This is a genomic window from Microvirga flocculans ATCC BAA-817, from assembly GCF_000518665.1.
GTDB lineage: Bacteria > Pseudomonadota > Alphaproteobacteria > Rhizobiales > Beijerinckiaceae > Microvirga > Microvirga flocculans.
Genome location: NZ_JAEA01000011.1, coordinates 1 through 57,671, shown reverse-complemented (window position 1 = coordinate 57,671; position 57,671 = coordinate 1). Strand labels below are relative to the sequence as shown.

Sequence of the window (57,671 nt, the reverse complement as noted above, 5' to 3'; positions counted from 1 at the left end):
GCCAAGGAAGGCGAGGCTCCGATCAAGGCCGAAGAGCGCAAGGAGGCTGCGGACGCCTCGAAAGCGACCGCCGTCGATCCGGCTGCGGGCAAAGACAACAAGTCGTCCTGAAGGGAGTGAACCGAGATGCTTCAGGATAAGGATCGTATCTTCACCAATCTCTACGGCTTCCACTCGCCGGGCCTCGAAGCCGCGAAGATGCGCGGCGCCTGGGACGGAACCAAGTTCCTCCTGGAGAAGGGCCGCGACTGGATCATCGACGAGATGAAGGCCTCGGGTCTGCGCGGTCGCGGCGGCGCGGGCTTCCCCACGGGCCTGAAATGGTCGTTCATGCCGAAGGCATCGGACGGGCGTCCGCATTATCTCGTCGTCAATGCCGACGAGTCGGAGCCCGGCACCTGCAAGGACCGCGAGATCATGCGGAACGATCCGCATCTTCTCATCGAGGGCTGCCTCATCGCGTCCTTCGCCATGGGCGCGCATGCGGCCTACATCTATATCCGCGGCGAGTATGTCGGGGAGCGCCATGCTCTCCAGCGGGCCGTCGACGAGGCCTATGCCGCGAAGCTGATCGGCAAGGACAATATCCACGGCTATCCCTTCGACCTCTATGTCCATCACGGCGCAGGCGCTTACATCTGCGGCGAGGAGACGGCGCTCATCGAGAGCCTCGAGGGCAAGAAGGGCATGCCGCGCCTGAAGCCGCCGTTCCCGGCCAATATGGGCCTCTACGGCTGCCCGACCACGGTGAACAACGTGGAGTCGATCGCGGTCGCGGGCACGATCCTGCGGCGCGGCGCCTCCTGGTTCGCCGGCATCGGCCGCCCGAACAACGTGGGCACCAAGCTCTTCTGCGTGTCGGGCCACGTGAACAAGCCCTGCAACGTGGAAGAGGCTATGGGTCTGACCTTCCGCGAGCTGATCGACCGCCATTGCGGTGGCATTCGCGGCGGTTGGGACAACCTGCTCGCCGTGATCCCCGGCGGCTCGTCCGTTCCGGTCGTACCCGCCGACCAGATCATCGACGCGCCCATGGATTTCGACACCCTGCGCGGCCTGCGCTCCGGTCTCGGAACCGCTGCGGTGATCGTCATGGACAAGTCCACCGACATCGTGCGCGCCATCGCCCGCATCTCGTACTTCTACAAGCACGAGAGCTGCGGCCAGTGCACGCCGTGCCGCGAAGGCACGGGCTGGATGTGGCGCGTCCTCAACCGCATGGCCGAGGGCCGCGCCCAGAAGCGCGAGATCGACATGCTGCTCGAAGTCTCGACCCAGATCGAAGGCCACACCATCTGCGCGCTCGGCGACGCGGCGGCCTGGCCGGTCCAGGGTCTGATCCGCCACTTCCGTCACGAGATCGAGAAGCGGATCGACGACTACGCGGCGAACCCGCATTCCGAATCCGTCCTGATTGCGGCGGAGTGAGAGTGAAGATGGCTAAAATCATCGTTGATGGCGTCGAGGTCGACGTCCCCGCCGAATACACGCTGCTCCAGGCTGCAGAGGCGGCCGGTGCGGAAATTCCGCGCTTCTGCTTCCACGAGCGGCTCTCCATCGCCGGCAATTGCCGTATGTGCCTCGTCGAGGTGAAGGGCGCGCCGAAGCCGGTGGCGTCCTGCGCCTGGGGCGTGCGCGACTGCCGCCCGGGCCCGAATGGCGAGCCGCCGGAAATTTCCACCAAGTCGCCGACCGTGAAGAAGGCGCGGGAAGGGGTGATGGAGTTCCTCCTCATCAACCACCCGCTCGACTGCCCGATCTGCGACCAGGGCGGCCAGTGCGACCTGCAGGACCAGGCGATGGCCTACGGCGTCGACACCAGCCGCTTCCACGAGAACAAGCGCGCGGTCACCGACAAGTATCTCGGCCCGCTCGTGCGGACCTCCATGAACCGGTGCATCCACTGCACCCGCTGCGTTCGCTTCACCGCCGAGGTGGCCGGCGTGCCGGATCTCGGCGCGATCTGGCGCGGCGAGGACATGGAGATCACGAGCTATCTCGAGAAGGCGCTCGGCTCCGAGCTGCAGGCGAACGTGGCGGATCTCTGCCCGGTCGGCGCGCTCACCCACAAGCCGGAAGCCTTCCATTTCCGTCCCTGGGAGCTCACCAAGACCGATTCCGTCGACGTGATGGACGCGGTCGGCTCCTCGATCCGCGTGGATTCCCGCGGCCGCGAGGTCATGCGCATCCTGCCGCGCGTGAACGAGGCGGTGAACGAGGAATGGATCACCGACAAGACACGCCAGATCGTGGACGGCCTACGCCTGCAGCGCCTCGACCGTCCCTTCGTGCGGGAAAACGGCCGTCTTCGCCCGGCGTCCTGGCAGGAGGCTTTCGCCGCCATTGCCGCCAAGGTGAAGGGCACGGATCCGAAGCGCATCGGCGCCATCGTCGGCGATCTTGCCGCGGTGGAGGAGATGTACGCCCTGAAGCTCCTCATGGCGAGCCTCGGCGTCAGCAACATCGACGCCCGCCAGGACGGCACGGTGCTGTCGCCGGCCTATGGCCGCGGCTCCTACCTCTTCAACACCACCATCGCCGGCATCGAGGATGCGGATGCGATCCTCATCGTGGGCTCGAACCCGCGCATCGAGGCTTCGCTCGTCAACGTGCGCATCCGCAAGCGCTGGCGCATGGCGCCTCCGCCCATCGCCCTGATCGGCGAGCAGGCCGACCTGACCTATCCCTATGACTACCTCGGGGCCGGTCCGGAGACGCTTGCGGAACTCGTCGCCGGCCGCCACAGCTTCATCGAGAAGCTGCGGAGCGCCGAGCGCCCGCTGATCATCGTGGGGCAGGGCGCTCTCTCCCGTCCCGACGGTCTCGCCGTTCTCTCGACCGTGGCGCAGCTCGCCCGCGACGTCGGAGCGGTGAAGGACGGCTGGAACGGCTTCTCGGTCCTGCACACGGCGGCCTCCCGCGTGGGCGCCCTCGATCTCGGCCTCGTGCCGGGCGAGTGGGGCCTCGACGCCCGGTCGATGGCGCAGGGCGGCGTGGACGTTCTGTTCAACCTCGGCGCCGACGAGATCGACATCGCTCCCGGGGCGTTCGTGATCTACCAGGGCACCCATGGCGACCGCGGCGCGCACCGCGCCGACGTGATCCTGCCGGGGGCGACCTACACGGAGAAGTCCGGCACCTACGTGAACACGGAAGGCCGGGTGCAGATGGCCAACCGCGCCGCCTTCGCTCCGGGCGAGGCCCGCGAGGACTGGGCGATCCTGCGCGCGCTCTCCGACGTTCTGGGACATCGCCTGCCGTTCGACTCCCTGAACGCTCTTCGCGCGCAGCTCTATGCGGCCCATCCGCATTTCGCCGCCATCGAGACGGTCCAGCCGGCCGACGGCCTCGCCGCCGTCCAGACGCTGTCCGGAATCGGCGGCTCCCTGGGACGCGAGGCCTTCGTGAGCCCGGTGAAGGACTTCTATCTGACGAACCCGATTGCCCGCGCCTCCGGCGTCATGGCCGAGTGCTCCGCGCTCGCCCGTGAGCTGAAGCTCGAGGCGGCCGAGTAAGAGGAACGGACCATGGAATTTGGAGACATCCTCCTCGCAGTCGCGATCATGCTGGGCAAGAGCCTGCTCATGCTCGTGGCTCTGCTCATCTTCATCGCCTATGCGCTCTATGCCGACCGCAAGGTCTGGGCGGCGGTCCAGCTCCGCCGCGGCCCGAACGTGGTCGGCCCATGGGGCCTGCTCCAGTCCTTCGCGGACCTTCTCAAGTTCGTGCTGAAGGAGCCGGTCATCCCGGCTCCGGCCAACAAGGGCATGTTCCTTTTGGCGCCGCTGGTCATGTGCACCCTGGCTCTGGCGGCCTGGGCGGTGATCCCGCTCAATGCGGGCTGGGCGATCGCCGACATCAATGTGGGCGTTCTCTACATCTTCGCGATCTCCTCGCTCGGCGTCTACGGCGTCATCATGGGCGGTTGGGCTTCGAACTCGAAGTATCCGTTCCTCGGCGCGCTCCGCTCGGCGGCCCAGATGGTGTCCTACGAGGTTTCCATCGGCTTCGTGATCGTGACCGTGCTCATGTGCGCCGGCACCCTGAACCTCTCGAAGATCGTGGAAGCGCAGGACAGTAGCCTCGGCATTCTCGGCTGGTACTGGCTGCCGCTGTTCCCGATGTTCGTGGTGTTCTTCATCTCGGCGCTCGCCGAGACGAACCGCCCGCCCTTCGATCTTCCGGAGGCCGAGTCCGAACTCGTGGCGGGCTACATGGTGGAGTATTCCTCCACCCCGTACCTGCTCTTCATGCTCGGCGAGTACGTGGCCATCATGACCATGTGCGCGCTCGGCACGATCCTGTTCCTCGGCGGTTGGCTTTCCCCGATCCCGTTCGCGCCCTTCACCTGGGTTCCCGGCGTGATCTGGTTCGTCCTGAAGGCGAGCTTCCTCTTCATCCTCATCGCCATGGTGAAAGCCCTGGTGCCACGCTACCGCTACGATCAGCTCATGCGCCTCGGCTGGAAGGTCTTCCTGCCGCTGTCTCTGGCCATGGTCGTCGTCGTGGCCGCCGTGCTGATGGCAACCGGCAACGCGCCGGGCGTCCGCTAAAGGAGAACGGCACATGCAGCTCGATCGCATTGCCCAGTCGCTCCTGCTGAAGGAGTTCGTCGCCGGGTTCATCCTGACGGTGAAGTACTTCTTCAAGCCCAAGGCGACCCTGAACTATCCCTTCGAAATGGGCCATCGCGGACCCCGGTTCCGTGGCGAGCATGCCCTGCGCCGCTACCCCAACGGGGAAGAGCGCTGCATCGCCTGCAAGCTCTGCGAGGCCATCTGCCCGGCCCAGGCCATCACCATCGAGGCCGGTCCGCGCCGCAACGACGGCACCCGCCGCACCACGCGCTACGACATCGACATGGTGAAGTGCATCTATTGCGGCATGTGCCAGGAGGCCTGCCCGGTGGACGCCATCGTGGAAGGCCCGAACTTCGAGTTCTCCGTGGAGACCCGCGAGGAACTTTATTACGACAAGGCCAAGCTTCTCGAGAACGGGGAGCGCTGGGAGCGGGAAATCGCGAGGAACCTCGTCAAGACCGCCCCCTACCGGTAAGAGCGCCGTTTGCCCGGCAAGGGCAGGGGGCAAGGGGTTCCGGCGGGTTGTCCCCTCCGGATTCGGAATTTATAGACAGGCCGCCGGATTCTCCGGAGCCACGTCGGAAGGGGCCGCTCTTGGGCGGCTTGAGTTGAGCATGACGGTTACCGCCGCCTTCTTCTATCTTTTCGCGACGATCACGATCGCCTCCGGCTTCATGGTGATCGCCTCCCGCAATCCCGTGCAGTCGGTGCTGTTCCTCATCCTGGCCTTCGTCAACGCGGCGGGCCTGTTCCTGATGATGGGGGCGGAGTTCCTGGCGATGATCCTGGTCATCGTCTATGTGGGCGCGGTCGCGGTGCTCTTCCTCTTCGTCGTCATGATGCTCGACGTGGATTTTGCGGCGCTCCGCCAGGGCTTCCTGCAATACCTGCCCATCGGCGGCCTGATCGGCGCGATCTTCCTGCTGGAGCTCATCCTGGTGGTCGGCGCCTACGCCATCGATCCGGGCCTGGTCAGATCCCCGGCCGTGCCGATCCCGGCACCCGACGTGATGACCAATACCGAGGCCCTCGGCCAGGTGCTCTACACCCGCTACTTCTACTTCTTCCAGGCAGCCGGCCTGATCCTGCTGGTCGCCATGATCGGCGCCATCGTCCTGACCCTGCGCGAGCGGGTCGGCGTGCGGCGGCAGGATATTTCCAAGCAGAACGCCCGGACGCAGGAAACGGCGGTCGAGGTTCGGAAGGTTCCCTTCCGCCAGGGCATCTAAGGAGGCACGCAATGGTTATCGGATTGGGCCACTATCTCACCGTCGCCGCCGTGCTCTTCACGCTCGGGGTGTTCGGCATCTTCATCAACCGGAAGAACGTGATCGTCATCCTGATGTCCATCGAGCTGATCCTGCTCGCCGTGAACATCAACATGGTCGCCTTCTCGACCCACCTGAACGACATCGTCGGCCAGATCTTCGCCATGCTGATCCTCACGGTCGCGGCGGCGGAGGCGGCCATCGGCCTGGCCATCCTGGTGGTCTTCTTCCGCAACCGCGGCTCCATCGCGGTTGAGGACGTCAACATGATGAGGGGCTAAGCCCGAAAACGGCGAAGTAAGCGCACATGTATCACGCAATCGTCTTCCTGCCGCTCGTCGGCTTCCTCATCGCAGGCCTCTTCGGCCGCGTCCTCGGCGCCCGGCCGAGCGAGATCGTCACGACCGCGCTGCTGTTCGTGGCGGCGGTCCTCTCTTGGGTGTCCTTCATCCAGGTCGGCTTCGGCGACGGGGCCACCCGGGTCCAGATCGCCCAGTGGATGTCGGTCGGCGACCTTCGGGTCGACTGGGCGTTCCGTATCGACACGCTCACCGCCATGATGCTGGTGGTGGTCAACACCGTCTCGGCGCTGGTGCACCTCTATTCCATCGGCTACATGCACGAGGATCCGCACCGTCCGCGCTTCTTCGCCTATCTCTCGCTCTTCACCTTCGCCATGCTCATGCTGGTGACGGCCGACAACCTCGTCCAGATGTTCTTCGGCTGGGAAGGCGTGGGCCTTGCGAGCTATCTGCTGATCGGCTTCTGGTACCAGAAGGATTCCGCCAATGCGGCGGCCATGAAGGCCTTCATCGTCAACCGCGTCGGCGACTTCGGCTTCCTGCTCGGCATCTTCACGGTCTTCGTCCTGTTCAACGGCGTCACGTTCGACGCGATCTTCTCGCGCGTCGGCGAGTTCGCGAATGCGAAGTTCCATTTCCTGGGGATCGAGTGGCATGCGCTGACCATCGCCTGCCTCCTGCTCTTCATGGGCGCCATGGGCAAGTCGGCCCAGTTCCTGCTGCACACCTGGCTGCCTGACGCGATGGAAGGCCCGACCCCGGTGTCGGCCCTCATTCACGCCGCCACCATGGTGACCGCAGGCGTGTTCATGGTCGCGCGCCTGTCGCCGGTCTTCGAATACGCCCCGGCGGCCCTGACGGTGGTCACCGTCATCGGCGGCATCACGGCCTTCTTCGCAGCGACCGTCGGCCTGGTTCAGAACGACATCAAACGCGTCATCGCCTATTCGACCTGCTCGCAGCTCGGCTACATGTTCGTCGCCCTCGGCGTCGGGGCCTATGGCGCGGGCGTTTTCCACCTCTTCACGCACGCCTTCTTCAAGGCCCTGCTGTTCTTGGGCGCAGGCTCGGTCATTCACGCCATGCACCATGAGCAGGACATGCGCCACATGGGTGCCCTGCGCCGCTACATCCCGATCACCACGGCGATGATGGCGATCGGCACGCTCGCGTTGACCGGTTTCCCGTTCACGGCGGGCTATTACTCGAAGGATGCCATCATCGAGGCGGCCTATGCCTCCCATTCCTCGGCAGGCTCCTTCGCCTTCCTGGCGACGGTCGTGGCGGCCTTCATGACTTCGTTCTATTCCTGGCGTCTGTTCTTCATGACCTTCGAGGGCTCCGCCCGCTGGGGACACGGCGACCATGCCCATGCCCATGCACCGCACGATCACGAGGGCGTGGAGCACGACGCTCACGGCCGGGATGTCGAGGCTGCCTCGCATGCCCAGCACGAGCATGGCCACCATGGCGGCCACACGCCGCATGAAAGCCCGCTCGTGATGCTGCTGCCGCTCTTCGTGCTGGCCGCCGGCGCGGTCGTGGCCGGTGCGGTCTTCCACGGTGCGTTCCTCGGCGAAGGCTACGAGGAGTTCTGGAAGGGGGCTCTGTTCACCCGTCCTGAGAACAAGATCCTCGAGGCGATGCACCATCTTCCGGTCTGGGTGCCGCTCTTGCCGACCTTGATGATGGCTCTCGGCTTCGCGCTCGCCTATTACATGTACATCGTCGACGCCAAGCAGCCTGCCAAGCTCGCCGCCGATCACCCGATCCTGTACCGCTTCCTGCTCAACAAGTGGTACTTCGACGAGCTGTACGATGCGATCTTCGTGCGGCCCGCCATGGCCATCGGGCGCTTCTTCTGGCGCACGGGCGATCAGCGCATCATCGACGGGCTCGGGCCCGACGGCATCTCCGCGCGCGTCCTCGACGTGACGCGCGGCGTGGTGCGGGTCCAGACGGGCTACGTCTATCACTATGCCTTCGCGATGCTGATCGGCGTTGCGGCTCTCGTGACCTTCTATCTCTTCAGGGGAGCCCACTAATGTTCGGCTTCGGCATCCTCTCCGGCCTTCTCGTCCTTCCTCTCGTCGGGGCGGCCTTCATTCTGAGCCTGCGCGGCGACAGCGAAGCCGCGCGCTCCAACGCCCGCTGGGCGGCCCTTGCCACGACGATTGCGACCTTCCTCCTGTCGCTCGTGGCCTGGTCGCGGTTCGATACGGCGACGGCCTCGTTCCAGCTCGTCGAGAGCCATGTCTGGCTGACCGAGACGATCCGGTTCAAGCTCGGCGTCGACGGCTTCTCGATGCCCCTCATCCTGCTCACCACGTTCCTGATGCCGTTCTGCATCCTGGCCTCGTGGGAATCCATCGGGCATCGGGTGAAGGAATATTTCGTCGCCTTCCTCGTCCTCGAAACCACGATGATCGGCGTGTTCTGCGCTCTCGATCTCGTGCTCTTCTACCTGTTCTTCGAGGCGGGCCTCATTCCGATGTTCCTCATCATCGGCATCTGGGGCGGGAAGCGTCGCATCTATGCGAGCTTCAAGTTCTTCCTCTACACGCTTCTCGGCTCCGTTCTGATGCTGCTCGCCATCATGGCCATGTACTGGCAGGCCGGCACCACGGATATCCCGACGCTCCTGGCGTTCAAGTTCGCGCCGAACCTGCAGATCTGGCTATGGCTCGCCTTCTTCGCCTCCTTCGCGGTGAAGATGCCCATGTGGCCGGTCCATACCTGGTTGCCGGACGCCCACGTCGAAGCGCCGACCGCGGGCTCGGTGATCCTGGCGGGCGTTCTTCTGAAGATGGGCGGCTACGGCTTCATCCGTGTGTCGCTGCCGATGTTCCCGGACGCTTCCGTGTACTTCGCGCCGCTCGTCTATGCCCTCTCCGTCATCGCGATCGTCTACACCTCGCTGGTCGCCCTGATGCAGGAGGACATCAAGAAGCTCATCGCCTATTCGTCGGTGGCGCATATGGGCTTCGTGACCATGGGCCTGTTCAGCATGAACGAGCAGGGTATCCAGGGTGCGATGTTCACCATGATCTCCCACGGTCTCGTCTCCGGCGCTCTCTTCCTCTGCGTAGGCGTGATCTACGACCGGATGCATACTCGTGAGATCAAGGCCTATGGCGGCCTCGTGAACCGCATGCCGATCTATGCCGTGGTGTTCCTGATCCTCACCATGGCCAATGTGGCCCTGCCGGGCACCTCGGGCTTCATCGGCGAGTTCCTGACCCTGATGGGAGCCTTCCGCTCCAATACCTGGGTCGCGTTCTTCGCCACGAGCGGCGTGATCCTTTCGGCGGCCTATGCGCTGTGGCTCTACCGGCGGGTGGTCTACGGGCCCCTCGACAAGCCGGCGCTCCAGACCATCACCGACCTGAACCGCCGCGAAATGATCACCTTCGCGCCCCTGGTTCTGCTCATCATCTACTATGGTGTGCAGCCGGGTCCCATCCTCGATGCCTTCGCCGCGCCGACGGACGCGCTCCTGAAGAGCGTCGAGGCCGCGCTCACCACCGTGAAAACGGCAGCTCTCGCCGCACACTGAGGTCACGATGAATCCCGCCCTCACCATTCCTGCTTTCGGTCCTGTGCTGCCAGAGATCATCATGGCGGCCGGTGCCCTCGTCCTTGTCCTGTTCGGAGCCCTGAGAGGCGAGCGTCCGGGCTACGGCATGAGCATGATCGCGCTGGCGCTTCTGGCCGTCGCTTTCGTGGCCGTCCTGATGCTCCCGTCCGAGCGCGTCGAAACCATGGGCGGCTCCTTCGTCGTCGACGGCTTCGCCAAGTTCATGAAGGCGCTGACGCTCATCGCCTCCGCGGGCGGCATCATCCTCTCCCTGGATTACATGCGCCGGGAGGGCATCAGCCGCTTCGAGTATCCGATCCTGATCGTGCTTTCGACCATCGGCATGATGATGGTGATCTCGGCCAACGACCTGATCGCGCTCTATATCGGCCTCGAACTGCTCAGCCTGTCCTCCTACGTGATCGCGGCCTTCGACCGTGACAACGTGCGCTCGACGGAAGCCGGGTTGAAGTACTTCGTGCTCGGCTCGCTCGCCTCCGGCATGCTGCTCTACGGCGCTTCGCTGGTCTACGGCTTCAGCGGCAGCATTTCGTTCCCGGCTCTCGCCACGATCCTGCAGGGCAATGTGAGCATCGGCGCCATCGTCGGTCTCGTCTTCGTGGCCGCCGGCATTGCCTTCAAGATTTCGGCCGTGCCGTTCCACATGTGGACGCCGGACGTCTATGAAGGCTCGCCTACGCCGGTCACGGCCTTCTTCGCCGCCGCTCCCAAGATGGCCGGCATGGCCATGGCCACCCGCGTGTTCATCGATGCCTTCCCCGGCATCATGGTGCAGTGGCAGCAGATCATCGTCTTCATCGCCATCGCCTCCATGGCGCTGGGTTCCTTCGCCGCCATCGGCCAGCGCAACATCAAGCGCCTGATGGCCTATTCCTCCATCGGCAACGTGGGCTATGCGCTCATCGGCCTGGCGGCAGGCACGGCCGAGGGCATCCAGGGCGTCATCGTCTACATGGCGATCTATCTGGCCATGACCCTGGGCACCTTCGCCTGCATCCTGAGCCTGCGCCGCGGCAACGTGATGTTCGAGACGGTGGAGGACCTGTCCGGCCTCGCGCGCACGCATCCCGTGATGGCCTTCTGCCTCGCCATGATGATGTTCTCGCTCGCGGGCATTCCTCCGCTCGCCGGGTTCTTCGCCAAGTTCGCGGTCTTCACCGCTGCCATCGAGGCCGATCTCGTGGCTCTCGCCATCATCGGCGTCGTGACGAGCGTGATCGGCGCCTATTACTACCTGCGCATCGTGAAGGTGATGTACTTCGACGATCCTGCCGAGCGTTACGATGTCATGCCGGCCGGCGTGAAGCTCGTTCTCGCCCTGAGCAGCATCTTCGTCGTTCTCTTCGGCATCGTCCCGGCGCCCCTCGTGGCGGCGGCGCGCGCTGCCGCGCGCTCCCTGTTCTGATGGTGCACCTGTCGCCAGAGACCGAGTCGGCCGGATACAGGCTTCTCTCGCTCGAGGCGACAGGCTCGACGAACGACGATGCGCTGGAGGCGGCCCGTTCCGGCGATCCGGGACAGCTCTGGGTCATCGCTACGCAGCAGCTTGCGGGCAGGGGGCGGCATGGCCGGCAATGGTCTTCGCCTCCGGGCAATCTCTATGCCAGCCTGCTGCTGATCGATCCCTGCGAGCTTAACCTCGCGCCTCAACTCGGCTTCGTGGCAGGGCTTGCCCTGCACGAGGCGGTCGAATCCGTCATCGGCGTCGGCGCTCCGCGCCTTGCCCTGAAATGGCCGAACGATCTCCTGTTGGGAGGGGCGAAGGTTGCAGGGCTTCTCCTCGAAGGTCACAGGCTTCGGCCCGAGGGGCCGCTTGCCGTCGTGATCGGGATCGGGGTGAACGTCGCCTTTGCCCCGACCGCGACACCCTATCCGGCAACGACGCTCCAGGAGGTCAGGCCCGGTCTGAACCGCGACGATGTCTTTTGCGCGCTCTCCTCCGCATTCGCCCGAACCTTCTCCGCCTGGAAGTCGTCCTTGCGGACGACGACAACGGATCCGTTCGGCGCCATTCGCCGTCTCTGGCTCGAGCGCGCCGCCGGAATCGGGCAGGAGGTGACGCTCCGGCTGCCCTCCGGCGAGAGAAAAGGGATCTTCGAGGGGCTCGATCGCTTCGGACGCCTGCAGCTGAAAGGCGCCGACGGGATGGAGCTCGTCGATGCAGGGGACCTTTATTTTCCCAATTTGCTTCACGATATAGCCATGCCTGATGCTGGCACGAAAAGGTTTTGATAGTAATGGCTTCCCACCAGGACGAATTGGTCTTTCTTCCTCTTGGAGGGCTCGGCGAAATCGGAATGAACGCCGCCCTCTACGGCTTCGGGCCGGAGCATGACCGACAGTGGATTCTGGTCGATTGCGGCATGGGTTTCGGCGGTGAGGAAAACCTGCCCGGCATCGATCTCGTCTATCCGGATCTGCGCTTCATCGAGGAGGAGCGCCATAATCTCCTGGGCATCTTCATCACCCATGCCCATGAGGATCACATCGGCGCCCTGGTCGAGATGTGGCCGCGCCTGCGCGCGCCGGTCTATGCCACCAAGTTCGCCATCGGCCTCCTGGAGACCCGGCGCCTGTCGGAGCACAATGCCCCGAAGATCGAACTGAACGAGATCGTGCCCGGCCAGCGCCTGAAGCTCGGCCCCTTCGATATCGAATACGTCCCCGTCGCGCACTCGATCCCGGAATCGAACGCGCTGGCGATCCGCACGCCCCACGGCCTCGTCGTGCATACGGGCGACTGGAAGCTCGACAGCACGCCTTATCTCGGAAGCCTGACGTCGGAGGAAGCCTTCCGCGCCTTGGGCGACGAGGGGGTGCTCGCCCTCGTTTGCGATTCCACCAACGTGGTGCGCGAAGGCACCAGCCCCAGCGAATCCGACGTGGCCAGGAGCTTGGCTCAGCTCATCAAGGATGCGCCTCATCGGGTGGCGGTCACGACCTTCGCCTCGAACGTCGCGCGCATCCGCTCGGTCGCCGAGGCAGCGCGGGAATGCGGGCGGGAAGTGGTCGTCGTGGGCCGCGCGATGGATCGCGTGGTCGAGGTCGCCCGGGAATGCGGCTATCTGGAAGGCTTGCCGGAGTTCCGCTCCTCCGAGAATTTCGGCTACATGCCGCGCGACAAGGTGGTCGCCATCCTCACCGGTTCGCAGGGCGAGCCCCGGGCCGCGCTGGCCCGCATCGCGCAGGACGAGCATCCCGACATCGCTCTCTCGGCGGGCGACCGCGTGATCTTCTCCTCCCGCGCCATCCCTGGAAACGAGAAGGCCATCGGCTCTATTCTCAACAACCTCATCGAGCAGGGCATCGAGGTCATTACCGACCGGACGGAACTGGTCCATGTCTCCGGCCATCCGCGGCGGGGTGAACTGGCCCAGATGTACCAGTGGACGCGGCCTCGCATCGCGATCCCGGCCCATGGCGAGCCGCTGCATCTGAGCGAACACGCGAAATTCGCCCGTCAGCAGGGCGTGCAGGAGGTCGTCCGCGCCAAGAACGGAACCCTTGTCCGTCTCTCGCCCGGACCTGCCGAGATCATCGATACCATCCCGGCCGGGCGTCTCTACCGGGACGGCAATATCGTAATCGCGGCAGGCGAGCGGGCGCTGCCGGAGCGTCGCAAGCTCGCCTTTGCCGGCATCGTGACCGTCGCCATCGCTATCGACGACCGGGGCGAGCTCGTGGGCGATCCGGTGATCGACGCCATGGGCCTCCCGGAGAAGAACCGCGAGGGGCGGGACTTGACCGACATCATTGCCGATACGGTGGCCGATCTGCTCGATACCCTTCCAAAGGCCAAGCGCCGGGATCCCGAGGCGGTCGAGAATGCCGTCCACCGGGCCGTCCGCGCTGCCGTAAATGTCGAATGGGGCAAAAAGCCCGCCTGCCATGTGCTCGTGATCGAGGCATAGGACGGAAGCAAAAAAGAATGAGGGGACTGGCATGATCGGACGTCTCAACCATGTGGCCATCGCCGTGCGTGACATCGCGGCGGCCTCGCAGCTCTATCGCGGTACCCTCGGAGCCACGGTGTCGGATCCCGAGGCGCTTCCCGAGCATGGCGTGACGGTGGTGTTCATCACGCTGCCGAACACCAAGATCGAGCTTCTGGAGCCGCTCGGCGCGGATTCGCCCATTGCCAAGTTCCTGGAGAAGAACCCGGATGGCGGCATGCACCATCTCTGCTACGAGGTGGACGATATCCACGCCGCCCGCGACCGGCTTGTGAAAAGCGGGGCCAGAGTGCTGGGCTCGGGCGAACCGAAGATCGGAGCGCATGGGAAACCGGTGCTTTTCCTCCATCCGAAGGACTTTAACGGCACCCTGATCGAACTTGAGCAAGCCTGAGGACAAGCTGTTGATAAACCTTGTAAAAGCTCTCGCCGGATCGCTCTGGTCGACCCTCGCGGTTGTGACCGTGATCTCCGCAATCGCTGTTGCCATTGCCGTCACAGGCTTCGACCTGCGGGTCAGCGGCGGCCTGGCCCTGTATTTCGTGATCTGGTGGATCCTGCTTTTCGCCGTGCTGCCTTTCGGCGTCCGGAGCCAGGCTGAGGCAGGGGAAGTGATTCAGGGCAGCGAGCCAGGTGCGCCCGTGATGCCGGGCCTGCGCGAGAAGGCGATCTGGACGACCCTCGTGGCCTCGGTCGTGCTGGTGATCGTATCAGCGACCTTCCCCCTTGCCGGGCTCTGAAGCTTAAGGGTGAGGGCTAGGGCTGTTTCCACGGGCGTGGAATCAGCTCTTTTCCTTGGCAGGCCGCATTTTTGACGGCGAACTGGAACCACTTCGCCGAAAACGCTCTGGTGCCAAAAGAAAAAGCAAGGCTTTCGCCTTGCCTGAACTGCCTTTTGGCATTTTTTTGATCCCTGGCTTCTTTCGCCCTGCGCTTGTCTGGCGCTTGGGGACCTTGTTCCTCCCGAAACTCGGACCGTAGCCTCTGACCTTGAAGGTCTAAGACGTTACAACGACGTTTATAGTCAGCTTCCCTTAGGGTGTCACCTTTTGTAGGCAGGCCCTGATGCATTTTTCGGCAGTTAATGTATTCATCTTTGGTCTAATCCACCTTGCCGCAGGCCCGCGAGGGCGATGACAGCTTGTCTTTTGCCCGAGCCCTGTGTTGTGTGCTGGAAACGAGTCGTTACCCTTTTCACTTTCGATCGAGATTCAAAGGCGTCCCATGCGTTTGAGCCGCTACTTCCTCCCCATTCTACGCGAGACGCCGAAAGAGGCGGAGATCGTCTCCCACCGCCTGATGCTGCGCGCCGGCATGATCCGTCAGGAATCGGCGGGTATCTACGCTTGGCTGCCGCTGGGGCTGCGGGTACTGAACAAGGTCAATGCCATCGTCCGCGAGGAGCAGAACCGCTCGGGCGCCATCGAACTGCTGATGCCCACGATCCAGTCGGCGGATCTCTGGCGCGAGTCGGGGCGCTACGACGCCTACGGCAAGGAAATGCTGCGCATCCAGGACCGGCATGACCGCGAGATGCTCTTCGGCCCGACCAACGAGGAAATGATTACGGAGATCTTCCGGGGCTATGTGCGCTCCTACAAGGATCTGCCGCTGAACCTCTACCATATCCAGTGGAAGTTCCGTGACGAGGTGCGCCCGCGCTTCGGCGTGATGCGCTCGCGCGAGTTCCTGATGAAGGACGCCTATTCCTTCGACCTGGATCAGGCCGGCGCCGTGCATTCCTACAACAAGATGTTCGTGGCTTACTTGCGCACCTTCGCCCGCATGGGTCTGAAGGCGATCCCGATGCGCGCCGACACGGGCCCCATCGGCGGCAACCTGAGCCATGAATTCATCATCCTGGCCTCGACCGGCGAGAGCGAGGTGTTCTGCCACGCGGATTACCTGAACTACGAGATCCCCTCCGCGGACACGAATTTCGACGACATTCCCGGCCTCCAGAGCACCGTCGACAAGTGGACGTCGCTCTATGCCGCAACCTCGGAAATGCATGATGAGGCTGCCTTCGATGCCGTTCCCGCCGACAAGAAGATGTCGGCGCGGGGCATCGAGGTCGGTCACATCTTCTATTTCGGAACCAAGTATTCCGAGCCCATGGGCGCCAAGGTCATGGGGCCGGACGGTCAGGAGAAGCCTGTCCATATGGGCTCCTACGGCATCGGTCCGAGCCGCCTGATCGCCGCGATCATCGAGGCGAGCCACGATGAGAACGGCATCATCTGGCCGGAGGCGGTAGCCCCCTTCGACGTGGCAATCCTGAATCTCAAGGCGGGCGATTCCGCCACCGATGCGGCCAGCGAGCGCCTGTATCGCGAGCTGAGCGCCGCCGGGCGGGACGTGCTCTACGACGACCGGGACGAGCGGCCGGGCGGCAAGTTCGCCACGGCCGACCTGATCGGCGTGCCCTGGCAGGTGCTGATCGGCCCGAAGGGGCTCGCCGAAGGCAAGGTAGAGCTGAAGCGCCGCGCCACCGGCGAGCGCGAAATGCTGTCGCTCGAAGATGTCGCCGCCCGCCTGAGCCGCCATAAATAAGCAGCCATGGCCAAGGCAGCAGAAGCCGGGACGGCGCCCTCAGGAACGAAACCCTTCTCGCTCTTCGAGTGGATGCTCGCGGGGCGCTACCTGCGCACGCGCCGCCGGGAAGGTTTCGTGTCGGTCATCGCCGGTTTCTCGTTCCTCGGCATCATGCTCGGCGTCGCCACGCTCATCGTGGTGCTCTCGGTCATGAACGGGTTCCGGAAGGAACTGCTCGACAAGATCGTGGGCATCAACGGCCACATCTTCGTGGCGCCGCTGGAAAGCCCGCTCACCGATTATCCGGAAGTGGCGGCGCGCATCGCCGCCGTGCCCGGCGTGAAGCGCGCCATTCCGCTCGTTGAAGGCCAGGCCTTCGGCTCCTCGCAATACAACGGCAGTGGCGTTCTGGTTCGCGGAATCCGCGCGGAGGATCTTCAGAAGATCGACCACATCGCCGGCAATATCCGCCAGGGCTCGCTCGATGGTTTCGAGGACGGGGAGGGGGTGGCCATCGGACGGCGCCTCGCCGACGCCCTGTCGCTCCAGGCGGGCGACACCCTGACGCTCATCACGCCGCGCGGCGCCTCCACGCCCTTCGGGACCGCGCCGCGCGTGAAGGGCTATCCCGTGAAGGCGGTCTTCGAGATCGGCATGTCGGAGTTCGACTCCACCTTCGTGTTCATGCCGCTCACCGAGGCGCAGAACTATTTCAACCGCCAGAACGACGTGCAGCTGATCGAGGTCTATCTCGACAATGCGGACAAGGTGGACGAGGCGCGGGCCGCGATCGAGGAGGCGGCCGCCCGACCCATCCTGATGACGGACTGGCGGCAGCGCAACCGCACCTTCTTCGGGGCGCTCGAGGTGGAGCGGAACGTGATGTTCCTCATTCTCACGCTCATCGTGCTCGTGGCGGCGCTCAACATCATTTCCGGGCTCATCATGCTCGTGAAGGACAAGTCGGAGGATATCGCGATCCTGCGCACCATGGGGGCCACGCGCGGCGCCATCATGCGCGTGTTTCTGATCACCGGCGCGTCGATCGGAATCGTGGGAACGATAGCGGGCTTCGGCCTCGGTCTGCTGCTCGCGCTCAATGTCGAGACGATCCGCGACGTGATTTCGCGGCTGACCAACACCAATCTCTTCCCCGCCGAGCTCTACTTCCTGAGCCGGCTCCCGGCCGAGGTGAACCCGACCGAGGTCGCGACCATTCTCATCATGGCCATGGTGCTGTCGCTCCTGGCGACCCTCTATCCCTCCTGGCGGGCCGCGAAGCTCGATCCCGTCGAGGGGCTGCGTTACGGATAAGTATGTCGCCGACCCAGTCTCAACCCGCCCTGTACCTGTCCAAAGTCGAGCGCCGCTACCCGCAAGGGGACAGCTTTCTCGACGTGCTGCGTGGCGCCGATCTTGCGATCTGGCCCGGCGAGATCGTGGCCCTCGTCGCGCCCTCGGGCACGGGCAAGTCGACCCTGCTCCATGTCGCAGGCTTGCTCGAGCGTCCCGATGGAGGCGAGGTCTTCGTCGGCTCCAAGCCGACGGCCTCCATGAACGATCAGGAGCGCACGCGCATCCGGCGCGAAGATCTCGGGTTCGTCTATCAGTTTCACCATCTCCTTCCGGAATTCTCGGCCCTGGAGAACGTGGTGATCCCCCAGCTCATCCGCGGCCTGCCCAAGGCGGAAGCCCAGGAGCGGGGGCGGCAGCTCCTGACCTTCCTCGGCTTGGGAAAGCGCCTCGATCATCGCCCCGGCGAGCTGTCCGGCGGCGAGCAGCAGCGTGTGGCCATCGCCCGCGCGGTGGCCAATGCGCCGCGTCTGCTCCTGGCCGACGAGCCCACCGGCAATCTCGATCCGCATACCGCAGATCGCGTCTTCCAGACGCTCGTCGCCATCGTCAGGGCCTCCAAGCTCGCGGCCCTCATCGCGACCCACAACATGGACCTTGCCGCGCGCATGGATCGCCGCGTGACCATCCGAGACGGCCTTATCGTGCAGTTGCCGTAAGGGGCCGCTTTCGAGGCTGGACGGGGCGCAAGGAAGATCGTTTCGCGCTTCAAAGGGGCTTCGGTCCGCCCCATTCATTCTTCCTCGGGAAAAATCGGCTTTGGCCGTCTCTGAAGGCACGAGCGGCTTTCCGAGCGCGCCCACGCGCCCTTATGACAACGCGTCTCGCCGGATTTTAAGGGTTTGTTGACTCCGTCCCCGGTGCAGCCTCTTCACAGGCTTTACACAGAACATCCAATGAACAAATATGAACATATTGGGAACACGGAGATCAGATCATGCTTCGCTTCATCCTCGAGACCACCGCCGAAATCGCATCGTTGGCAATCTTCGGGTCTGCCGTGGCAATCTGGGCTCTGGTTCTTTCTCCCATCGCCTGATACCGGAAATCCACATTAACCCACCGAGATTCACAGGAACATCGTCCTTCGGACGACCTGTAAAGCTCTCTCAGAACAGAATCGTGCCAGAATGCGCGCCATTGACGAGTAGAGTTTCATGGCGCGCATTCTTCAAGACATCGGCTTCGTTCATCTGCATGTGCACTCCTCGTATTCGCTGCTCGAGGGGGCATTGAAGATTGCGCAACTGGCCAAACTCGCTGCGGCAGACAAGCAGCCGGCCCTGGCGCTCACCGACACCAACAATCTCTTCGGGGCTCTCGAGTTCTCCGAGAAAATGGCGGGCAGCGGCATCCAGCCCATCGCCGGCGTCCAGCTGTCGGTTTGCTTCGAGGAGCCGGATCCCGTCGCCCGCGTCGTGCCTCAGCCCGCCAATATCGTTCTGCTCGCCCAGACGGAGGAGGGGTATCGCAACCTCATGCGCCTCGTGAGCCATGCCTATTTCGGCGTGCCGCTGGGCGAGAATCCCCGTGTCATGGCGCCTGTGCTGGCCGGTCACAGCGAGGGAATCATTGCGCTGACGGGCGGATTCACAGGCCCCCTGGACAGCGCGCTGCGCGACGGCGGGCGGCAGGATCTGGCGCAGGCGCGGCTCGATATCCTCAAGAGCGCCTTCGGCCATCAGCTCTATGTCGAGATCCAGCGTCACGGGCTGGAGGACGAGCGCCTGATCGAAGGCGAGCTGCTGGCGCTTGCGGATCGCAACGGCCTGCCCATCGTCGCCGCGAACGAACCTTTCTTCTCGTCGGCGAAGGATTACGAGGCGCATGATGCGCTGCTCGCGATTGCGGAGGGGCAGATCGTCTCCAACGACAATCGCCGCCGTCTCTCGCCGGAGCATTCGTTCAAGACGCGCCAGCAGATGATGGAGCTCTTCGCGGATCTGCCGGATGCGCTGCAGGCCAGCGTCGAGATCGCCATGCGCTGCTCCGCCCGCGTGAAAACGCGCAAGCCCATTCTGCCGAATTTCGGCATCGGTCCCGACGCGGCGAACCTCGACGAAGGAGAGGAGCTGGAACGGCAGGCCAAGGAAGGCCTCGTCAAGCGCCTGGCCGCGCACGGGCCTGCGCCGGGCCTGACAGAGCAGGATTATCACGACAGGCTCGCATTCGAAGTCGGCATCATCCGCAAGATGAAGTTCCCCGGCTACTTCCTGATCGTGTCGGACTTCATCAAGTGGGCGAAGGACCATGACATCCCCGTCGGCCCGGGCCGCGGTTCGGGCGCGGGTTCGCTGGTCGCCTATGCGCTGACCATCACCGATCTCGACCCCTTGCGGTTCAGCCTGCTGTTCGAGCGCTTCCTCAATCCCGAACGCGTGTCGATGCCCGACTTCGATATCGACTTCTGCGTCGATAACCGGGAGCGCGTGATCGAATACGTGCAGAAGCGCTATGGCGAGGAGCAGGTCGCGCAGATCATCACCTTCGGTACGCTGCTTGCCCGCGGCGTCATGCGCGACGTCGGCCGTGTGCTCGAAATGCCTTATGGCCAGGTGGACAAGCTCACCAAGCTCGTGCCGCAGAACCCGGCCAACCCCGTCACGCTCGCGCAGGCCATCGAAGGCGAGCCGAAGCTGCAGGCCGCCATCGAGGAGGAGCCCGTCGTCAAGCGCATGCTCGACATCGCGCAGAAGCTCGAGGGACTCCACCGGCACGCGTCGACCCACGCCGCCGGCGTCGTGATCGGCGACCGTCCGCTGCAGGAATTGGTGCCGCTCTACCGAGACCCGAAGACCGGCATGCGCGTGACCCAGTACAACATGAAATGGGTCGAGCAGGCGGGCCTCGTGAAGTTCGACTTCCTCGGCCTCAAGACGCTCACCGTGCTGCGCACGGCGGTGGACCTCATCAAGCGCAAGGGCATCCATATCGATCTCTCGGCCCTGCCGCTCGACGACCGCAAGACCTACGAGATGCTCCGGCGCGGCGAGACGGTCGGCGTGTTCCAGGTGGAATCGGTGGGCATGCGCAAGGCCCTCGTCGAAATGGAGACCGACCGTTTCGAGGACATCATCGCCCTCGTGGCGCTCTACCGTCCGGGCCCCATGGCGAATATCCCGGTCTATTGCGCCCGTAAGCTCGGCAAGGACGAACACAACAAGAAGGACTGGTATCCTCACGACAAGCTCGAGCCGATCCTGCGCGAAACCTTCGGCATCATCGTCTACCAGGAGCAGGTGATGGAGGTCGCCAAGGTGCTCGCCGGCTACTCGCTCGGCGACGCCGACCTCCTGCGCCGCGCCATGGGCAAGAAGATCAAGGCCGAGATGGACGCGCAGCGCGAGCGGTTCGTCTCAGGTGCCGCTCAGGGCGGGCTCGACAAGGCGAAGGCGAACGAGATCTTCGACCTTCTCGCGAAGTTCGCGGATTACGGCTTCAACAAGAGCCACGCGGCCGCCTATGCGCTCGTGGCCTTCCAGACCGCGTATCTGAAGGCCAATTACCCGGTCGAGTTCCTGGCCGCGTCCATGACGCTCGATCTCGACAACACGGACAAGCTCGCGGAATTCCGCCGCGAAGCGCAGCGCCTGGGGTTCAAGGTCATCCCGCCCTCCATCAACCGCTCGGGCGTGGTGTTCGACGTGCAATACGACGCGGAAGGCAAGGGGCAGATCCTCTATGCCCTCGCCGCCGTCAAAGGCGTCGGCCGCCAGGCCATCGAGAGCGTTGTCGAGGCGCGCGGAGACGAGCCTTTCAAGGACCTCGCCGATTTTGCCCGCCGCATGAACCCGCGCATGCTCAACAAGCGCACGTTGGAAAACCTGATCGCGGCCGGCGCCTTCGACGAGCTGGAGCCGGACCGGGCCAAGGCCTGCGCCTCCATCGACGCCATGATGAGCCTCGCCCAGCAATCCCACGAGGCGGCCAATGGCGGCATGATGGACATGTTCGGCGGCGTGGCCTCGGCGGATGTGCAGCTGCGCATCGGCCCCTATGAACCCTGGCCGGCCGCCGAGAGGCTGCAGCGCGAATACGATGCCGTCGGCTTCTTCCTCTCGGGCCATCCGCTCGACGAATACGGCGATCTGCTCCAGAAGCTGCGGGTCCAGACCTGGGCCGATTTCTGCCGCTCGGTGAAGGCGGGCAATTCGGTCGGCAAGGTGGCCGCGACGGTGCTCGACCGGCAGGAGCGGCGCACCAAGACCGGCAACAAGATGGGAATCCTCACCCTCTCGGATCAGACCGGCCAGTTCGAGGCCATCATCTTCTCGGAAGGCCTCATGAGATTCCGCGACGTGCTGGAGCCCGGCTCCGCCGTGGTTCTGATGCTGCAGGCCGGGATCGAGGGCGAGGAGGTGAGGGCGCGCATCGGCACCGCCGAGCCCCTGGAGGAAGCCCTGGCCAAGTACCAGAAGGGCATGCGCATCTTCCTGCGGGACGAGCGCCCCATCGCCAGCGTCTACGAGCGCCTGCGGGCCAAGGGCGAGGGGGAGGTCTCTCTGGTCCTGATTCTCGACGAAGGCGACCGGGAGGTCGAGGTCAGGCTCCCGGGCAAGTACATGGCGACGCCCCAGATCGCGGGGGCCCTCCGTGCGGTGCCGGGGGTGGTGGATGTGCAGATGAGCTGAGTCTCGTATTGTCCTGCCCCGAATCGGATTGAAAAGAGAGAGCGAGAATGGAGGCATGGGCCGACACTGCCAGAGCGGGCATCGCCGTGCCGGTCCCATCCGAAAGGGCCGCTCAGCCCGAAAAGCTTCTTTCCGTTCAAGCCTTGCGGGCCGTCGCGGCTCTGCTGGTACTCGTCTATCACATCGCCAACCATGCCGCGGTCATCAACCATGTCGAAAGCGTGTTCGACCCTGCGCGCCATTTCGGGTTTGCAGGAGTTGACCTTTTCTTCGTGATCTCCGGCTTCATCATGATCCACACGAGCCGGCACCTGGTCGGTCGGAGCGAGGAGCGGCTGCCTTTCATCTGGCGGCGCCTGACCAGGATTTACCCCATCTATTGGGTCGTCTGGATCGGGTCGGGGGTGCTGATTTCCGTTCTCGGTTCGAAGGGGTGTTATCAAACCGATGCCCTGCTGAACCACGTCAAATCGTTTCTGCTGCTGCCGACCACGACGGACCATTGCTTCGTGACGCAAGCCTGGACGTTGAACTACGAAGTATATTTCTATCTGATCTTCGCCCTTGTTTTCTTCCTGCCCGCTCGCCTTGCTTTGCTCCTCTCCGTGGCTTGGGCGGCATACTCTTTCGTCGCGACCTTCCTGCTGCCCTCGATCAGCCCGAAGGAACTGCGCGTCTTCAACGGGTTCAATCTGTATTTCATGTTGGGGTGCCTCATAGCCCTTGTGCCGCGCGGCTTCCTCGTCCGCCTTGCATGGCCGCTCCTGGTCCTTGGTTGTTCGTTTTTTGTTCTCTCTGCGGTTATGGTCGCAACCGATGGTGTAAAGGTCGGCAATGTGGGGAATCGCTTCATCTTGTTCGGGATCTCCAGCGGCATCGTGCTTTCCGGAGCCGTCGGTCTCGAGGCGAGGGGCGTGCTCCGCCCCCCTGCCTGGCTCGTGAGGCTGGGGGATGCCTCATACTCGATCTACCTCACACACCTCGCCGTCATCATCGGAATCGACAAGGCTGTGCGCGCCGCTTTTCCCTGGATGGCGGGCTCCATTCTCTGGGATCTGGCGACGTTTTCCGTCAGCCTTGCCGTCGGCTTGGGGCTGTATCGGAGAGTGGAGCGTCCCATGATGCGGGCTCTGCGGCGGCTCGGGCCGCATTAAACGCCCGGCTCGTTAGGGCCGAGCTTGCAATCGCCTCCCTTTTCCCCTATATGCGCCCGCATCCCACACGCGGAATCCCCTCATGAGCCCATGAGGATACCCCGGTGGCCGGTTCAGCCGGTTCACTGTTCCGCGGAGGTTTAACCGGAGAAAAAAGATGGCGCTTCCTGAATTCTCGATGCGCAGCCTGCTTGAGGCTGGCGCGCACTTTGGCCACCAGGCCCACCGTTGGAACCCGAAGATGGGTCAGTTCATCTTCGGCACCCGCAACAACATCCACATCATCGACCTTGCCCAGACGGTTCCGATGCTGCACCGCGCCCTTCAGGCCGTCAGCGACACGGTGGCCAAGGGCGGCCGCGTGCTCTTCGTCGGCACGAAGCGCCAGGCGGCCGATGCGGTCGCCGATGCGGCCAAGCGTTCGGCTCAGTATTATGTGAACTCCCGCTGGCTCGGCGGCATGCTGACCAACTGGAAGACGATTTCCGGTTCGATCGCCCGCCTGCGCAAGGTCGACGAGATCCTCGCCGGCGGCGGCCAGGGCCTCACGAAGAAAGAGCGCCTCATGCTCGCCCGCGAGAAGGAGAAGCTCGAGCGCGCTCTCGGCGGCATCAAGGACATGGGCGGCACGCCCGACCTGATCTTCGTCATCGACACCAACAAGGAGCAGTTGGCGATCCAGGAGGCCAAGCGCCTCGGCATCCCGGTGGCTGCCATCGTCGATACGAACTGCGACCCGGACGGCATCACCTTCCCGGTTCCGGCCAATGACGACGCCGGCCGTGCCATCTCGCTCTATTGCGATCTGGTCGCCCGCGCCGCCCTCGACGGCATCTCCCGCGGTGCCGGCGAGATGGGCATCGACATCGGCGCGTCCGAGAACCCGATGGCCGAGGAGCTTCCGGCCGGCGACGTTCCGGCTGCTGCCTATGAGGGCGAGCAGTTCGAGCGTCTGGCCGCTCCCCGTGGCGCTCCGGACGACCTGACCAAGCTCAACGGCGTCGGCCCGCAGCTCGAGAAGAAGCTGAACGAAGCCGGCATCTTCCACTACTGGCAGCTCGCCGCCATGCAGCCGGCCGATGTCGCCCAGCTCGACAAGGACCTGAAGCTGAACGGCCGCCTCGAGCGCGACGGCTGGATCAACCAGGCCCGCTCGATGATCGAAGCCGCTGCTGCGTAAGTCGCACGGCGCCGCGCTATGCTGCGCCGCTTGAACGAATGATCGAGCCCGGCGTTCCACGAGCGCCGGGCTCCCTCTATGCGTGAACCTTTGAAAGGAAAAGCCATGGCGAACATTACCGCTGCGATGGTGAAAGAGCTGCGCGAGACGACCAGCGCCGGCATGATGGACTGCAAGGCCGCTCTCGCCGAGACCAAGGGCGACATGGAAGCCGCGATCGACTGGCTCCGTAAGAAGGGCCTCTCGAAGGCCGCCAAGAAGGCCGGCCGCGTGGCCGCCGAGGGCCTCGTCGCCGTCGAGTCGTCGGGGCACACCGCGACGATCCTCGAAGTGAACTCCGAGACGGACTTCGTTGCCCGTAACGACCAGTTCCAGGCCTTCGTCCGCGAAGCCGCCAAGATCGCCCTGAACGGCAACGGCACGATCGAGAACCTCGAAGCCGCTCACTTCCCGGGTTCGCAGACCACCGTGAAGGACCGTCTGCAGGAACTCATCGCCACCATCGGCGAGAACATGACCCTGCGCCGTGTCGCCAAGCTCGAGGTCTCGAAGGGCCTGATCGCCACCTACGTCCACAACGCGGTCGGTGACGGCCTCGGCAAGATCGGCGTCCTCGTGGCGCTCGAGTCCGAGGGCGATGTCGGGGCTCTCGAGACGCTCGGCCGTCAGATCGCCATGCACGTGGCCGCCACCAACCCGGTGGCTCTGGACGCCTCCGGCGTCGACCAGGCGACCATCGAGCGCGAGAGCGCGATCCTGCGCGACAAGAACGCCGGCAAGCCGGATCACGTCATGCAGAAGATCATCGAGAGCGGCCTGAAGAGCTACTTCAAGGAAGTCACCCTCCTTGAGCAGCCCTTCGTGCACGATCCGTCCAAGACCGTGACCCAGGTTCTCAAGGAAGCCGAGTCCAAGGCCGGCAAGCCGGTGGCCCTCAAAGCCTTCGTCCGCTATGCTCTCGGCGAGGGCATCGAGAAGGAGGAGGCTCCGGACTTCGCGGCGGAAGTCGCCGCCCAGGCCGGTCTCAAGGCCTAAATCGAACCTTCGCGAACGGCGGCTCTTCAGCCGCCGTTTTCATGAGAGGATTCGAAAAGAAAGGTCTGATGATGGCAACGTTCCGGCGCATCCTGGTGAAGCTCTCGGGAGAGGCCTTGATGGCTCCCGACGGATACTGGCTCGATCCTCAGATCCTGTCTTCGCTGGCTTCCGATCTGGCGGAAGCGACCCGCGCCGGCTTCGAGATCGCCGTCGTGATCGGCGGCGGCAACATCATCCGGGGCGCCCGCATGAGCTCGGCCGGCTGGATCGACCGTCCCACGGCCGATTCCATGGGCATGCTCGGCACGGTCATGAACTCGCTCGCCATCGAGACGGCTCTGAACGCGGCGGGCGTTCCGGCCCGGACCATGTCGGCGGTCTCCATGCCGACCATCTGCGAAACCTATGCCCGCCAGCCGGCCTTGCACCACCTCGACAAAGGGCAGGTGGTGGTGCTCGCCGGCGGCACGGGTAATCCGTTCTTCACCACCGACACCGCGGCCGTCCTTCGCGCCGCCGAACTGCGCTGCGACGCGGTGCTCAAGGCCACCCAGGTCGACGGCGTTTACTCGGCCGATCCCAAGAAGGACCCGAACGCGGTCCGATTCGACCGGCTGACCCATGACGAGGCCATTGCGAAGGACTTGAAGGTCATGGATACGGCAGCCTTCGCGCTCGCTCGCGAAAGCAAGCTGTCCATCATCGTGGGCTCCGTACATGCTCCGAGCTCCGTGACCGCTCTTCTCCAGGGGAAAGTGCCCTCGACGGTCGTCGCCCCTTGATCCAGGGGCCTTGATGCAGGACCCTGAGCGGCGTAAGCCCGTTTAAATAGTTCGCGTAAGGACCAAAACCGATGGCTACGACCTTTGATCTCGCCGATGTGAAGCGCCGCATGCAGGGCGCCATCAACGCTTTCAAGAACGACCTGGCCAGCCTGCGCACCGGCCGCGCCTCGCCGAATCTGCTCGATCCGATCCAGGTCGATGCCTATGGCGCCATGATGCCGATTTCGCAGGTCGCCACCGTCAACGTTCCGGAGCCGCGCCTGCTCAGCGTGCAGGTCTGGGACCGCGGCATGGTGGCCGCCGTCGAGAAGGCGATCCGTGAATCCGATCTCGGCCTCAACCCGCAGACCGAGGGGCAGGTCATCCGCCTGCGCATCCCCGAGATGAACGAGCAGCGCCGCAAGGAAATGGTGAAGGTCGCGCACAAATACGCCGAAGAGGCGAAGATCGCCGTTCGTCACGTGCGCCGCGACGGGCTCGATCTTCTCAAGAAGCTTGAGAAGGACAGCGCGATTAGCGAGGATGACGGAAAGCGTCATGCCGACCAGGTCCAGAAGGCGACGGACCAGTTCGTGGCCGAGGTCGACACTCTTCTGGCGGCCAAGGAAAAGGAAATCATGCACGTCTGATCTTCAAGACGTGCATCGGGAAGGAAACATGAGCGGCGAAGCCAAACGGTCGGACCCAGGCTTTGCCTGCGCGGGAGCAGGCGAGGGAATGCCTGCCCATGTCGCCATCATCATGGACGGAAACGGCCGTTGGGCCGCACAGAGGGGCCTGCCCCGATTCGAGGGGCACCGCCGTGGGGTCGAGGCCATCCGTCGTGCCGTCCGGACGGCGGGCGACCTGGGGGTCCGTTATCTCACCGTCTACAGCTTCTCCGCCGAAAACTGGAGACGTCCGGCCCAGGAGGTCTCCGACCTCATGGGTCTTCTCAAGCGCTTCGTGCGGCATGATCTCGCCGAACTTCACGCCAACAACATCCGTGTCCGCATCATCGGCGAGCGGGAGGGCTTGGCCTCCGACATCCGGCTCTTGCTGGACGAGGCCGAGCAGCTCACCCGCGCGAATACGGGCCTGACCCTGATCATCGCCTTCAACTACGGCGGGCGCCAGGAGATCGTCGGCGCCATGCGCATCCTGGCCCGCAAGGTGAAGGAGGGGGCGCTCGATCCTGAAGAGATCGATATGGAGACTGTCGAAGCGGCCCTCGATACCCATGGCATACCCGATCCCGATCTCGTCATCAGGACCTCGGGGGAGCAGCGGGTCTCGAATTTTCTGACCTGGCAGACGGCCTATTCCGAATTTGTCTTCCTTCCCTGCTACTGGCCCGATTTCGACGAGGAGGCCTTCAAGGCGGCCATCGACGAGTATTGCAGGCGCGACCGTCGTTTCGGCGGTCTGAGCGCCCGGATGGGCTGACAATGTCCCCAGACGAAGGCTACTCTCTTTGACGTCGAGCCCCACGCCAACCCCATCGACGGAACTCTCGACCCGGGTCGTCTCCGCCATCGTCATGATCGCCGCCGCCCTTCTGGCGGCCTATTGGGGCGGGTGGCCTTTTGCCCTGTTCTGGCTGGCGGCGGGCCTTGCCGTTATGCTCGAATGGACGACGATGACCGGTGCAAGGCCGCTCCGCCCGGTCCAGGCCGTCCTGGGCCTGGGCCTCGCCGGACTGACGCTCCTTCTCCTGACGGAGGCCAGTTTCGGCCTGTTCGTCGCCGCCGCTCTGGTGTTCCCGGCAGTGGCCACGCTGATCACGCAGGGAATGGCTCATAAGGTCTGGGTCGCGTCGAGCTTCCCCTATGCGGCGATCATCGTCCTCGTTCCGCCGATCATGCGCGAACACCCTCATCTGGGCATCTTGGGCCTTTTGTGGATGTTCGCCGTCGTTTGGGCGACGGACATCGCCGCTTACTTCACCGGCCGGGCCCTCGGCGGCCCGAAGCTGTGTCCGCCGATCAGCCCTAAGAAGACCTGGTCCGGCTTCCTCGGGGGCGTCATTGCCGCCGCCCTGAGCGGCGTGCTGGTCGCCTGGATCGGAGAGACCTATGGGCTCGGCCTGCCGCTCGGCCTTCCCGGCATGGCTGTCCTCTCCATCGTCGCCTCCATCGCGAGCCAGATCGGCGATCTGGGGGAATCGGCGCTGAAGCGGCATTGCGATGTAAAGGATTCGAGCCATCTTATACCCGGGCACGGCGGGGTGATGGACAGGCTCGACGGCTTCTGGGCCGTGTGCCTCATCGTCGCCCTCATTCTTCTGCCGTTTCATTTCACTACATAACGATTGATGACCTTTTCTCTCACCATTCTCGGGGCAACCGGTTCGATCGGCCGTTCGACGGCCGATGTCGTTATCGCCCAGCGGGACGCATTCCGCGTCGAAGCCGTCGTCGGCGGAAGGGATGCCCTGGCCCTCGCGCAGGTGGCCCGTCGCCTCGGGGCGCGGTTCGCGGCTCTCGCGGACGAGAGCGGCGGCGAGGCCCTGAAGGAGGCTCTGTCGGGAACCGGCATCGGAAGCGGGGCGGGACAATCCGCCGTCCTCGAAGCCGTCGAGCGTGAGGCGGACACGGTGGTCGCCGCCATCAGCGGAACGGCCGGCCTCGCGCCGACCCATGCCGCGCTGAAGCCGGGCAGGCGGATCGCACTGGCGAACAAGGAAAGCCTTGTCTGCGCGGGGGCGGCCTTCATGGCCGATGTGCGTCGCTTGTGCATCGATCTCCTGCCCGTCGATTCAGAGCACAATGCCCTGGATCACGCCCTGGCCGCAGGCATGAACCGCGATGTGGAAAAAGCCGTCATCACCGCGTCCGGCGGGCCGTTTCGCACCTGGACCCGGGAGCGGATTGCCGGGGCCAGCGCCAAGGAGGCTTCGGCCCATCCCATCTGGTCCATGGGATCGAAGATCAACATCGACTCGGCGACCCTGATGAACAAGGGGCTCGAACTCATCGAGGCCCATCATCTGTTCGACCTTGAGGCCGACCGCCTCGACGTCCTCGTCCATCCCGAGGCCATCGTTCACGGTCTGGTGCAATGGAGCGACGGCGCTGTCACGGCCGGGTTGGCCCTGCCGGATATGAAGGTGCCCATCGCCAACGCCTTGCGCAATGAGCGCCGGCTGCGGATGGACCTGCCGCGTCTCGATCTTGCCGCGATTGGCCGTTTAAGCTTCGACCGCCCTGACGAGGAGCGGTTTCCATGCCTATCTCTCGCGAAAGCCGCGCTCAAGGCTGGAGGGGCCATGCCCACGATCCTGAACGCGGCCAACGAAATCGCCGTCGCGGCGTACGTGGCGGACAGAATCGGATTTTACGATATTTCAGAGATGGTTGAGGCCGTTTGCTCGACTTTTTCTGGAAGGCGACTGGCGGCGCCGGAAACGGTTGCGGAGGCCTTGAATATCGACGAGGAGGCCCGCCGGGCGGCGCGGCAGGCCGTTTCTGCCCATGATCGGACAGCGCGACTTTAAAGGGCGCGAAAGGGACAACAATGGACTTTATTACGATGATCGGTGGCGCGACAGGCTCCCTGTTCCTAACGCTGATCTCCTTCCTGGTGGTTCTGACGGTCGTCGTCTTCATCCACGAATTCGGCCACTTCTGGGTCGGGCGCCTCTGCGGTGTCGGCGTGACGGCCTTCTCCATCGGATTCGGTCCCGAACTGTTCGGCTGGACCGACAAGAAGGGAACCCGCTGGAAGATCTGTGCGATTCCTCTCGGAGGTTACGTAAAGTTCGTGGGGGACCTGAATGCCGCAAGCGTTCCCGATCAGGGGCAGCTCGACCAGATGCCCCTGGAGCAGCGGGCAATCAGCTTTCCTCACCAGAGCGTCGCCAAGCGCGCGGCGATTGTCGCCGCCGGGCCGATTGCCAATTTCGTCCTGGCCATCGCGATCTTCGCCGGCTTCAACTACTTCAGCGGCCGCCTGGTGCTGGAGCCCCGGATCGAGGCCGTCCAGCCGGGGAGCGCGGCTGAGAAGGCGGGCTTCCAGCCCAAGGACCTGATTCTGACCGTTGACGGAAGGACCATCGAGACCTTCGCCGATATGCAGCTGATCGTCAGCTCCAGCGCAGGGGAGCCCCTGGATTTCACGGTCGAGCGCAGCGGACAGGTGGTTTCCCTTACGGCGACCCCGAACTTCGTCGAGCGGACCAGCCCCTTCGGCAAGCAGCGCATCGGCCTGCTGGGCGTCGAAGCCTCCCGGGACCCTTCGGCCATCAAGCGCCTGACATATTCCCCTTGGGGAGCCGTCAAGTCCGCCGTGGTCGAAACCTGGAACCTCGTGGAACGAACCCTCAACTTCGTCCGCCGCCTCGTGATGGGGGTGGAATCGGCCGACCAGCTCTCGGGCCCCATCGGAATCGCCAGGGCTTCGGGCACCGCCTTCGACGTGGGCGGGGTCTACAGCCTCGTCAGCCTGATCGGTTTCATGTCGGTCTCGATTGGGCTCATTAACCTTTTTCCCATTCCGCTCCTGGATGGCGGACACCTTCTGTTCTATGCCATCGAGGCGGTTCGCGGGCGTCCTTTGAGCGAAAAAGCCCAGGAAATCGGCTTCAGAATCGGTTTCGCCCTGGTGGCGATGCTGATGCTGTTCGCCACTTGGAATGATCTTGTTCACCTTGGCAGCAGTTTTATGGCCAGGGGATCGTGACAAGGACGCCACGCCCGTTAAAAATTGGCACTCTGTCGTGGATGGCCGTTTGCAATAACGGCGAAAGTTTGTACAAGCGAGACCACACGGATAAGGTTGGGGGCATTCGTCCCCAGCCAGCGGGGCCTTCCTCGCTAGGGACAAAGATAAAGAACGGGCAGTTGATGATGTCGACGACCAAGCCTCGCCGGAAAAAGCCGGCCACCACCGCCGTTATTGCGATCAGCGCGCTGATGGCCGGGCTGACTGCCGCGGAGGGTGCCTTCGCTCAGCAGGCGGATTCGAGGAATCGCCGCGCCTCTGCCTCGCAGGGGCCGATCGTCAACCGCGTGGTCGTCGAGGGCAACAAGAGGGTCGAGAAGGCCCTCATCGAGGATCAGCTCCGCGCCCGGGCCCGGGCTCCCTACAACCAGGCCGCCGTCGATGCCGACGTCGAGCGTATCCTCGAGATCTACCGCCGTTCCGGTCGCGGTCTCGCCCAGGTGACCCCCCGCATCGTCGATCTCCCCAACGGGACGGTCGACGTGGTCTATACCGTCGTCGAGGGCGACAAGACCGGCGTGAAGGAAATCCGGTTCACCGGTAACAGCCAGATCTCGTCCAGCCGCCTCCGCGGCATCATGCAGACGACCGAGACGAATCTCCTGAGCTTCCTCAAGAGCACCGACGTCTATGATCCGGATCGTCTCGCGAACGATCTCGAGCTGATCCGCCGGTACTACCTGAAGAACGGCTATGCGGACTTCCGCATCGTTTCCAGCGATGTCCAGTTCGACGCCAATGAAGGCGGCTACATCATCAACATCGCCGTCGAGGAGGGTGAGCAGTACAAGGTCGGCAGCGTGAGCGTCGATCCGCGGCTTCCGGGCGTCGATGCCGAGGCCGTGCGCAAGGACATCGTGACCTCCGAGGGCTCCGTCTACAACGCGGAAGCCGTCGAGAAGTCGGTCCAGGCCCTGACCACCAACGTCGCCCGCCAGGGCAATCCGTTTGCCCAGGTTCGCCCGGTCGGCACGCGGGATCCGTCGACCCGGACCGTCAACCTCAGCTACGTGGTCGAGGAAGGTCCGCGGATCTACATCGAGCGGATCAACGTGCGCGGCAACAGCCGCACCCGCGACTACGTCATCCGTCGTGAGTTCGAGCTTGGCGAAGGCGATGCCTACAACCAGGTCCTCGTCGACCGCGCCGAGCGCCGTCTGAACAACCTCGGTTACTTCAAGCGCGTCCGCATTTCCAACGAGCCGGGCTCATCGGCCGACCGCGTGGTCGTGAACGTGGATGTGGAGGATCAGTCCACCGGTTCGTTCTCGATCTCGGGCGGTTACTCCACGGCCGACGGCTTCATCGGCGAGGTCTCCGTCACCGAGACGAACTTCCTGGGTCGCGGTCAGTTCGTCCGCTTGGCCGGCCAGCTCGGCCAGCGCGCCCATGGCATCGACTTCTCGTTCACCGAGCCGTACTTCCTCGGCTACCGGATGTCGGCGGGTATCGACCTGTTCTCGAAGTTCAGCGATCAGACGCGCTATTCCCGCTACGAGAACCGCATGACGGGCGGCACGCTTCGCCTCGGCCTTCCGTTCACGGAAGAGTTCACGGTTACGGCGCGCTACTCGCTCTATCAGCAGGAACTCGATATCCCGAACGATACCGAGAAGCCTTACAACGACTGCGCCGTGCCGATCCCGGGCTATACCCGTCTGGCCGGTGGAGGAATCGCGACCGGCGCTCCCGGCGAAGTCGCCTCCCGCGCCTTCTGCGAAGGCAATGGCGAGGCCTCGCTGGCCATCAAGGAATCGCAGGGTGAGACCCTCACCTCGCTCGCGGGCCTGACCTTCAACTACAACACCCTCGACAACATCCGCGAGCCGCGCAACGGCTTCTACGCGGAAGTCAAGACGGACTTCGCCGGCCTTGGCGGCGACTCGCATTACTTCCGTGTGACCGGCGACGCGCGCTACTACCGCGAGCTGTTCGAGGACGTGGTCGGTATCGCCCGTATCCAGGGCGGTCACATCATGGGCTTCGGCGACAATGGCGTGAACGGCGGCGACCTGCGGATCGTCGACCACTTCTTCATGGGTCCGTCCCTGGTTCGCGGCTTCGCTCCCAACGGCCTCGGCCCGCGTGACATCTCGAGCTACGACAGCAGCGCCAACGCGGTTGGCGGCACGACCTACTTCGGCGGCACGCTCGAAGTTCAGTTCCCGATCTTCGGACTGCCGCGCGAGCTGGGCCTGAAGGGTGCCGTCTTCGCCGATGCCGGTACTCTTTACGGATACGAGGGGCCGACGGTCTTCAATGGCGGCGGCGGCAGCATCCTGGATCCGATCGGCGGGTGCGCCCCGTCGGGTGACCGGCCGCAGAACTGCATCGAGGTTCTCGACAGCGACAAGCTCCGTTCCTCGGTCGGTGCCTCGCTCCTGTGGAGCTCGCCGCTGGGCCCGATCCGCTTCGACTACGCGATTGCGCTCTCGAAGGAAGAGGGCGTTTGGAGAGACGGTGTTCGGGTCGGCGCAGACCGCACCCAGGCCTTCCGCTTCTCGGGTGGCACACGCTTCTAATCGGGGAGGGCGCCATAGAGCGCCCTCACTTATTCTTCATGGCTGAATCGAATTTCTTCCCGCGAAGCCAGACGTTGAACCTGCGTCAGGTGGCGGAGATGGCGAATGTGGCGCTCCCCGACGACACCGACGGGGAGTTTTTGCTTCGTGGGGTAGCGCCTCTGGAAAGCGCGGGTCCGGGTGACCTCGCCTACATGGACAACCCTGCCTATGTGGGCGCTCTGGCGGCCACGCGGGCGAGCGCCTGCCTCGTCACGCCGCGCTTCGCGGCAAAGGTGCCTGCGCATACAATCGCCCTCGTGACGCCCCAGGCCTACAGGGTCTTCGCGCAGGTGCTCGCCGTCCTGTTCCCGTCCGCGATGCGGCCGGAATCCTCCTTCGCCGCAACCGGAATCTCGCCGGGTTCCTTCGTCCATCCGACGGCCCGGCTCGAGCATGGGGTCAAGGTCGACCCGGGTGCCGTCATCGGCCCGCACGCGGAAATCGGAGCGGGAACGCTGATCGGCGCCCATTCCGTCATCGGACCTCACGTCAAGATCGGCCGGGACTGCTCCATTTCCGCTCATGTGAGCGTGTCCCACGCCTATCTCGGCAATCGCGTGATCCTGCATCCCGGGGTTCGCATCGGCCAGGACGGGTTCGGCTTCGCCATGGGGCCTCAGGGACACCTGAAGGTGCCGCAGGTCGGCCGGGTAATCATTCAGGATGACGTTGAGATCGGTGCGAATTCGACCGTGGATCGTGGCGCGAGCCGCGACACCGTGATCGGCGAGGGCACCAAGATCGATAATCTCGTCCAGATCGCCCATAACGTGGTGATCGGCCGTCACTGCGTAATCGTGGCTCAGGTCGGGATCGCCGGCTCCACCACCCTCGAGGATTACGTGGCTCTCGGCGGTCAGGTCGCCGTGAAGGGCCATGTGCGGATCGGCATGGGCGCCCAGATCGCGGCGACCAGCGGGGTCAATGGCGATGTTCCGCCCGGTGCCCGCTGGGGCGGCGCACCCGCACGCCCCATGCGTGAGTGGTTCCGGGAGATCACGGCCCTGAAAAAGCTTGCATCCCGGGGCGATTCCGCCAAAGACGACGACGCGTCTTCATAACGTTCGTTGAAGACATTCACTACCGTCCGGAGTTCACGTCATGTCAGAAGCGCCAAGCACGCTTCAAACCGCCGATATCATGGAGATCCTGGAGCTTCTGCCGCACAGGTATCCGTTCCTCCTGGTCGACAAGATCATCGAGATCGACGGCGACAATTCGTGCATCGGCATCAAGAACGTCACCTTCAATGAGCCACAATTCACGGGCCATTTCCCGACGCGTCCGATCTTCCCGGGCGTTTTCCTGATCGAGGCGATGGCCCAGACGGCGGGGGCCATCTGCGTGAAGGCGAAGATGGCGCAGCAGGCCAAGCCAAAGCAGGTCTTTTTCATGACGATCGACAAGGTGAAGTTCCGCAAGCCGGTAGAGCCTGGCGATCGTGTCGAGTTTCACATGAAGAAGCTCAATAACCGCCGCAACATGTGGTGGTACAAGGGCGAGGCGAAGGTCGACGGCACACTCGTGTGCGAGGCCGAAGTCAGCGCCATGCTGGTGACCGACTGATGGAAACCGTGATTCATCCGACAGCCGTTATCGAGGACGGCGCAAAGATCGGACCGGGCGTGAAGGTCGGGCCGTTCTGCACAATCGGGCCGGAGGTCGAGCTGGGCGAGGGGTGCCAGCTCATGAGTCACGTGGCCCTGGCGGGCCGCACCACCATCGGCCCGCGCACGCGCATCTTCCCGTTCGCCTCCATCGGCCACATTCCGCAGGACCTGAAATACAAGGGCGAGACTTCGACGCTCGAGATCGGCGCCGATTGCACGATCCGCGAAGGCGTGACCATGAATCCCGGCACCGAAGGCGGCGGCTTGCGCACGGTCATCGGCGACCGCTGCACCTTCCTCGCAAATTCCCATGTGGGTCACGATACCAAGGTCGGCAACGACTGCATCCTCTCCAACAACGTGATGCTGGCGGGGCATGTCACGGTCGGCGATTTCGTGATCTTCGGCGGCGGCTCCGCCGTTATCCAGTTCGCCCGCGTGGGCTCGCATGCCTTCGTGGGAGGCATGTCGGGCCTGGAGAACGATCTCATTCCCTATGGCATGGCCATGGGCAACCGGGCGCATCTGGCCGGCCTCAACATCATCGGCCTGCGCCGCCGCGGCTTCACGCGCGAGCAGATCCACGACATCCGGCGCGCTTATCGCCTCTTGTTCGCGGACGAGGGCACCTTGGCCGAGCGCGTCGAGGACGTGGCGGGCGAGTTCGACAACCATCCCTTCGTGCACGAGATCCTCGACTTCATCCGCGCCGGAGGAGACCGGGCGATCTGCACCCCGCGGGAACCCGTCAGCTCGGCCGGATGATGCCCCAAGGCCCCATCGCGATCCTCGCCGGGGCCGGGCAGCTTCCGATCCAGCTCGTGAGCCATCTCGAGCGGACGGGGCAGGAAGTCCGCGTTCTGGCGTTCCGCGGCTTCGCCGAGGCAGAGCTGCAGCGGCGCGCGCATGCCACGGTCGATCTGCTCGACCTCAAGACCATCATGAGCACGCTCGAAGAGTGGCGGCCACAGGCCGTCTCGCTCGTCGGGGCCGTGCGCCGCCCCGGATTCTCCGCGCTTCTGAGCGCCTATTCCCTCCTGCGCAACATGCACGAGGTGAAGGAGGTCATCGCCCGCGGGGACGACCAGGTGCTGCGCGGCGCGGTGATGCTCCTGGAAGAGCGGGGCCATCGGGTCGTCGGCGCTCATGAGCTGGCTCCCGATCTCGTGGCAGCCCGCACGTTGTCCGGCAGCATGCAACCCAATGCCGACGATCGTGAGGCCATTGCCGTGGGGCTCGACCTCCTCGCCGCCCTGTCCGCTTTCGATATCGGCCAGGGCGCCATCGTCGCCCGCAGGCACGTGCTCGCCATCGAGGGGCCCGAGGGCACCGACAGGATGTTGCGGCGGGTGAGGGGTCTTCGCCAGTCCTGGTTCGGGCTGCGTCGCCGCAAGGAAGGCGGCGTGCTGATCAAGGCCGCCAAGCGCGGGCAGGACCTGCGGGTGGACATGCCCACGATCGGCCCCCGAACGATCATCGAGGCCGACAAGGCGGGCCTTTCAGGCATTGCCGTCGGTGCGGGCTCCACCTTCGTGCTGGAGCAGGAGGAAACCCTGCGCACGGCCGACCGCCTCGGCCTGTTCCTCATCGCCGTCGACCTGCCCTGGATGGAGAAGCCACGTGGCTGAGAACAAGCCGCTGACGATCTGGATCGTATCCGGTGAGGAATCGGGCGACCAGCTTGGAGCCAAGCTGATGCGGTCCCTGAAGGCGCGGCTCGGCGCCGGGAGACTGCGCTTCGGTGGCGTGGGCGGGTATGCCATGGCGAAGGAGGGGCTCGTCAGCCTCTTCCCGCTCGAAGACATCGCCGTCATGGGGTTCTCGGCCGTGATCGCGCGGCTGCCCTCCATTCTCAGGCGCATTCGCATGACGGCCGATGCGGTGGTGGCGGCAAAGCCCGACATGCTCGTGATCATCGACAGTCCGGATTTCACGCATCGCGTCGCCCAGGCCGTGCGCCGGCGCGCGCCGGAAATCCCCATCGTCGACTATGTCAGCCCCTCCGTCTGGGCTTGGCGTCCGGGACGGGCGAAGAAGATGCGCGCCTATGTGGATCATCTTCTGGCATTGCTGCCCTTCGAGCCGGAGGCGCATCGACGGCTCGGCGGCCCTCCCACGACTTATGTCGGCCATCCCTTGATCGAACGCCTCGCCGAGATCCGGCCTGCGCAGGGTGAACGCAATCATGCGCCCGGCGAGCCGATCAGGCTCCTCGTTCTGCCCGGCAGTCGCCGCTCCGAGGTCAGCCGCCTGATGGAGCCCTTCGGCGAAGCCCTGTCTCTCTTGAAAGAGCGGTCGCCGCATCCTTTCGAGGTCACGATACCCGCCGTGCCCCATCTCGCGGGCGAGATCAGGGCGCGGGCCGAAAGTTGGAGCGTAAAGCCGAGGATTGTGGAAGGCGAGGCGGCCAAATGGGCCGCTTTCCGTCAGGCCGATGCAGCCCTTGCCGCCTCCGGCACGGTGACGCTGGAACTCGGCCTGTCGGGCGTGCCGATGGTTGTGGCCTACCGGGTCTCGAAGATCGAGGAAGTGCTGAAGTATCTCATCAAGGCACCCTCCATCGTGCTCACCAATCTCGTGCTGGCGGAGAACGTCATTCCCGAGCTGATCCAATGGGACTGCACCCCCGAGAAGCTCGCCGATGCAGTCCTGCCGCTTCTCAGCGACACGCCGGAACGGCAAAGGCAGCTGGAAGCCTTCCGCAAGCTCGACGGGCTCATGCAGATCGGCGACGAAGTTCCGAGCGAACGCTCGGCGCGGATCGTGGCCGAGGTGCTGGCCGCTCGCTCCGCGCAGGTTTAAAGAGCAATATCGGTCAGGCCGGGCAGTGCCGCCGTGGCTAAGGTCGGGGCTGCCAAGGAGTCGCCGATGAAGCCTGAAAGTCTGGTTCGCTACCACACCCGGATGCAGCGGGTGCTCGCTTATATCGATGAGCATTTGGAGCAGGATCTGACCGTCGAGATGCTGAGCGGCGTTGCAGCCTTCTCAAAGCATCATTTTCATCGGCAATTCTCATCCTTCTTCGGGATCGGCGTCTATCGCTACATCCAGCTCTTGCGGTTGAAGCGGGCATCGTACCGACTGGCCTTCAGAGATCGTGAGCCCGTGATCCAGATCGCTCTGGATAGCGGCTACGAAGGGCCGGAAGCCTTCGCTCGAGCCTTCAAACAACGGACGAAGCAGACGCCGAGCGCGTTCAGGGAAGAGCCCCACTGGGCTCCTTGGCATGACATCCATGAGCAGCTGAATAGGGCAAGGAGTCTTACCATGCAGACACGTTTTCACGCCGACCAGGTCCAGATCGTGAATTTTCCGGCCACGCCGGTCGCAATCCTCGAGCATCGCGGCGATCCGAGGACGATTGGCGACAGCATCCGTCGGTTCATTGCGTGGCGTAAGGCCAATGGGGTAACGCCCAGGACAAGCAAGACCTTCAATGTCCTGCACAGCGATCCTGACGACACGCCACCGGATGAATTCCGCCTGGGTCTTTGCGCAGCGACCGAGAAGGTTGACGCCAATGACGATGGCATCGTTGCCGGCATGATCCCTGCAGGTCGCTGCGCCGTCCTACGGCTAAAGGGCTCCAGCGACGATCTGAGCCCGGCAGTCTCATACCTCTACGGAGAATGGCTGCCGAAGAGCGGGGAGGAATTGCGCGACTTTCCGGTTTTTGCGGAGAGGGTGACGTTCTTCCCGGACCTGCCGGAGCACGAAGCCATCACAGATCTTTTTCTGCCTCTTCGATAGGAAGCAAGACATGAAAAAGGGGCCATTCGGCCCCTTTTCCGTATCCGCTGCCGGATGATCTTACCCGCGCTGGGCGAGGGTGACGTAGTCGCGCTCCGGCGAGCCCGTATAGAGCTGGCGCGGACGGCCGATGCGCTGGGACGGATCCTCGATCATCTCGCTCCACTGGGCGATCCAGCCGACCGTGCGGGCCAGCGCGAACAGCACCGTGAACATGGAGGTGGGGAAGCCCATCGCCTTGAGGGTGATGCCCGAGTAGAAGTCGATGTTCGGGTAGAGCTTCTTCTCGATGAAGTACTCGTCCTTCAGCGCGATCTGCTCGAGCTCCACAGCCACATCGAGGAGCGGATCGTCCTTGATTCCGAGTTCGTTGAGCACTTCATGGGTGGTCTTCTGCATGATGCGGGCGCGCGGGTCGTAGTTCTTGTAGACCCGGTGGCCGAAGCCCATGAGGCGGAACGGATCGTTCTTGTCCTTCGCCTTGGCGATGTATTCCGGAATGCGGTCGGGCGTGCCGATCTCTTCCAGCATCTTCAGGGCCGCCTCGTTCGCGCCGCCATGGGCGGGACCCCACAGGCAGGCGATGCCGGCGGCGATGCAGGCGAAGGGGTTGGCGCCCGACGAGCCGGCAAGACGCACGGTCGACGTCGAGGCGTTCTGCTCGTGGTCCGCGTGCAGGATGAAGATCCGGTCCAGCGCCCGCGAGAGCACCGGATTGACCTTGTATTCCTCGGCCGGCACGGCAAAGCACATGCGCAGGAAGTTGGAGGTGTAGTCCAGATCGTTCTGCGGATACACGAAGGGCTGGCCGATGGAGTACTTGTAGGCCATGGCCGCAAGCGTCGGCATCTTCGCGATCATGCGCATCGAGGCGATCATGCGCTGATGCGGGTCGGAGATGTCGGTCGAGTCGTGATAGAAGGCCGAGAGCGCGCCCACGCAAGCGACCATGATCGCCATGGGATGCGCGTCGCGGCGGAAGCCGGTGAAGAACCGGTTCATCTGGTCATGCACCATGGTGTGGCGCGTGACGCGATAATCGAAGTCGGCCTTCTGAGCGGCGGTCGGCAGCTCTCCGTAGAGAAGCAGGTAGCAGGTCTCCAGGAAGTCGCCGTGCTCCGCGAGCTGGTCGATCGGGTAGCCGCGATAGAGCAGAATGCCCTTGTCGCCGTCGATATAGGTGATCTTCGACTCGGTGGCCGCCGTCGAGGTGAAGCCGGGGTCGTAAGTGAACATCCCGGTCTGGCTGTAGAGCTTCGAGATGTCGATGACGCTCGGGCCGATGGTGCCTTCTTTAACCGGCAGTTCCGCGGACGTGCCGTCAACAGTGACTGTGCTTGTTTTGGAACTCATGCGTCTTGGCCCTTTCATACGAGGAGGCCGGGCAGAACCTGGAGCAACCGGGGAGCAGTACAGGCCTACAGGGTTGCCAGACCAGGGTTTGCCGGTCGGTCGGATAATGGCGCCTTCGGTAGCTTATCCGCCGGAACGGAGCAAGCACGTCTAAAGGCGAGAGGCGCCTGCTATGCAGCAGGCGCATCCTTGATCCGGTCGGCGATGCGCAACAGCGTTTCGTCCTTGCCCAGAACCGCCATGACATCGAACAGGCCGGGCGAGGTGGCGCGCCCGGTGAGGGCGGCCCTGAGCGGCTGCGCCACCTGGCCGAGCTTCGCGCCGATGGCCTCCGCGTGCTCGCGCACCACGGCCTCGACGCTCTGGGCCGACCAGTCGGAGACGGCTTCGAGCTTCTCCGAAATCCCGACGAGACGGGAGAGCCCGTCCGCCAGCAGGCTGGCGGCCTTTTCGTCGAGATGCAGGGGGCGCTCGGCGTAGAGGTAGTAGGCGCTGTCGAGGAGCTCGACGAGCGTCTTGGCGCGCTCCTTCAGGCCCGGCATGGCGGCGATGAGCTTTTGCCGCAGGGCCGGCTTGAAGGTGCGGCCCAGATGGTGCTCGTCATGCTCGATCTCCGGCAGGAGATCCTCCAGGGCCTGCACTAGCTTCTCGTCGTCGGCCTGGCGCATGTAATGCCCGTTGAGGTTCTCCAACTTTGCGAAGTCGAAACGGGCCGGCGAGCGGCCGATGCTGGCGAGGTCGAACGCGTCGATCATCTCCTGCGTGGAGAAGATCTCCTGGTCGCCATGGCTCCAGCCGAGGCGCACGAGGTAATTGCGCAGGGCTTCGGGCAGATAGCCCATGCTGCGATAGGCCTCGACACCGAGCGCGCCATGCCGCTTGGACAGCTTGGCGCCATCCGGGCCGTGGATCAGCGGGATATGGGCCATGCTGGGCACATCCCAGCCCATGGCCTGATAGATCTGCGTCTGGCGCGCGGCGTTGGTCAGGTGGTCGTCGCCGCGGATGATATGCGTCACGCCCATGTCGTGATCGTCCACCACCACGGCGAGCATGTAGGTCGGTGTGCCGTCGGAACGCAGAAGAACGAGATCGTCGAGATCCTTGTTCTGCCAGACGACGCGGCCCTGGACCTCGTCCTCCACGACCGTCTCGCCCTCGGTCGGGGCCTTCAGGCGAATGACAGGCTTCACGCCGGCCGGGGCCTCGGATGGGTCGCGATCGCGCCAGCGGCCGTCATAGCGAAGGGGGCGGCCCTCCTTGCGGGCGGTTTCGCGCATCTCCTCCAGCTCCTGGGGAGACGCGTAGCAGTAATAGGCGCGCCCCTGGGCCAGCAGGCTCTCGGCAACCTCGCGATGGCGGGCGGCGCGTGAGAACTGGTAGACGACGTCGCCGTCCCAATCGAGGCCGAGCCATTTCAGGCCGTCCAGGATGGCGGCGATGGCGGCTTCCGTCGAGCGCTCCCGGTCCGTGTCCTCGATGCGCAGGAGCATCTTGCCCCCGTGGTGCTTGGCATAGAGCCAGTTGAACAGAGCCGTACGTCCCCCTCCGATATGGAGGAAACCGGTGGGAGAGGGGGCGAAGCGGGTGACGACGGTCATCGCAGGGAAACCTTGACTTAAGAAAACTCGGGTTGCGCGGCTTTCGGATCCTGAAGCCTTGTTCGACTCAATCCACAGGATGGTTTGGGCCTCATCGCCGGGTCGTCTAGCATGCCATGAAACCCGCGTTAAGCCGAACCCACGATGGAAGACAACCAGGCAAAGCCTCCCAGGATCCCGCGCAGCGTGGCGCAGGCCGCTGCTTTGCCCAGGCCTTGGGGGCTCAGCCTGGAGCTGGGGCTTCTCGATGGGCGAAGGAGGCTCTCGAAAGCCATCGCCTCGGAGATCGAGCAGCGAAGGCTCTTCCCCTGGATAGCCGTGTTCTTCGGCATCGGAATTCTGCTGTTCTTCCAGGCCGAGGGCCAACCGGCACTCTGGGCGCCCCTAGGGGCTTTCGGGATCTGCAGCGTCCTGGCCTTCGTCTTGCGCCGGACCATGCCCGTCTTCACGGTCCTCGTTGCCTTGGCGGCGATCTTCGCAGGCTTTTCCGCAGGCGTGATCCGCAGCCGGAGCGTGGCTGCCCCCGTTCTCGGCCGGGTCACCATCACGCCGATCGCAGGCCATATCGCAGCGGTCGAGGATCGCGAGGAGGGGCAGCGGCTTCTTGTGCGGATCGTGGAGATGAAGGGCGTCGCAGAGGCCGAGCGACCGCATTTCGTAAGGGTTTCCCTGCGTCGCGACGGAGAGTTTTCCGCCGGACAATTCATCGAGGGCACGGCGCGTCTTCTGCCGCCGCCGGAGCCGGCATGGCCGGGCGGCTACGACTTTGCGTGCGACGCCTATTACAAGGGGATCGGCGCTGTCGGTTCCATGGTCGGGACGGTGCGGCGGCTCGCACATCCCGTGCCGCCAGGCTGGCGCTTAAAGCTCGCGGCCTTCGTGGACGAGGCGCGCAATGCGCTCACTCAGCGCATCGCTTCCTCCATCGGCGGTGCGGCCGGCGGCGTCGGAGCGGCACTGGTGACGGGCAAGCGTGGGCTCATCGCCGAGCCCACGAACGACATTCTTCGTGGAGCGGGGATCTATCACATCGTATCCATCTCCGGCCTGCACATGGTGCTCGCCGCCGGAACGTTCTTCTGGCTGGTGCGGGCGCTTCTCACACTGGCGCCATGGCTTGCGCTGCTCTGGCCGGTGAAGAAGATCGCCGCCGTCTTTGCCATGATCGGGGCTGCGGCCTACTGCGTTTTCTCGGGCTCCGACGTCGCGACCGAGCGATCTCTGATCATGACGCTGGTCATGTTCGGCGCGGTGCTGGCGGACCGCCCCGCACTCAGCATGCGAAACCTGTCCATTGCGGCCTTGATCGTACTGGCCTGCGAGCCCGAGGCGCTGCTGGGCCCGAGCTTTCAGATGTCGTTCGGCGCCGTCGCGGCCATGATGGGCCTCGTGCCGCTCATGCAGGGAACGCGCGAGGGTAAGGGCTCCGCCTCCATGATCGAGCAGGGCCTGCGGTGGGGCGGCCGGGCCATGCTCGCCCTCTTGACCACAACCCTGGTCGCCAGCATCGCCACCGCTCCCTTCGCGGCCTATCATTTCCAGAGCCTCAACCCCTATGGCCTCGTCGGCAATGCCCTGGCCCTGCCGCTCGTCTCGCTCGTGGTGATGCCCTCGGCCGTTCTCGGCGTTCTGGCCTATCCCTTCGGCCTCGACCGCCCCGTCTGGCAGCTCATGGGAGCAGCGGTCTCGCAGGTTCTCGAGATTTCGGGATGGGTCGGCGGCTTCAGCGGCTCCACCCTCGTCGTGCCGGCGCTGGGGGTGGGGGCGCTCGCGCTCCTGAGCCTGGGCCTGCTTCTCCTGACGATTCCCGTCTCCGTCTTGCGCTGGGCGGCCCTGCTGCCCGCCGGGGCGGGCCTGGCCCTTGCCGCCACGCCCCATCGCTATGACGTCTTCGTCGACCGGGATGGGGCAGGGGCTGCGATCCGTGCTGCGGACGGACGGCTCGCTCTCGTCGGCCGTCCTTCGGCATTCGTGATTGAGCAATGGCTGCGGGCCGATGGGGATGGACGGCAGGTCGACGACGCCGGCCTCAGGCAAAGCGCCCGTTGTGACAGCGCGGGATGTGTGGTTGCCGCGGAAAACGGGCGGCATGTCGCCTTCGTCCAGGATTTCGCAGCTTTTGAGGAGGATTGCCGCCGGGCCAGCGTGATCGTCACCCGGCTCGAGCCTCCGGCCACGTGCCAGGCCCGGCTCATCCTGGACGGTGCCGCCCTGAGGGAGCGGGGCGCGACGGCGCTGCGCTTTGAAGCGGACCGTGTCGAGGTCGCATCGGTAAGAAAGGGGCGGGAAACGTTGCCCTGGTCAACGGGACAGAACGCCCGGCTCCAGGGAACGCCTGCCCGGGAGAGGCCGCAGACGGTGCGGCCGGTCCCCGAGCAGGATCTTCCTGAGGACGAGATCAGTACCGGCGAACCAGACTGACGAGCTTGCCCTGGATCTTGACCCGGTCGGGGCCGAGCACGCGGGTTTCGTAGGCCTGGTTCGCGGCCTCGAGGGCGATGGAGGAGCCTCGTCGGCGGAAGCGCTTCAGGGTCGCCTCCTCGTCATCGATCAGCGCCACGATGATGTCGCCCGTATTGGCCGTGTCCTGACGGCGGATGACCACGAGGTCGCCGTCGAGGATCCCGGCTTCGACCATCGAGTCGCCGCGCACCTCGAGGGCGAAATGGTCGCCCTGCGAAAGGAAATCGCCCGACAGGGAGATCGAGTGGCTCCGGTTCTGGATGGCCGAGATCGGCGTACCGGCGGCGATCCGCCCCATGACGGGGATCGAGGAGATGTCCCGGTTTCGCTCCTCGGCAGGGGGCAACGGCGCGGCCTTCGCCTTGCCGGCAAGGCCCCCTTCGACCACGCTCGGCGTAAAGCGGCGCTGGCTACCGGCCCCGCTGGCGCTCTCCGGCAGGCGGATCACCTCGAGCGCACGGGCGCGGTTGGGGAGACGGCGAATGAAGCCGCGCTCCTCGAGCGCCGTGATGAGCCGATGGATGCCGGATTTCGACTTGAGGTCGAGCGCATCCTTCATCTCGTCGAAGGAGGGCGGAACCCCGGTTTCACGCAGCCGCTCATGGATGAAGCGGAGCAATTCGTGCTGTTTACGCGTCAGCATGGCTGGCCCTTGCTGCTCCTAAGTGGAGCGATTCTGAAACAAATCAGGAACAAGGTAGCCGTTCTTGCTGTGTTCTGCAAGTCCATGGTCAAGCTCGCGCAAGGTAACTTAATTTGGGCGAGGCAGTTGCTTTCATTTCGAATTTCAATGATACAAAATAATATAGCACTTAATCCGTTCTTGAGGATGACATGGCTGCAACGAAGAGCCCAGGACAGGGAAGCGATCAGCAGAACGAGTTTTTTGGCCTTGATGGGGCTGCCTTGGCTCTTGGTGTGCTAGCTGCTGATGATTGGACCGGCACCGATGCGGATGAGAGCCATACCGGCGGTGACGGAAATGATAGCTTGAACGGAGATGGCGGGAACGACCAACTCTTTGGCGGTGCTGGAGACGACACTCTTTCAGGTGGGGATCATGCCGACACATTGATGGGCGGGAGCGGAGCCGATTACCTGGAAGGTGGGAGTGGCGATGATTTCGCCTCCTATGCAGCCTCGGCAGTGGGAGTGACCGTCTCTCTGGCCAATCCGGTCATCAACACCGGAGAAGCGTTCGGCGATACATATGACAGTATCTTAGGAGTGGTCGGCTCATCCTATAACGATTGGCTCATCGGCAACATCGACATCAATCATCTGAAAGGCGGCGACGGTAACGATACGTTAGATGGCGGAGCAGGTATCGACACGCTTGAAGGCGGCGCGGGCGACGATGTCTATGTCGATCCGTGGGGCGATACGATCATCGATGTCGCGGGCGTCGATACCGTCCGAACGAGCAGGGACTTTGCCCTTTCCGATGGTGTAGCCATCGAGAATCTCGTTGCGCTCGATCCAGCGGGCAATAATGGCCTGACACTGACCGGCAACAATCTGAACAATGCGATTGTCGGCGATAGAGGCGCCAATACGATCGACGGCAAGGAGGGTGCCGACACGCTGATGGGAGGTCTAGGTGACGATGTTTACATCGTCGATCAGTCCGGAGACAGGGTGTGGGAAGCCAGCAACGGCGGCTTCGATAAGGTAATGACTTCCTCTTCCTACGCCCTGTCAAGAGACGCCGCAATCGAGGTTATGCAAGTCGCTAGCCTGTCGAGTAAGCAAGCGTACAAGCTATCGGGGTCCGATTTTTCTAATATGATCACCTCCGCGTCGGGCGCCGACCAGATCTATGGATATGGCGGCAACGATCTGCTGAAGGCGCAAGCCGGCCTCGACAGAGTGTATGGCGGCACCGGCAATGACACGATCTATGGCGGATCGGGCAATGATCGTCTCTACGGAGAAAAAGGGCGCGATACGTTAGTATTCGACACGAAACCGGGCAAGAGCAACATCGACCGAATCTACAAGTACAACCCGAAGGACGACACGATCTGGCTCGACAATGCCGTGTTCACGAAACTCGGCAAGGGGGCTTTGTCGAAGCCGCAGAAATTGAAGGCGAGCATGTACGCGGTCGGCAACAAGGCTAAGGATTCGTCGGATCGGGTCATCTACGACAAGAAGTCGGGTGCTCTTTATTACGACAAGGATGGAACCGGATCTGCGGCGCAGGTGAAGATCGCCACCCTGGAGAAGAACCTCAAGATGACCTATCACGATTTCTTCGTGATCTGATTAGGGTCTCATGTGGTTTGGTTGAGGGGGCGGGTAATCTCGTTCTGGAGTTCGGTTAGATTCAATGCATGTGGGGAGCCGAGAGAGACGGTTCTGGTCGGAAGCTGAAGGCTTAGCGTGGCGCGACTGCTACTCTCAATAAGTGAATAGTTTTTGACCGTTTCCGGTCCTCAGTGGGATGCGCCTTTGCAGAAGGCATGTAGGCGTAAATCATTTGCATATGATTTCGTTTCGTTCATGTTTCTGCGAATACCTCTTAAGTTTATAACATAAATCTCTAGATATACATGGTTGCATAATATAAATTTTAATTTTTTAACAAAAAATTGTCGCTTGACGCAAATAAAACCTTTTATATTCATACGTGAAGGGGAGGATTTACAGAAACAATATTTGAGAAATTGTACATTTTGTATGCTTATTTGCCTGAATGGTGTGTGTTTCTTAGGCAAAAATGAGCGTAAACCATGGTTTAAGGGTTTCTTAAAGAGGGCTTTACTCGGCGTAAGAGAGGCGCTACAAATGGTTTAATATAACATTTCCATATATCTCAGGTGTATCATGTCTACTCGTTTCGATGGCGAAATCAGCTTCCCGACATCCTCAACAGGACACCTGTACCCAAAGGTCAAGGCTCTGCCGAATGGTGGTTTCGTGACGGTTTGGCGATCTGATGTAAACGAGGGCGATATTTTCATAGAGATGCGGGACGGTCTCGGGCGGGTTATCAAGCCCTACGCAGCCGTCAACCCAACCACCGCAGGTAATCAAAAGAACCCCGAGGTCGTGGTTCTAAATAATGGCGATATCGTCGTTACCTGGGAGACGCCAAGGCCAGGAAGCTCCTCCGGCAGCAATATTATGGCGCGCATTTATGACGCCAGCGGCAATCCAAAAAGCGGTGAAATCAAGGCTAATCCCGATGTAAGTGGAACAAACAGTTACGACCAGCACGCCACCATATCGTTGGCCGGAGGTGGTTTCGCAATTGCGTATCACCTTCAAAGTGGAGCGGACAATCTCGTTCAGTATAATATTTACAATGCGGATGGCTCGCTCAACAAAGTGGTTTCGCTGCCGGTAGGAGGTATCAATCCTGAGCTTGTTCAGCTCAAGGACGGCAGAATTGCTCTGACATATCAAAGCCCGGGCCTTCTGGATGGCTACTTCAGGCTCTACACGGCAGCGGGAAGCACAGCTTCAGAGATCCAGCCGCTGGTCGAGGGTATTGGCGATCAGATGCCGGCTGCTCTGGCGGCTCTGTCAGACGGCTCTTTCGCAGCTGTTTGGACCAACCGTCAATATGACAGTGGCAGTGGCCGTACTCTTCCCGTCAAGGTCTCTGGGCGAACCATCGCGGGCTCGGTCAGTTACAATTTCGAAATGGATGTCTCCGGACAGCAGGTGGAGCCGACCATTGAGGCGCTCGACCATGGTCGATTCGTCCTCGCTGTCGCCCAGAGGAATACATCCTCGGACAAATGGGTCATTCGAGCCAAAGTTTTTATGTCCGATGGTACGGCCGACAGCGATTCGGAGTTTGTCGTCAATACCAATATGACGGGAGACGCAGTCGCCCCGGACATTACCGTCCTCAAAGACGGGCGGTTCATGATATCCTGGTCTGAGGCCGATGGTGCCGGGCACTATTCCGTCAAGGCTCAGATCTTCGATAGCCGCGTGGATCCGGCGACCGCCTATGGCACTCTCGGAGATGACATCTATGTTGCGACCCAATGGGGCGGCGATGCTCTGTTCGGATATGACGGCTACGATTACTTCGATGCCGGGACAACGAACGGTGAGTTTAATACTGCTGCCGATACATTTGACGGTGGCGGCGACATTGATACCTTGACCTATGAGCGCGCCACCAAGGAAGTCATTGCATACTTGGATGCGGCGGAGCAGTCCAAGAACGACGGCGCGGCAATCAAAGACATCCTGACGTCGATCGAGAACCTGACGGGCTCTGCTTATAATGACATTTTGATCGGCAACCAGTACTCGAATAACCTCAAAGGAGGCAACGGCGATGACACACTCGACGGTCGTGATGGTGGTGTGGACATCCTGTACGGCGGAGCCGGCAACGACGTTCTGATCGAAGGAACCAAATCTTTTGGCGAAGGCGGCGACGATACTCTGCACGGCGGTGGCAGACGTGAGCTCAACGGTGGTGCCGATTGGGATGTCGTGACCTATGAGCGTGCTGGCACAGCCGTTCATATCGATCTATCTGATGTCAATCAAAATTCTGGCGCTGCTTTAGGCGATCAATACATCGATATTGAAGGATTCATCGGCTCGAATCTTGGCGACAGCATGTACGCCGACCCGAATTATGCTGTCTCTTTCAATGGTGGACGCGGGGATGATACGCTTCTCGGAGGCGAGTGGAACGACACTCTTGCCGGTGGGGGCGACAATGATCAGCTGTTTGGTTATGACGGCGATGATCTGTTGAATGGTGGTGACGGCAACGACATTCTTGACGGCGGGATTGGCCGCAACACGCTTGATGGCGGCGCAGGTGACGATCTCCTCTACGGTAATACCGGAACCGAGAAGTTCGATGGCGGCACGGAAGTTAAAGGCGACACTGTCAGCTATCAAGGAAACCGCCCGGGCGTGTCTCTTAGCCTCTTGCTAGGTGGATTCGAGGGAGATGCAAAGCTCGATACGTACAACAGCATCGAGATCGTCATCGGTACGAATTCTGCCGACACCATCTGGGCAGCCGCCGGCGCTGAGACACTGATTGGTGCGAGTGGGAACGATAAGCTCTATGGCGAAGCCGGTAACGACGTCCTGATCGGCGGAGCCGGAGCCGATACGCTCGATGGCGGTGCCGATAACGACTGGGCTGACTACTCTGCCGCTGCGTCAGATGCGAACGGGAACGGCGTTACCGTTCAGATGATAGACGGCGGCGGAAGCGGAAGTGCGATTAATTCTGGAGACGCCAAAGGCGATGTGCTGAACAACATCGAGAACATCCGCGGGTCGAACTTCCGGGACGTGCTGATCGGCGACAACCTGAGCAACTCCCTTGAAGGTGGTGCGGGTGACGACACCCTGTCCGGCGGCAACGGCGGCAACGATACGCTCGATGGCGGCTCCGGCAAGAACGTCGCGAGCTACCAGTATCTCAATCAAGGCGTTGGCATCACGCTCGACCTGAGCAATCGCGCCAATGACGCGGGCGCGGCTGTCGGCGACGTGTTCAAGAACATCGCGGCCTATCAGGGCTCGACCTATGCCGACAAGATGGTCGGCGACAAGGCGCTCTCGAACGAGTTCTACGGTCTTTCCGGCAACGACACGCTCGTCGGCGGAGCGGCGAACGACTACCTGAACGGCGGCGACAACAACGATTCGCTGGAGGGCGGCGTCGGGGCCGACAGCCTCTCCGGCGGCGATGGCAACGACGCTGTTTCCTATGAGAATGCGACGTCGGCCGATTCCTCGACGGGCCTGATCGTCGATCTCTCGAATGCCTCGCGGAACACCGGCGAGGCGGCCGGCGACGTGTACGACTCCATCGAGAACGTGATCGGCTCGAAGTGGAAGGATCAGATCACCGGCGATGGTAAGAATAATGTGCTCGAGGGTCGCGCCGGCGACGACGTCCTCGTGGGAGGTGCTGGAAGCGACACTCTGAATGGCGGCGATAACGACGATATCCTCGACGGCGGTGCGGGAGCGGACAGTCTCGTCGGCGGTGCCGGTACCGACACGGTCAGTTATGCGAATGCGGCCGCAGTTTCATTCCAAGGAGTGACACTTAATCTCTCCACTGGAACGGGAACTTTCGGTGAAGCCGCGGGCGATAAGTTCGACTCGATTGAAAACGTGATCGGCTCCAACTGGCTCGATCAGATCACCGGCAATAGCGCGAACAATGTGCTCGAAGGGCGTGGCGGTGCCGATTATCTCTATGGCTTGGATGGTGACGATAAACTGATTGGCGGCGATAACGGCGACCACCTGGATGGTGGTCTCGGTATCGACACCATGGATGGTGGAAAAGGCGATGATGTCTATTCCATTCGTGATATCGGAGACGTCATTATCGAAGCTGAAGGTAATGACAGCGTCAATGGTGCATGGGATCGTGTCGACGTTTACGTTGATTACTTCAAGCTGCAGGACTCGATCGGAATCGAGACCCTTAAAGTTGGCGATACCTTCACCTCCAGCGTTCATCTGATTGGCAACAAATACGACAACTACTTTGTCTCAAACTTGACGACCGAAACCGTTGACACCTTTGAAGGTGGCGATGGCAATGACAATTATGTCATCCGTGGACAGGACAAAGTCATCGATACAGGTGGTAGCAACGATTCCGTTACCGTTACGTCTGGTGGCAAATTCCAGTTCGAGAATATCGAAACTCTCAGCGTTTCCGACGATACCGAGGGGGCCTGGATCATAGCAGGCTCGGTCGGCATGGTGCTGATCGGCAGTAACAACACAAGCACGACCCTAGAGGGCGGCGCGGGTGCTGATACGCTTCGCGGTGGCGATGTCGACGATACCTACTATGCCGATGAGAACGATCTCATCGAAGACTACGTTGGTTGGGACACCTTGATGGTGAGAACCGCTGGCCGCCATGTCCTGAACGGAAATGGAAGGCAGGAGCGGATCGAAGCGCTCAAGGCCGAAGCGGGCGTTGAAGGCATCTGGCTTGCGACGGCCAAACCCGCTGCAGGAACCTTCGTCAATCTCTATGGCAACGAGCTTGCCAATACCCTTGAGGGTGGAACGGATATCGACCTCTACGGAGGCGCTGGCCGCGACACTTATATCCTCGATAATGGCGCCTATATCGAAGAGAATCTCGATGATCCGAACGAAATCGATACGGTGATCCTGAGGGGAACCAACTTCGGTTCAACCGTCAAAGCATTCGGAATGGCTGACGGCGTCGAGATCTTGGATGCCAGGGACGTCCAGGGAACGATGCGGCTGACCGGAAATGAATGGGACAACACATTCTACAGCAATGGTGCCGGAAACACAGTCGAAGGCGGTAACGGAAGCGATACATACCATGTGAGCGCGTCCGATACGGTCGTCGAGGGCCAGGGCGGCGGTTCCAATGACCGCATCGTCGTAAGCCGCGACACCTATACTTTAGGAAACGACGTCCATGTCGAGGTGCTGCAGGCGGCTCAGGGTAACGCTTCGATCCACTTGATCGGCAACGACAAGAGCAATCATCTGATTGGCAATGCCGGTCGCAATTACCTTGATGGCGGGACGGGTGCAGCCAACAGCTTCGAGGGTGGTGACGGAGACGACATTTATGTCTTCCGCGCGAAAGGCGACAGCCTGTCTGCATCCGATACCGGCGGCTGGGATGTCGCTTATATGTACGATGCTAATTTCAACAGCATTAGTGAAGCCGATCTTTTCGAGGCTTATCTGCGCGCGAGCGGAATCGACGAAGTCTATCGCAATGTCACGGCGCCGCCGCCTCCATCCGGCGACACGCAGGCTCCTTCTGACATCGTCTTGTCATCGACAACCGTCAACGAGAATTCACTAGGCGGCACGCTAATCGGCAATCTGAGTGCAACGGATAATTCCTCAGGGCCATTCACGTTCAAGGTTATCGGTGCGGCGGCCAATCTGTTCGAGGCTTTTTACGATAACGGCCAATGGATCCTGCGGGTCCGTGAGGGTGCACTCATCGATTATGAGACCACGTCGCAATACACGATTACGATCGAGGTGAGGGATAGCGACGGCAATCCCTACACCGAGGAGTTCACGATCACCGTTATCGACGGGGACGACACGCTCAACGGCGGTCCAGGGAATGACACCCTCAGCAGCGGTGGCGGGAACGATGTCATCAATGGAAATGGTGGTGATGACATCCTCAATGGCGGTAACGGGAACGACGTTCTCAACGGCGGGGCCGGGAATGACACACTGAATGGCGGTCCGGGGAACGATATCCTCAATGGTGAGGGTGGAGACGACGTCCTCAATGGAGATGGGGATAACGACATCCTCAACGGCGGTGCCGACAATGACATCCTCAATGGCGGTGACGGCAACGATATCCTGAACGGCGGTGAGGGGAATGACACGCTCAACGGCGGCGCTGGTGACGATACGCTCGCTGGCGGCAACGGGAACGACGTTTACCACATCTACGATGCCGGCGATAAAATCGAAGAAACCACTGATCCATCAGGCGGCTTCGATACAGCCTATATTCACATCGACGAGTATGTGCTCCAGGATACTGTCGGCGTGGAAGTTCTGGCCGTTGCTGAGGATGTAACCTTCGGTGTGTCCATTACGGGCAATAACCTCGCCAACACCATCATCGGCGGTCAAGCAGGCGATACTCTGGACGGTGGTGACGGCAACGATAGCATCGTTGGTGGCGGTGGCGACGACATCCTTATAGGCGGCACCGGCAATAATACCCTTGAAGGCGGAGCCGGTAACGACACCTATCATATCGGCACTAACGATACGATCGTCGAGGCTGACGGCGAAGGGGATGACGATACTGCCTATCTGAGCGGCGATTTCACGCTGGCTTCTGATGTCTATGTCGAGACGCTCATCGTGGAAGGCGATGCCGGGAGCGATATTACGATCCACGGCAACCAGATCGCTAATACAATCATCGCGAATGACGCTGGAAATGCGCTTTTTGGTGAGGGGGGCAATGACCGCCTCATCGGTGGAAACGGTTCTGACCAGCTTGATGGCGGTTCCGGCGACGACAATCTTGTCGGCGGTGACGGCATTGACATCCTCTATGGCGGCGAAGGTAATGACACTTTGAATGGCGGCCTCATCGACGGGCAAGGGAATGCCATCGGGGACGGCGAAGCCGATGTTCTTCATGCCAGCGCTGGCGACGATGTCTATTATCTGCTCGATGCTGGCGACCGTATCGAGTTCAATGGAGTTCAGGACGACGGCTGGGATGAAGCCTATCTTCTTTCCGAGAATTTCAAAGTCAACGGTGTGGTCGATTGGGATGCGGTTAATGCCTACATCGTCAATCTTTGGGAAAATGGTATCGAAGATGTCTACATAGACGGCGTCCTCTATGGCGGCTCCGGCGGCGACGGCAACGATGTCTACGAGATATACGAAGACAGCCCAGCCATCGAAGAGGATCTCGATCCGGAGATTGGCGGTATCGACAGGGCTAACATTCACATTGCTTATTATCAGCTCCAAGACGATGTCGGTGTGGAGACCCTATCTGTCGTTGACGGCCTGGACTTCGATGTCGAAATCGTTGGAAATAATCAGGCGAATACAATCTATGGCAGCACCCGCGATGACATCCTGAGAGGCGGAGGCGGTAACGACATCATTTCGGATGACGAAGGCGATGGCTCGCACGACGGTGGTGGCAACGATCTCCTCGACGGTGGAGAGGGCGACGATCTGCTTCTCGGTGGAGACGGCAACGACTGGCTTGTTGGCGGGGCTGGCGCTGACACGCTTTCAGGCGGAAACGGTGACGACAGCTACTATGTCGACCTTGATGACGTCGTTCTCGATGACACGGGAGGCGATCATGACTTGCTGATCGCGACCGAAGCGGGAACCTATACCCTGGCAAATGGGATCGAGAGCGGTGCCGCCGGCGTTGGTGCCGGAGAAGTGAACCTGAACGGCAACGGCCTGGACAACGAACTTCACGGTAACAGCTCCTCCAACATTCTGGATGGTGGAGACGGTAACGATACCCTGGATGGTGGTACAGGCTCTGATGACGACGCCAATGATACGCTGAGAGGCGGTGATGGCGACGACGTTCTCAAGGGCGGCGCCGGCAACGACTTGATGGAGGGCGGTGAAGGTAACGACACTTACTATGTCGACAGCACTGGAGACATCGTCGTCGACACTGGTGGTAACAACGACACTGTCATCACAGCGATCACGCTGTCTTTGGTCGGTAAGGATGGAATCGAGAATCTGACCGCTGCGGCTGGAGCCCAGGATTCAGACGGTTCGGGCATTGATTTGACCGGCAATGCCGGCAACAACCATCTGACCGGCAATGACCTGGCTAACATCCTCAATGGCGGTGAAGGGAACGACGTCATCGACGGCAGAGGCGGCGCCGACGTCATGGAGGGTGGCCTTGGTGACGACACCTTCTATGTCGACTCGCTGGGGGATATCGTCACTGATGCTGGAGGTAACGACACCATTGTTACCAGCCACAGCCGAACCCTGGCGGCCAATGATGCCATAGAAAACCTGAGGGCAATGGCCGGTATTGCCGGTTTAACCCTGGTCGGCAACGGCGGTGATAACAGGCTCACGGCAAATGACGAAGGAACGGTCCTCGACGGCGGCAAGGGTGCCGACACGATGGAAGGCGGCCTCGGTAACGATACCTATTGGATCCGCGATCTCACCGATGAGATCCTGCAGGATAGAGGTGGGTACGATACCGCTCATGTGTATCGCGGCCTTTACACCGACTCACAGTGGGTTCAGCTTCTGGCCGACCTTAACGCTGCTGGCATCGATGAAGTCATCGAGCACGCGGGTACAGGAGACGAAACTTCTCCGACCGGTATTGAGCTGTCGAAGTATTCGATCGCCGAAAGTTCAAAGCAGGGGGATGCCATTGGCTTCCTCAGTGCGGTTGATGTCTCGGGAGGCCCTTATGAGTTCTCGATTGTCGGAGACCCGGATAACAAGTTCGCCATCGATATCAGAAACGGTCAGGCTTTCTTGGTGCTCCGCGAAGGTGCGACGCTCGACTATGAGACGGCGACTTCTCACAAAGTCACGATCCGTGTCATCGACCGAAGTGGAGAGAATCTCGTCCATGTCCAAGAGCTGACGATCACGGTCGACAATGCGAACGAGGCGGCGACGGCGATCACCCTGACCGGTGGCGCGGTCGGCAATGGCTCGGTCGACGACAATGCGCTGCTAGGTACGGTGGTCGGCGTCCTGGGCAACAACGACCCGGACGTGGGCGACAGCTTCAGCTATACCCTGACCGATCCAAGCGGCGCTTTCGCCGCCGTTCAGGAGAACGGCGTGTGGCGGATCGTCGTGGCCGATCCGAGCAAGCTGCCCTCGACCGGGGGCGCGCTGACGGTGAGCGTGCGCGTGGTGGACAACGGCAACCCCGCCCAGTCCTACACGCAGGACATCGCGATCCAGGTCAACGACGTCGCGCCGAATACCCACAGTCCTACGGATATCGTTCTAGACAATATCCGCGTTGCGGAGTTTGCGCCGAACGGCGCGACGGTGGGCTTGCTTGGGGCGGTGGATGCGGATCCGAACGAGAGCTTCACGTTCAGCTTCGCCCGGGACGGCAACAATGTCGTGCAGGACGGCGGCGGCCGCTTCGACATCAAGCAGGTGGGCGATCAGTGGCGCCTGGTGGTCAAGGACCGCTTCGGCCTCGACTACGAGCAGAAGAAGTTCCACGAGGTCACGGTCAAGGTGACCGATTCCGCGGGGCTGAGCTACGAGAAGAAGCTCACCATCGACGTGAAGAATGTCGGCGTGGAGTTTCTCACCGGCACCAATTCCGGGGAGACCTTCAAGGCGGGCAGCGGCAATGACAGTCTGGCCGGGGGCGGCGGCAACGACGTGCTGTTCGGGGCCCAGGGGCGCGACACGCTCAACGGTGGGGCGGGGGAGGATATCTTCGTGTTCGACACCACGCCGAACGGCCAGACCAACCGCGACACGATCCAGGACTTCAAGGTGGGTGAGGACAAGATCTACCTCGACAACCTGGCCTTCATCCGCCTGGGCAGTGCCGGCAGCCCGTCGTTCGACAACCCGGTGGCGCTGGCCTCGACGGCGTTCCTGGCCGGGGACGGGGTCAAGGCGGGCACGAGTGCGGCGCACCGGATCGTCTACGACACGGCGACCGGGGCCTTGTATTACGATGCCGACGGCTCGGGCACGGCGAACAGCAACATCGCGGCGGTTCAGATTGCGGTCTTGACCGGCAAGCCGGCGCTGACGGCGGGGCAGTTCTTCATCATCTGAGGCGGGCCGGGGCGCAAGCCCCGGCTTGACACAGTGTTGCTCCATCCATCAAATGTAACGATACGACATTTACAGAGGACTTCCGATATGACCCTCACCATCAAATTGGCGGCTGGCAATGGCGGCACCCCGGATTCGACCGATCCCGGAGGCAGCGTGCGTTTCAACGAGAACAGCCTGACCAAGGACATGCTCATCGGCACCATCGAAGGCGGGCAGCCGGGCTGGACCTACAAGTTCAACTTTGCCGATGGCTTTTATGGCGACGGTGGGGGGCGATTCTATATCGTCGGTAACAAGATTTATGTAAAAGCAGTGGTTGATCCCGCAACCGGGGAATCCCTCTTTAACTTCGAGGTTCAAGGCCTGCACACGATGTCCGTCTTGGCCTTTGCCACGCCCGACGCGGTGGTAGATGTGGACGAGGGGCAGTTTGGTGTCTACGTCGATGACGTGAACGATGCTCCGGTTAACTTGGCACTGAATCCACCCACCGGAACCGTGCTCCAGGTGGCTGAAAACCTGCCTGCCAATCAGCTCGTCGGCACCTTGGTCGAGTTCGACGAGGACCGTGATGCGGGCATGGGCGACGGCGATGGCATCTTCACCTATGCAATCACGGTCAATCCCGGCAACAAGTTCGCCCTGCGGGATGGAGCGAACGGCCTGAAGGAGGTCGTGACCACGGGGCCGCTCGACTACGAGGCCAACGATCCGCTGCTGAAGACCGATACGGTGAATGGCGGCAAGTATTACGAGATCACCGTCCGCGTCACCGATAATGGCGGCGCAAAAGCCGGAACGCCTCTGTCCACCGAGAAAACCTTCAGGGTTTATGTTACGGACGTCAATGATGGCAACACGTCGCCGACGGATATCTCGCTGTCGAGCACGACGGTGGCCGAGGATCAGACGGCTGGAGCGGTGATCGGCACCCTCAGCGCCACGG

At 62.6% G+C, this 57,671-nt stretch carries 40 protein-coding genes and 1 pseudogene (1 of these 41 running past the window's edge); 38 read left to right on the top strand and 3 right to left on the bottom strand.

The genetic code is table 11. The features are described 5' to 3' along the window. The 34 genes and pseudogenes from nuoE to L879_RS0113365 form a co-directional block, all read left to right on the top strand. Positions 1–96: pseudogene (nuoE, locus tag L879_RS21675) on the top strand (NADH-quinone oxidoreductase subunit NuoE) (its annotated part extends 780 nt beyond the left edge of the window); the annotation flags it as partial. Between the two features lie 30 nt (positions 97–126). Beyond that, complete coding sequence (nuoF, locus tag L879_RS0113530) at positions 127–1,428, top strand: NADH-quinone oxidoreductase subunit NuoF (RefSeq protein ID WP_027316576.1); 1,302 nt, start codon at positions 127–129, stop codon at positions 1,426–1,428. An 8-nt stretch (positions 1,429–1,436) separates the two neighbouring features. Further along, a complete protein-coding gene (gene nuoG / locus L879_RS0113525) occupies positions 1,437–3,515 on the top strand; it encodes an NADH-quinone oxidoreductase subunit NuoG (RefSeq protein ID WP_027316575.1) in 2,079 nt (692 codons plus the stop codon). A gap of 12 nt (positions 3,516–3,527) precedes the next feature. Next, positions 3,528–4,553 carry an NADH-quinone oxidoreductase subunit NuoH gene (nuoH, locus tag L879_RS0113520; protein ID WP_027316574.1) on the top strand — a complete coding sequence of 342 codons (1,026 nt, stop codon included), beginning with the start codon at positions 3,528–3,530 and terminating at the stop codon, positions 4,551–4,553. Positions 4,554–4,566: 13 nt separating this feature from the next. Further along, entirely contained in the window at positions 4,567–5,055 is a 489-nt protein-coding gene (gene nuoI / locus L879_RS0113515; RefSeq protein ID WP_027316573.1) for an NADH-quinone oxidoreductase subunit NuoI, read from the top strand. Between the two features lie 139 nt (positions 5,056–5,194). Next, positions 5,195–5,809 (top strand): NADH-quinone oxidoreductase subunit J, encoded by a 615-nt coding sequence (locus L879_RS0113510; RefSeq protein ID WP_027316572.1) that lies wholly within the window; start codon positions 5,195–5,197, stop codon positions 5,807–5,809. Between the two features lie 11 nt (positions 5,810–5,820). Then, the gene (gene nuoK / locus L879_RS0113505; protein WP_027316571.1) at positions 5,821–6,129 is read left to right on the top strand and encodes an NADH-quinone oxidoreductase subunit NuoK; all 309 of its coding nucleotides are present in this window, start codon (positions 5,821–5,823) and stop codon (positions 6,127–6,129) included. A gap of 26 nt (positions 6,130–6,155) precedes the next feature. Then, positions 6,156–8,195 (top strand): NADH-quinone oxidoreductase subunit L, encoded by a 2,040-nt coding sequence (gene nuoL / locus L879_RS0113500; RefSeq protein ID WP_027316570.1) that lies wholly within the window; start codon positions 6,156–6,158, stop codon positions 8,193–8,195. Then, positions 8,195–9,706: an NADH-quinone oxidoreductase subunit M gene (locus L879_RS0113495; protein ID WP_027316569.1), complete on the top strand. Its 1,512-nt coding sequence runs from the start codon at positions 8,195–8,197 to the stop codon at positions 9,704–9,706. The genes nuoL and L879_RS0113495 overlap by 1 nt, the downstream gene beginning before the upstream one ends. A 7-nt stretch (positions 9,707–9,713) precedes the next feature. Further along, positions 9,714–11,153 (top strand): NADH-quinone oxidoreductase subunit NuoN, encoded by a 1,440-nt coding sequence (gene nuoN, locus L879_RS0113490; protein ID WP_027316568.1) that lies wholly within the window; start codon positions 9,714–9,716, stop codon positions 11,151–11,153. Then, positions 11,153–11,980 (top strand): biotin--[acetyl-CoA-carboxylase] ligase, encoded by an 828-nt coding sequence (locus tag L879_RS21670; RefSeq protein WP_084021012.1) that lies wholly within the window; start codon positions 11,153–11,155, stop codon positions 11,978–11,980. Before nuoN ends, L879_RS21670 begins: the two co-directional genes overlap by 1 nt. 5 nt (positions 11,981–11,985) lie before the next feature. Next, complete coding sequence (locus L879_RS0113480) at positions 11,986–13,659, top strand: ribonuclease J (protein ID WP_027316567.1); 1,674 nt, start codon at positions 11,986–11,988, stop codon at positions 13,657–13,659. Positions 13,660–13,690: 31 nt separating this feature from the next. Continuing rightward, entirely contained in the window at positions 13,691–14,095 is a 405-nt protein-coding gene (gene mce / locus L879_RS0113475) for a methylmalonyl-CoA epimerase (protein WP_027316566.1), read from the top strand. Between the two features lie 10 nt (positions 14,096–14,105). Next, entirely contained in the window at positions 14,106–14,441 is a 336-nt protein-coding gene (locus L879_RS0113470) for a DUF1467 family protein (protein ID WP_245265234.1), read from the top strand. A 484-nt stretch (positions 14,442–14,925) separates the two neighbouring features. Then, on the top strand, positions 14,926–16,254 hold the full coding sequence (gene proS / locus L879_RS0113465; protein ID WP_027316564.1) for a proline--tRNA ligase: 1,329 nt from the start codon (positions 14,926–14,928) through the stop codon (positions 16,252–16,254). A 6-nt stretch (positions 16,255–16,260) separates the two neighbouring features. After that, entirely contained in the window at positions 16,261–17,550 is a 1,290-nt protein-coding gene (locus tag L879_RS0113460; RefSeq protein WP_027316563.1) for a lipoprotein-releasing ABC transporter permease subunit, read from the top strand. A gap of 2 nt (positions 17,551–17,552) precedes the next feature. Beyond that, entirely contained in the window at positions 17,553–18,248 is a 696-nt protein-coding gene (locus L879_RS0113455; RefSeq protein WP_027316562.1) for an ABC transporter ATP-binding protein, read from the top strand. Positions 18,249–18,746: 498 nt separating this feature from the next. Further along, entirely contained in the window at positions 18,747–22,220 is a 3,474-nt protein-coding gene (gene dnaE / locus L879_RS0113445) for a DNA polymerase III subunit alpha (RefSeq protein WP_027316561.1), read from the top strand. Positions 22,221–22,267: 47 nt separating this feature from the next. Continuing rightward, positions 22,268–23,374 (top strand): acyltransferase family protein, encoded by a 1,107-nt coding sequence (locus tag L879_RS0113440; RefSeq protein WP_027316560.1) that lies wholly within the window; start codon positions 22,268–22,270, stop codon positions 23,372–23,374. A gap of 157 nt (positions 23,375–23,531) precedes the next feature. Further along, complete coding sequence (locus L879_RS0113435; RefSeq protein WP_027316559.1) at positions 23,532–24,554, top strand: 30S ribosomal protein S2; 1,023 nt, start codon at positions 23,532–23,534, stop codon at positions 24,552–24,554. A 105-nt stretch (positions 24,555–24,659) separates the two neighbouring features. Continuing rightward, entirely contained in the window at positions 24,660–25,589 is a 930-nt protein-coding gene (gene tsf / locus L879_RS0113430) for a translation elongation factor Ts (protein ID WP_027316558.1), read from the top strand. Between the two features lie 71 nt (positions 25,590–25,660). Beyond that, positions 25,661–26,374 (top strand): UMP kinase, encoded by a 714-nt coding sequence (gene pyrH / locus L879_RS0113425; RefSeq protein ID WP_438268108.1) that lies wholly within the window; start codon positions 25,661–25,663, stop codon positions 26,372–26,374. A 71-nt stretch (positions 26,375–26,445) separates the two neighbouring features. Then, positions 26,446–27,006, top strand: coding sequence for a ribosome recycling factor (frr, locus tag L879_RS0113420; RefSeq protein WP_027316556.1), 561 nt, complete (start codon positions 26,446–26,448; stop codon positions 27,004–27,006). Positions 27,007–27,034: 28 nt separating this feature from the next. Continuing rightward, positions 27,035–27,802, top strand: a complete 768-nt coding sequence (locus L879_RS0113415) for an isoprenyl transferase (RefSeq protein ID WP_027316555.1) — start codon at positions 27,035–27,037, stop codon at positions 27,800–27,802. Positions 27,803–27,830: 28 nt separating this feature from the next. Next, a complete protein-coding gene (locus L879_RS21665) occupies positions 27,831–28,664 on the top strand; it encodes a phosphatidate cytidylyltransferase (protein WP_035459620.1) in 834 nt (277 codons plus the stop codon). Positions 28,665–28,670: 6 nt separating this feature from the next. Then, entirely contained in the window at positions 28,671–29,852 is a 1,182-nt protein-coding gene (gene dxr / locus L879_RS0113405; protein ID WP_027316554.1) for a 1-deoxy-D-xylulose-5-phosphate reductoisomerase, read from the top strand. A gap of 20 nt (positions 29,853–29,872) precedes the next feature. Beyond that, positions 29,873–31,036, top strand: a complete 1,164-nt coding sequence (rseP, locus tag L879_RS0113400; RefSeq protein WP_027316553.1) for an RIP metalloprotease RseP — start codon at positions 29,873–29,875, stop codon at positions 31,034–31,036. A gap of 164 nt (positions 31,037–31,200) precedes the next feature. Next, positions 31,201–33,600, top strand: coding sequence for an outer membrane protein assembly factor BamA (gene bamA, locus L879_RS0113395; RefSeq protein ID WP_027316552.1), 2,400 nt, complete (start codon positions 31,201–31,203; stop codon positions 33,598–33,600). A 38-nt stretch (positions 33,601–33,638) separates the two neighbouring features. Continuing rightward, on the top strand, positions 33,639–34,703 hold the full coding sequence (lpxD, locus tag L879_RS0113390; protein WP_027316551.1) for a UDP-3-O-(3-hydroxymyristoyl)glucosamine N-acyltransferase: 1,065 nt from the start codon (positions 33,639–33,641) through the stop codon (positions 34,701–34,703). A 40-nt stretch (positions 34,704–34,743) separates the two neighbouring features. Further along, entirely contained in the window at positions 34,744–35,208 is a 465-nt protein-coding gene (gene fabZ / locus L879_RS0113385; protein WP_027316550.1) for a 3-hydroxyacyl-ACP dehydratase FabZ, read from the top strand. After that, positions 35,205–36,017 (top strand): acyl-ACP--UDP-N-acetylglucosamine O-acyltransferase, encoded by an 813-nt coding sequence (gene lpxA / locus L879_RS0113380; protein WP_438268107.1) that lies wholly within the window; start codon positions 35,205–35,207, stop codon positions 36,015–36,017. Before fabZ ends, lpxA begins: the two co-directional genes overlap by 4 nt. Next, on the top strand, positions 36,017–36,880 hold the full coding sequence (locus L879_RS0113375) for an LpxI family protein (protein WP_027316548.1): 864 nt from the start codon (positions 36,017–36,019) through the stop codon (positions 36,878–36,880). Before lpxA ends, L879_RS0113375 begins: the two co-directional genes overlap by 1 nt. After that, positions 36,873–38,054 (top strand): lipid-A-disaccharide synthase, encoded by a 1,182-nt coding sequence (gene lpxB, locus L879_RS0113370; protein WP_027316547.1) that lies wholly within the window; start codon positions 36,873–36,875, stop codon positions 38,052–38,054. Before L879_RS0113375 ends, lpxB begins: the two co-directional genes overlap by 8 nt. A 66-nt stretch (positions 38,055–38,120) precedes the next feature. Continuing rightward, positions 38,121–39,002: an AraC family transcriptional regulator gene (locus tag L879_RS0113365; protein WP_027316546.1), complete on the top strand. Its 882-nt coding sequence runs from the start codon at positions 38,121–38,123 to the stop codon at positions 39,000–39,002. Between the two features lie 60 nt (positions 39,003–39,062). On the opposite strand, the gene gltA is transcribed toward L879_RS0113365, so the two are convergent. Continuing rightward, positions 39,063–40,355, bottom strand: coding sequence for a citrate synthase (gltA, locus tag L879_RS0113360; protein ID WP_027316545.1), 1,293 nt, complete (start codon positions 40,353–40,355; stop codon positions 39,063–39,065). Between the two features lie 170 nt (positions 40,356–40,525). After that, positions 40,526–41,956 (bottom strand): glutamate--tRNA ligase, encoded by a 1,431-nt coding sequence (gltX, locus tag L879_RS0113355; protein WP_027316544.1) that lies wholly within the window; start codon positions 41,954–41,956, stop codon positions 40,526–40,528. A gap of 144 nt (positions 41,957–42,100) precedes the next feature. Between gltX and L879_RS0113350 the strand changes: the two genes are divergently transcribed. Then, positions 42,101–44,377: a ComEC/Rec2 family competence protein gene (locus L879_RS0113350; protein ID WP_210278730.1), complete on the top strand. Its 2,277-nt coding sequence runs from the start codon at positions 42,101–42,103 to the stop codon at positions 44,375–44,377. On the opposite strand, the gene lexA is transcribed toward L879_RS0113350, so the two are convergent. After that, a complete protein-coding gene (gene lexA / locus L879_RS0113345; protein ID WP_027316542.1) occupies positions 44,355–45,062 on the bottom strand; it encodes a transcriptional repressor LexA in 708 nt (235 codons plus the stop codon). The two genes, L879_RS0113350 and lexA, sit on opposite strands and share 23 nt — an antisense overlap. A gap of 191 nt (positions 45,063–45,253) precedes the next feature. Between lexA and L879_RS0113335 the strand changes: the two genes are divergently transcribed. The 3 genes from L879_RS0113335 to L879_RS21660 all read left to right on the top strand — a co-directional run. After that, a complete protein-coding gene (locus L879_RS0113335; protein ID WP_084021009.1) occupies positions 45,254–46,687 on the top strand; it encodes a calcium-binding protein in 1,434 nt (477 codons plus the stop codon). Positions 46,688–47,248: 561 nt separating this feature from the next. Continuing rightward, positions 47,249–56,722 carry a cadherin domain-containing protein gene (locus L879_RS24490; protein WP_210163824.1) on the top strand — a complete coding sequence of 3,158 codons (9,474 nt, stop codon included), beginning with the start codon at positions 47,249–47,251 and terminating at the stop codon, positions 56,720–56,722. An 87-nt stretch (positions 56,723–56,809) separates the two neighbouring features. Then, positions 56,810–57,671, top strand: an 862-nt coding sequence (locus L879_RS21660) for a cadherin repeat domain-containing protein (protein WP_035459618.1), incomplete at its 3' end; no start/stop codon positions are given.

What these genes read in the sequence shown, in the direction of transcription:
- nuoF (WP_027316576.1), top strand. Translation starts at nt 127, where the DNA reads ATGCTTCAGGATAAGGATCGTATCTTCACCAATCTCTACGGCTTCCAC.
- nuoG (WP_027316575.1), top strand. Translation starts at nt 1,437, where the DNA reads ATGGCTAAAATCATCGTTGATGGCGTCGAGGTCGACGTCCCCGCCGAA.
- nuoH (WP_027316574.1), top strand. Translation starts at nt 3,528, where the DNA reads ATGGAATTTGGAGACATCCTCCTCGCAGTCGCGATCATGCTGGGCAAG.
- nuoI (WP_027316573.1), top strand. Translation starts at nt 4,567, where the DNA reads ATGCAGCTCGATCGCATTGCCCAGTCGCTCCTGCTGAAGGAGTTCGTC.
- L879_RS0113510 (WP_027316572.1), top strand. Translation starts at nt 5,195, where the DNA reads ATGACGGTTACCGCCGCCTTCTTCTATCTTTTCGCGACGATCACGATC.
- nuoK (WP_027316571.1), top strand. Translation starts at nt 5,821, where the DNA reads ATGGTTATCGGATTGGGCCACTATCTCACCGTCGCCGCCGTGCTCTTC.
- nuoL (WP_027316570.1), top strand. Translation starts at nt 6,156, where the DNA reads ATGTATCACGCAATCGTCTTCCTGCCGCTCGTCGGCTTCCTCATCGCA.
- L879_RS0113495 (WP_027316569.1), top strand. Translation starts at nt 8,195, where the DNA reads ATGTTCGGCTTCGGCATCCTCTCCGGCCTTCTCGTCCTTCCTCTCGTC.
- nuoN (WP_027316568.1), top strand. Translation starts at nt 9,714, where the DNA reads ATGAATCCCGCCCTCACCATTCCTGCTTTCGGTCCTGTGCTGCCAGAG.
- L879_RS21670 (WP_084021012.1), top strand. Translation starts at nt 11,153, where the DNA reads ATGGTGCACCTGTCGCCAGAGACCGAGTCGGCCGGATACAGGCTTCTC.
- L879_RS0113480 (WP_027316567.1), top strand. Translation starts at nt 11,986, where the DNA reads ATGGCTTCCCACCAGGACGAATTGGTCTTTCTTCCTCTTGGAGGGCTC.
- mce (WP_027316566.1), top strand. Translation starts at nt 13,691, where the DNA reads ATGATCGGACGTCTCAACCATGTGGCCATCGCCGTGCGTGACATCGCG.
- proS (WP_027316564.1), top strand. Translation starts at nt 14,926, where the DNA reads ATGCGTTTGAGCCGCTACTTCCTCCCCATTCTACGCGAGACGCCGAAA.
- L879_RS0113460 (WP_027316563.1), top strand. Translation starts at nt 16,261, where the DNA reads ATGGCCAAGGCAGCAGAAGCCGGGACGGCGCCCTCAGGAACGAAACCC.
- L879_RS0113455 (WP_027316562.1), top strand. Translation starts at nt 17,553, where the DNA reads ATGTCGCCGACCCAGTCTCAACCCGCCCTGTACCTGTCCAAAGTCGAG.
- dnaE (WP_027316561.1), top strand. Translation starts at nt 18,747, where the DNA reads ATGGCGCGCATTCTTCAAGACATCGGCTTCGTTCATCTGCATGTGCAC.
- L879_RS0113440 (WP_027316560.1), top strand. Translation starts at nt 22,268, where the DNA reads ATGGAGGCATGGGCCGACACTGCCAGAGCGGGCATCGCCGTGCCGGTC.
- L879_RS0113435 (WP_027316559.1), top strand. Translation starts at nt 23,532, where the DNA reads ATGGCGCTTCCTGAATTCTCGATGCGCAGCCTGCTTGAGGCTGGCGCG.
- tsf (WP_027316558.1), top strand. Translation starts at nt 24,660, where the DNA reads ATGGCGAACATTACCGCTGCGATGGTGAAAGAGCTGCGCGAGACGACC.
- pyrH (WP_438268108.1), top strand. Translation starts at nt 25,661, where the DNA reads ATGGCAACGTTCCGGCGCATCCTGGTGAAGCTCTCGGGAGAGGCCTTG.
- frr (WP_027316556.1), top strand. Translation starts at nt 26,446, where the DNA reads ATGGCTACGACCTTTGATCTCGCCGATGTGAAGCGCCGCATGCAGGGC.
- L879_RS0113415 (WP_027316555.1), top strand. Translation starts at nt 27,035, where the DNA reads ATGAGCGGCGAAGCCAAACGGTCGGACCCAGGCTTTGCCTGCGCGGGA.
- dxr (WP_027316554.1), top strand. Translation starts at nt 28,671, where the DNA reads ATGACCTTTTCTCTCACCATTCTCGGGGCAACCGGTTCGATCGGCCGT.
- rseP (WP_027316553.1), top strand. Translation starts at nt 29,873, where the DNA reads ATGGACTTTATTACGATGATCGGTGGCGCGACAGGCTCCCTGTTCCTA.
- bamA (WP_027316552.1), top strand. Translation starts at nt 31,201, where the DNA reads ATGATGTCGACGACCAAGCCTCGCCGGAAAAAGCCGGCCACCACCGCC.
- lpxD (WP_027316551.1), top strand. Translation starts at nt 33,639, where the DNA reads ATGGCTGAATCGAATTTCTTCCCGCGAAGCCAGACGTTGAACCTGCGT.
- fabZ (WP_027316550.1), top strand. Translation starts at nt 34,744, where the DNA reads ATGTCAGAAGCGCCAAGCACGCTTCAAACCGCCGATATCATGGAGATC.
- L879_RS0113375 (WP_027316548.1), top strand. Translation starts at nt 36,017, where the DNA reads ATGCCCCAAGGCCCCATCGCGATCCTCGCCGGGGCCGGGCAGCTTCCG.
- L879_RS0113365 (WP_027316546.1), top strand. Translation starts at nt 38,121, where the DNA reads ATGAAGCCTGAAAGTCTGGTTCGCTACCACACCCGGATGCAGCGGGTG.
- gltA (WP_027316545.1), bottom strand. Translation starts at nt 40,355, where the DNA reads ATGAGTTCCAAAACAAGCACAGTCACTGTTGACGGCACGTCCGCGGAA.
- gltX (WP_027316544.1), bottom strand. Translation starts at nt 41,956, where the DNA reads ATGACCGTCGTCACCCGCTTCGCCCCCTCTCCCACCGGTTTCCTCCAT.
- L879_RS0113350 (WP_210278730.1), top strand. Translation starts at nt 42,101, where the DNA reads ATGGAAGACAACCAGGCAAAGCCTCCCAGGATCCCGCGCAGCGTGGCG.
- lexA (WP_027316542.1), bottom strand. Translation starts at nt 45,062, where the DNA reads ATGCTGACGCGTAAACAGCACGAATTGCTCCGCTTCATCCATGAGCGG.
- L879_RS0113335 (WP_084021009.1), top strand. Translation starts at nt 45,254, where the DNA reads ATGGCTGCAACGAAGAGCCCAGGACAGGGAAGCGATCAGCAGAACGAG.
- L879_RS24490 (WP_210163824.1), top strand. Translation starts at nt 47,249, where the DNA reads ATGTCTACTCGTTTCGATGGCGAAATCAGCTTCCCGACATCCTCAACA.